Annotated in this window: 53 protein-coding genes, 1 tRNA gene and 1 pseudogene (2 of these 55 running past the window's edge); 29 read left to right on the top strand and 26 right to left on the bottom strand. The window is 69.0% G+C overall.

Translation table 11 applies throughout. The features are described 5' to 3' along the window. Nucleotides 1-1,497, bottom strand: the 5' portion of a protein-coding gene (locus tag OIE67_RS47825) for a fatty acid CoA ligase family protein (protein WP_326633117.1). 159 nt of this gene lie to the left of the window's left edge; only the first 1,497 of its 1,656 coding nucleotides appear in the window; its start codon is at nt 1,495-1,497; its stop codon lies beyond the left edge, outside the window. 87 nt (nt 1,498-1,584) lie between these two features. Here OIE67_RS47825 and OIE67_RS47820 point away from each other — a divergent pair, with 87 nt between their 5' ends. Beyond that, complete coding sequence (locus OIE67_RS47820; protein WP_326633115.1) at nt 1,585-1,809, top strand: hypothetical protein; 225 nt, start codon at nt 1,585-1,587, stop codon at nt 1,807-1,809. On the opposite strand, the gene OIE67_RS47815 is transcribed toward OIE67_RS47820, so the two are convergent. The 3 genes from OIE67_RS47815 to OIE67_RS47805 are packed head-to-tail and all read right to left on the bottom strand — an operon-like array spanning nt 1,806 to nt 3,749. Next, the gene (locus tag OIE67_RS47815; protein WP_326633114.1) at nt 1,806-2,258 is read right to left on the bottom strand and encodes a hypothetical protein; all 453 of its coding nucleotides are present in this window, start codon (nt 2,256-2,258) and stop codon (nt 1,806-1,808) included. The genes OIE67_RS47820 and OIE67_RS47815 overlap by 4 nt on opposite strands. Nucleotides 2,259-2,274: 16 nt before the next feature. Continuing rightward, nucleotides 2,275-3,501 carry a beta-ketoacyl-[acyl-carrier-protein] synthase family protein gene (locus OIE67_RS47810; RefSeq protein WP_326633112.1) on the bottom strand — a complete coding sequence of 409 codons (1,227 nt, stop codon included), beginning with the start codon at nt 3,499-3,501 and terminating at the stop codon, nt 2,275-2,277. Next, the gene (locus OIE67_RS47805) at nt 3,498-3,749 is read right to left on the bottom strand and encodes an acyl carrier protein (protein ID WP_326633110.1); all 252 of its coding nucleotides are present in this window, start codon (nt 3,747-3,749) and stop codon (nt 3,498-3,500) included. The genes OIE67_RS47810 and OIE67_RS47805 overlap by 4 nt, the downstream gene beginning before the upstream one ends. Nucleotides 3,750-3,954: 205 nt before the next feature. Between OIE67_RS47805 and OIE67_RS47800 the strand changes: the two genes are divergently transcribed. The 6 genes from OIE67_RS47800 (at nt 3,955) to OIE67_RS47775 (ending at nt 10,330) form a co-directional block, all read left to right on the top strand. Beyond that, complete coding sequence (locus OIE67_RS47800) at nt 3,955-4,956, top strand: 3-oxoacyl-ACP synthase III family protein (protein WP_106252685.1); 1,002 nt, start codon at nt 3,955-3,957, stop codon at nt 4,954-4,956. Between the two features lie 27 nt (nt 4,957-4,983). Then, nucleotides 4,984-5,520: a hypothetical protein gene (locus OIE67_RS47795; protein WP_326633107.1), complete on the top strand. Its 537-nt coding sequence runs from the start codon at nt 4,984-4,986 to the stop codon at nt 5,518-5,520. Between the two features lie 85 nt (nt 5,521-5,605). Next, on the top strand, nt 5,606-6,013 hold the full coding sequence (locus OIE67_RS47790; protein ID WP_326633105.1) for a VOC family protein: 408 nt from the start codon (nt 5,606-5,608) through the stop codon (nt 6,011-6,013). A 119-nt stretch (nt 6,014-6,132) separates the two neighbouring features. After that, nucleotides 6,133-8,526 carry an excinuclease ABC subunit UvrA gene (locus tag OIE67_RS47785; RefSeq protein ID WP_326633103.1) on the top strand — a complete coding sequence of 798 codons (2,394 nt, stop codon included), beginning with the start codon at nt 6,133-6,135 and terminating at the stop codon, nt 8,524-8,526. Between the two features lie 106 nt (nt 8,527-8,632). Then, nucleotides 8,633-9,895, top strand: a complete 1,263-nt coding sequence (locus OIE67_RS47780) for an MFS transporter (RefSeq protein WP_326633101.1) — start codon at nt 8,633-8,635, stop codon at nt 9,893-9,895. Between the two features lie 57 nt (nt 9,896-9,952). Next, on the top strand, nt 9,953-10,330 hold the full coding sequence (locus OIE67_RS47775; RefSeq protein WP_326633100.1) for a hypothetical protein: 378 nt from the start codon (nt 9,953-9,955) through the stop codon (nt 10,328-10,330). A gap of 19 nt (nt 10,331-10,349) precedes the next feature. On the opposite strand, the gene OIE67_RS47770 is transcribed toward OIE67_RS47775, so the two are convergent. After that, the gene (locus tag OIE67_RS47770) at nt 10,350-11,081 is read right to left on the bottom strand and encodes an SDR family oxidoreductase (protein WP_326633098.1); all 732 of its coding nucleotides are present in this window, start codon (nt 11,079-11,081) and stop codon (nt 10,350-10,352) included. A gap of 32 nt (nt 11,082-11,113) precedes the next feature. On the opposite strand from OIE67_RS47770, the pseudogene OIE67_RS47765 reads away from it, so the two are divergent. The 3 genes and pseudogenes from OIE67_RS47765 to OIE67_RS47755 form a co-directional block, all read left to right on the top strand. Further along, nucleotides 11,114-11,653, top strand: a pseudogene (locus OIE67_RS47765) (IS5 family transposase); the annotation flags it as partial. Between the two features lie 145 nt (nt 11,654-11,798). Further along, nucleotides 11,799-12,575 carry an SDR family NAD(P)-dependent oxidoreductase gene (locus OIE67_RS47760; protein ID WP_326633096.1) on the top strand — a complete coding sequence of 259 codons (777 nt, stop codon included), beginning with the start codon at nt 11,799-11,801 and terminating at the stop codon, nt 12,573-12,575. Between the two features lie 9 nt (nt 12,576-12,584). Continuing rightward, complete coding sequence (locus tag OIE67_RS47755; RefSeq protein WP_326633094.1) at nt 12,585-12,995, top strand: MerR family transcriptional regulator; 411 nt, start codon at nt 12,585-12,587, stop codon at nt 12,993-12,995. Between the two features lie 165 nt (nt 12,996-13,160). Here the strand turns inward: OIE67_RS47755 and OIE67_RS47750 are convergent, their stop codons facing one another. Next, nucleotides 13,161-13,652 carry an ATP-binding protein gene (locus tag OIE67_RS47750; RefSeq protein WP_326633092.1) on the bottom strand — a complete coding sequence of 164 codons (492 nt, stop codon included), beginning with the start codon at nt 13,650-13,652 and terminating at the stop codon, nt 13,161-13,163. Nucleotides 13,653-13,707: 55 nt separating this feature from the next. Here OIE67_RS47750 and OIE67_RS47745 point away from each other — a divergent pair, with 55 nt between their 5' ends. After that, nucleotides 13,708-14,259: a hypothetical protein gene (locus OIE67_RS47745; protein ID WP_326633090.1), complete on the top strand. Its 552-nt coding sequence runs from the start codon at nt 13,708-13,710 to the stop codon at nt 14,257-14,259. 79 nt (nt 14,260-14,338) lie between these two features. On the opposite strand, the gene OIE67_RS47740 is transcribed toward OIE67_RS47745, so the two are convergent. From OIE67_RS47740 to OIE67_RS47730, 3 genes are all read right to left on the bottom strand, one after another. Then, complete coding sequence (locus OIE67_RS47740) at nt 14,339-14,965, bottom strand: class I SAM-dependent methyltransferase (protein WP_326633088.1); 627 nt, start codon at nt 14,963-14,965, stop codon at nt 14,339-14,341. A gap of 50 nt (nt 14,966-15,015) precedes the next feature. Then, nucleotides 15,016-15,213 carry a hypothetical protein gene (locus OIE67_RS47735; RefSeq protein WP_326633086.1) on the bottom strand — a complete coding sequence of 66 codons (198 nt, stop codon included), beginning with the start codon at nt 15,211-15,213 and terminating at the stop codon, nt 15,016-15,018. 193 nt (nt 15,214-15,406) lie between these two features. Continuing rightward, nucleotides 15,407-16,192: a DeoR/GlpR family DNA-binding transcription regulator gene (locus tag OIE67_RS47730; protein ID WP_326633084.1), complete on the bottom strand. Its 786-nt coding sequence runs from the start codon at nt 16,190-16,192 to the stop codon at nt 15,407-15,409. Between the two features lie 383 nt (nt 16,193-16,575). Between OIE67_RS47730 and OIE67_RS47725 the strand changes: the two genes are divergently transcribed. From OIE67_RS47725 to OIE67_RS47685, 9 genes are all read left to right on the top strand, one after another. Next, entirely contained in the window at nt 16,576-18,099 is a 1,524-nt protein-coding gene (locus OIE67_RS47725; RefSeq protein WP_326633082.1) for a sugar ABC transporter ATP-binding protein, read from the top strand. Beyond that, a complete protein-coding gene (locus OIE67_RS47720) occupies nt 18,096-19,103 on the top strand; it encodes an ABC transporter permease (RefSeq protein WP_326633080.1) in 1,008 nt (335 codons plus the stop codon). Before OIE67_RS47725 ends, OIE67_RS47720 begins: the two co-directional genes overlap by 4 nt. Before the next feature lie 60 nt (nt 19,104-19,163). Further along, the gene (locus OIE67_RS47715) at nt 19,164-20,225 is read left to right on the top strand and encodes a substrate-binding domain-containing protein (RefSeq protein WP_326633078.1); all 1,062 of its coding nucleotides are present in this window, start codon (nt 19,164-19,166) and stop codon (nt 20,223-20,225) included. A gap of 66 nt (nt 20,226-20,291) precedes the next feature. Next, entirely contained in the window at nt 20,292-21,314 is a 1,023-nt protein-coding gene (locus tag OIE67_RS47710; RefSeq protein ID WP_326633076.1) for an NAD(P)-dependent alcohol dehydrogenase, read from the top strand. A 41-nt stretch (nt 21,315-21,355) separates the two neighbouring features. Further along, nucleotides 21,356-23,143: a dihydroxyacetone kinase family protein gene (locus OIE67_RS47705; RefSeq protein WP_326633075.1), complete on the top strand. Its 1,788-nt coding sequence runs from the start codon at nt 21,356-21,358 to the stop codon at nt 23,141-23,143. Further along, nucleotides 23,136-23,711: a ribose-5-phosphate isomerase gene (locus tag OIE67_RS47700; RefSeq protein WP_326633073.1), complete on the top strand. Its 576-nt coding sequence runs from the start codon at nt 23,136-23,138 to the stop codon at nt 23,709-23,711. Before OIE67_RS47705 ends, OIE67_RS47700 begins: the two co-directional genes overlap by 8 nt. 5 nt (nt 23,712-23,716) lie before the next feature. Then, nucleotides 23,717-24,487 (top strand): SDR family oxidoreductase, encoded by a 771-nt coding sequence (locus tag OIE67_RS47695; protein ID WP_326633071.1) that lies wholly within the window; start codon nt 23,717-23,719, stop codon nt 24,485-24,487. 379 nt (nt 24,488-24,866) lie between these two features. Then, nucleotides 24,867-25,568 (top strand): hypothetical protein, encoded by a 702-nt coding sequence (locus OIE67_RS47690; RefSeq protein WP_326633069.1) that lies wholly within the window; start codon nt 24,867-24,869, stop codon nt 25,566-25,568. After that, nucleotides 25,569-25,991 carry a hypothetical protein gene (locus OIE67_RS47685; RefSeq protein WP_326633067.1) on the top strand — a complete coding sequence of 141 codons (423 nt, stop codon included), beginning with the start codon at nt 25,569-25,571 and terminating at the stop codon, nt 25,989-25,991. A 264-nt stretch (nt 25,992-26,255) separates the two neighbouring features. On the opposite strand, the gene OIE67_RS47680 is transcribed toward OIE67_RS47685, so the two are convergent. The 9 genes from OIE67_RS47680 to dnaA all read right to left on the bottom strand — a co-directional run bounded on the left by OIE67_RS47680 (nt 26,256) and on the right by dnaA (nt 38,269). Next, a tRNA-Ile gene (locus tag OIE67_RS47680) sits at nt 26,256-26,329 on the bottom strand. A gap of 128 nt (nt 26,330-26,457) precedes the next feature. Further along, complete coding sequence (locus OIE67_RS47675) at nt 26,458-27,201, bottom strand: DUF3566 domain-containing protein (protein ID WP_407674788.1); 744 nt, start codon at nt 27,199-27,201, stop codon at nt 26,458-26,460. A 3-nt stretch (nt 27,202-27,204) separates the two neighbouring features. Next, on the bottom strand, nt 27,205-29,703 hold the full coding sequence (gyrA, locus tag OIE67_RS47670) for a DNA gyrase subunit A (protein ID WP_326633065.1): 2,499 nt from the start codon (nt 29,701-29,703) through the stop codon (nt 27,205-27,207). Between the two features lie 21 nt (nt 29,704-29,724). Continuing rightward, nucleotides 29,725-31,647, bottom strand: coding sequence for a DNA topoisomerase (ATP-hydrolyzing) subunit B (gyrB, locus tag OIE67_RS47665; protein ID WP_407674936.1), 1,923 nt, complete (start codon nt 31,645-31,647; stop codon nt 29,725-29,727). A 325-nt stretch (nt 31,648-31,972) separates the two neighbouring features. After that, nucleotides 31,973-32,476: a DUF721 domain-containing protein gene (locus OIE67_RS47660; protein ID WP_245956685.1), complete on the bottom strand. Its 504-nt coding sequence runs from the start codon at nt 32,474-32,476 to the stop codon at nt 31,973-31,975. Nucleotides 32,477-32,621: 145 nt separating this feature from the next. Further along, nucleotides 32,622-33,866, bottom strand: a complete 1,245-nt coding sequence (recF, locus tag OIE67_RS47655; protein ID WP_326633059.1) for a DNA replication/repair protein RecF — start codon at nt 33,864-33,866, stop codon at nt 32,622-32,624. Between the two features lie 146 nt (nt 33,867-34,012). Next, on the bottom strand, nt 34,013-34,957 hold the full coding sequence (gene gnd / locus OIE67_RS47650; protein ID WP_326633057.1) for a phosphogluconate dehydrogenase (NAD(+)-dependent, decarboxylating): 945 nt from the start codon (nt 34,955-34,957) through the stop codon (nt 34,013-34,015). A 49-nt stretch (nt 34,958-35,006) separates the two neighbouring features. After that, nucleotides 35,007-36,146: a DNA polymerase III subunit beta gene (dnaN, locus tag OIE67_RS47645; RefSeq protein WP_326633055.1), complete on the bottom strand. Its 1,140-nt coding sequence runs from the start codon at nt 36,144-36,146 to the stop codon at nt 35,007-35,009. Nucleotides 36,147-36,688: 542 nt separating this feature from the next. Continuing rightward, the gene (gene dnaA, locus OIE67_RS47640) at nt 36,689-38,269 is read right to left on the bottom strand and encodes a chromosomal replication initiator protein DnaA (protein ID WP_106252737.1); all 1,581 of its coding nucleotides are present in this window, start codon (nt 38,267-38,269) and stop codon (nt 36,689-36,691) included. A 446-nt stretch (nt 38,270-38,715) separates the two neighbouring features. Between dnaA and rpmH the strand changes: the two genes are divergently transcribed. The 8 genes from rpmH (at nt 38,716) to OIE67_RS47600 (ending at nt 45,286) form a co-directional block, all read left to right on the top strand. Beyond that, entirely contained in the window at nt 38,716-38,853 is a 138-nt protein-coding gene (gene rpmH, locus OIE67_RS47635; protein ID WP_043614899.1) for a 50S ribosomal protein L34, read from the top strand. Between the two features lie 59 nt (nt 38,854-38,912). After that, nucleotides 38,913-39,278 (top strand): ribonuclease P protein component, encoded by a 366-nt coding sequence (rnpA, locus tag OIE67_RS47630; protein ID WP_106252714.1) that lies wholly within the window; start codon nt 38,913-38,915, stop codon nt 39,276-39,278. Beyond that, the gene (yidD, locus tag OIE67_RS47625; protein ID WP_106252716.1) at nt 39,275-39,556 is read left to right on the top strand and encodes a membrane protein insertion efficiency factor YidD; all 282 of its coding nucleotides are present in this window, start codon (nt 39,275-39,277) and stop codon (nt 39,554-39,556) included. The genes rnpA and yidD overlap by 4 nt, the downstream gene beginning before the upstream one ends. A 4-nt stretch (nt 39,557-39,560) precedes the next feature. Further along, nucleotides 39,561-40,511 (top strand): membrane protein insertase YidC, encoded by a 951-nt coding sequence (yidC, locus tag OIE67_RS47620; protein WP_326633035.1) that lies wholly within the window; start codon nt 39,561-39,563, stop codon nt 40,509-40,511. A gap of 20 nt (nt 40,512-40,531) precedes the next feature. Next, nucleotides 40,532-41,020, top strand: a complete 489-nt coding sequence (locus tag OIE67_RS47615; RefSeq protein WP_326645710.1) for a Jag family protein — start codon at nt 40,532-40,534, stop codon at nt 41,018-41,020. Nucleotides 41,021-41,355: 335 nt separating this feature from the next. Then, complete coding sequence (gene rsmG / locus OIE67_RS47610; protein ID WP_326633033.1) at nt 41,356-42,060, top strand: 16S rRNA (guanine(527)-N(7))-methyltransferase RsmG; 705 nt, start codon at nt 41,356-41,358, stop codon at nt 42,058-42,060. Nucleotides 42,061-42,197: 137 nt separating this feature from the next. Beyond that, entirely contained in the window at nt 42,198-43,133 is a 936-nt protein-coding gene (locus OIE67_RS47605; RefSeq protein WP_326645708.1) for a ParA family protein, read from the top strand. Between the two features lie 1,190 nt (nt 43,134-44,323). Next, entirely contained in the window at nt 44,324-45,286 is a 963-nt protein-coding gene (locus tag OIE67_RS47600) for a ParB/RepB/Spo0J family partition protein (protein ID WP_326633031.1), read from the top strand. Between the two features lie 2,518 nt (nt 45,287-47,804). Here the strand turns inward: OIE67_RS47600 and OIE67_RS47595 are convergent. The 3 genes from OIE67_RS47595 to OIE67_RS47585 all read right to left on the bottom strand — a co-directional run bounded on the left by OIE67_RS47595 (nt 47,805) and on the right by OIE67_RS47585 (nt 52,230). Then, on the bottom strand, nt 47,805-48,851 hold the full coding sequence (locus tag OIE67_RS47595) for a threonine aldolase family protein (RefSeq protein ID WP_326633029.1): 1,047 nt from the start codon (nt 48,849-48,851) through the stop codon (nt 47,805-47,807). 962 nt (nt 48,852-49,813) lie between these two features. Further along, nucleotides 49,814-50,764 (bottom strand): D-alanine--D-alanine ligase family protein, encoded by a 951-nt coding sequence (locus OIE67_RS47590; RefSeq protein ID WP_326633027.1) that lies wholly within the window; start codon nt 50,762-50,764, stop codon nt 49,814-49,816. 233 nt (nt 50,765-50,997) lie between these two features. Continuing rightward, nucleotides 50,998-52,230 (bottom strand): aminotransferase-like domain-containing protein, encoded by a 1,233-nt coding sequence (locus OIE67_RS47585; RefSeq protein WP_245956003.1) that lies wholly within the window; start codon nt 52,228-52,230, stop codon nt 50,998-51,000. A 358-nt stretch (nt 52,231-52,588) separates the two neighbouring features. On the opposite strand from OIE67_RS47585, the gene OIE67_RS47580 reads away from it, so the two are divergent. Beyond that, a complete protein-coding gene (locus OIE67_RS47580; protein ID WP_245955976.1) occupies nt 52,589-53,116 on the top strand; it encodes a GNAT family N-acetyltransferase in 528 nt (175 codons plus the stop codon). A 178-nt stretch (nt 53,117-53,294) separates the two neighbouring features. Here the strand turns inward: OIE67_RS47580 and trxA are convergent, their stop codons facing one another. The 5 genes from trxA to OIE67_RS47555 all read right to left on the bottom strand — a co-directional run. Further along, nucleotides 53,295-53,609, bottom strand: a complete 315-nt coding sequence (gene trxA, locus OIE67_RS47575; protein ID WP_326633025.1) for a thioredoxin — start codon at nt 53,607-53,609, stop codon at nt 53,295-53,297. A gap of 11 nt (nt 53,610-53,620) precedes the next feature. Then, entirely contained in the window at nt 53,621-54,553 is a 933-nt protein-coding gene (gene trxB, locus OIE67_RS47570) for a thioredoxin-disulfide reductase (protein WP_326633023.1), read from the bottom strand. A 147-nt stretch (nt 54,554-54,700) separates the two neighbouring features. After that, nucleotides 54,701-55,639, bottom strand: a complete 939-nt coding sequence (locus OIE67_RS47565) for an anti-sigma factor (protein WP_326633021.1) — start codon at nt 55,637-55,639, stop codon at nt 54,701-54,703. Beyond that, nucleotides 55,629-56,264 (bottom strand): RNA polymerase sigma factor SigM, encoded by a 636-nt coding sequence (gene sigM, locus OIE67_RS47560; protein ID WP_106242843.1) that lies wholly within the window; start codon nt 56,262-56,264, stop codon nt 55,629-55,631. The genes OIE67_RS47565 and sigM overlap by 11 nt, the downstream gene beginning before the upstream one ends. 15 nt (nt 56,265-56,279) lie before the next feature. Beyond that, nucleotides 56,280-57,480 carry the 3' portion of a protein kinase family protein gene (locus OIE67_RS47555; RefSeq protein WP_326633018.1) on the bottom strand. Its footprint extends 230 nt past the window's final position, so 1,201 of the gene's 1,431 nt are visible here — the last part of the coding sequence; its start codon lies off the right edge, out of view; it ends in the stop codon at nt 56,280-56,282.

Raw genomic sequence — 57,480 nt, 5'->3', positions numbered from 1 at the left:
CTCGCGCCGCGACGTGCCGGGCTCGCACTCCACGCAGAGCACGGGAATCTGGGCCCCCGCCGGGCCCACGCCGACCAGCGCGGTACGGCGCACACCCGCCAGCCCGTTGAAGACGGGTTCGACCTGATCGGTGTAGAGATCACCGTCCGCGGTACGCACCCGCTCACTCTTACGACCGGCGAACCACAGCCGCCCCTGCTCGTCCAGCCGGCCCAGATCTCCCATGCGGTGCACGGGCCCGCCCTCGTCCGCGAGGCGCGCGAGGGCCGTGTCATGAGGACGGCCGAGGTAGGGGTCGCTCACCGCCGGTCCCGCCACGGTGATCTCCCCCACCGTTCCCGGCGGGACCAGCAGGTCGTCCGACCACTCCGGGATGGCGTCGTCGGTGACGGCGATGACGCGTACCCGGTTGCCCGGCAGCGGCGTCCCCAGGCAGGTGCCCGCGCCGTGCGCGGTCGCCGGGGCCGTCGCGGTCAGCTCGGCCGCGTCCGCCGCGCTCACCAGCAGGCACTCGGTCGACCCGTACACCGAGCGCACCTCGGCGTGGGCGGGCAGACACCGCTGGGCGCGCTGGAGCACGGAGTAGGGCAGCGGCGCGCCCGCGGTGAGCACGGTCTCGACGGTGCCGAGGCGCAGGTCGCGTTCGACGCAGTGACGGGCGAGCCGGTCCAGCAGCGCGGGCGCGGCGAACAGGCCGGTGACGCCGTGGGCGGCGATGGAGCCGGCCATGACGGCCGGGTCGCTCCGTTCCGGATGCCGCGGGTCGAGCCGGGGGACGACCGAGCCGCAGCCCATCGACGGCGCGGCCAGCGCGAACGGCAGGAAGGTCGAGTAGACGACGGCACCGGGCGTGAGCGCCCCGAGCCGGGCCAGCAACTCGGTCTGACCGGCCAGGTGCCGCTGCCGGAAAGGCACCCCTTTGGGCGGCCCTGTGGACCCGGAGGTGAAGGCGATCAACGCCGGCTCCTCGGCACCACCCGCCCCGGCTTCCACCGCAGGCGACCGCACCGCGACGGTCATGTCGAGCTCCGCCGCGGACGACCGCACCGAGTCGGGTTCGGCCGCAGGCCACCGGCCGTGCGAGCGCACCGCCACCGTCGTACGTACGCTGCCCCGCCCCCACCCCAGCAGGACCCGCGCCAGGTGAGCGCGCGGCACCCCGACGAACGCCTCGGGAGCCGCCTCGGCGAAGCACGCCCCCATGGCCCGCGCCCCGAGCCCGGGATCGACCAGGATCGGCACCGCCCGCAGCCGGAACAGCGCCATGACCACCGCCACCAGCTCCCGCCCCGGCGGCACCAGGACCGCGGTCCTCGTCCCCGCGCCCACCCCGGCGCCCGCCAGGGCCCGCGCGGTCCGGTCGATGAGCTCGTTCAGCTCCGCGTACGTGAGCGTCTCGGCGTGACGGCGTCCGTCGATGTGGCAGGCGACGGCGTCGGGACGGGTGTGCACCCATCGCTCGGTCATCGCCACGACGTCGAAGAGCCCTGAACCCACCGATGCCACCTCCTCCAAGCGTTTTGGCTGATCCACTATGCGGTAACTATCTGTAGTGAAATATAACTAAGAGTGATAGGAGTAGCCATGCGCCGACTTGTCGCCGCAATCGTCACAGGAGCCGCGGGAGCCGTGCTGTCGCTGGCCGCCGCGGGCCAGGCCCAGGCCGCCGCCGCACCCGTGCCGGGCACCGTGACCGCGATCGACTGCGTGCTGGGAGCCGGCATAGTCCTCCCCAGCGCCGCCAGCGCCAGCCGCCTGGTCTGCGTCGGCGGCCTGTACAACAACTCGCCGGTGGGCGGGCTCGCCTAGCAGGGCACGGCTTCGAGGATGGTCAGGTCCTTCGGCAGGCCCGCACTCATGAGAAGCTGCGCCATCAGCGGAACGCCCGCGAGCGACTGCGTACCGGCGGGCGAGAGGGTCACCGGCACCGCAGCCGGCACCTGGGCCGGAACGAGAGCGCTCGCGGGCAGCGCTCCGGACGGGGTCCCGGCCTGTGCCCCGGACGATGCCGCAGATTGAACCCCGGCGGGTGCACCGGCAACCGCCCCGCCACCGCTCCCGGCCATGCCGAAGAAGGCGGCGAAAGCCTGGGCCAGCGTGTTCACGGGAACGCTGATGCAGAACTTGCCCAGCACATCCCCACCGACCGGCGCGGGCTCCAGAGGAACCACGGAGTCCGGATCGTCGGCGGCAGCCGGAGCGCCCGGCAGAACGGCGCAGCAGAAGGCGGCACAGCAGGCGGCGGCGATAACGCGCATGAAGCTCTCCTCAGAATCAGACCGGCGCGAAGATCAGGGTGGCGTTGTGCCCGCCGAACCCGAACGAGTTGGACATCACCGGCCCAGCAGCCATCGGCCGCACCTGGGCGACGACGTCGACGGCGCACTCGGGATCGAGCGTCCGGAGGTTCGCCGTGGGCGGGACCGCCCGTTCGTTGAGCGCCAGGACGGCGGCCACGGCCTCGATCGCCCCGGCGGCCCCGATGGCGTGCCCGGTGATGCCCTTGGTGGAGGTCACCGGCACCGCGCCGGGCCCGAACACCGCGCTGATCGCCTGGGCCTCGGCCAGGTCGTTGAGCGGAGTGCCGCTGCCGTGCGCGTTGACGTGCGTGATCTCCTCCGGGCCGAGCCCGGCGTCGGCGAGCGCGGCGCGCATGCAGCGGGCGGCGCCGTCGCCCTGCGCGGGCGGCGCGGTGATGTGGTGGGCGTCGGAGGAGAGCCCGCAGCCGGTCAGCTCGGCGTAGACGTGGGCGTCGCGGGCCAGCGCGTGCTCCAGGTTCTCGAGGACGAGGAACGCGGCGCCCTCGGCCAGCACGAACCCGTCGCGGTCGCGGTCGAAGGGCCTGCTGGCCAGTTCCGGGGCCTCGTTGCGTTCGGAGAGGGCGCGGCAGCGGTGGAAGGCCAGCATCACGGTCGGCGTGACGCACGCCTCCGCGCCCCCGGCGACCACCACGTCGGCGGTGCCGTCGCGCAGCAGCCGGGCCGCCTCGGCGACGGCATGGGCGCCGGACGCGCACGCGGTGGCCACCGACAGGCTGGGGCCGAGGATCCGGTGGCGGATGCTGATCGCGGCGGCCAGGGCGTTCGGCATGACCATCGGCACGTGCAGCGGCCCGGGATTCCCGCGACCCGGGCCCACGGCGTCCAGCAGGGCGTTCTCGTACGTCAGGGTGCCGCCGAAGCCGCTGCCGGTCACGACCGCCTGCCGCTCGGCCGACACCCGTACGTTCCCGGCGTCGCCCAGCGCGTCGGCCGCCGCGCACACCCCGAGCTGGGTCACGCGGTCCATCCGGGCGGCCTGTTTGGGCGTCAGGTAGTCCGTGACGTCCAGGTCGTGGATCTGGCAGGCGAAGTCGGTGCCGATCCCGGTGGTGTCGAAGGAGGTGATGCGCCGAGCGGTGGACTGCCCGGACAGCAGCGCGTTCCACAGTTCCTTGAGCCGCGAGCCGGCGGGCGTGCGCACGCCCATGCCGGTGACGGCGATCCGCTCGCGCGACCTCATCCCGTGCGCTCCGCGACCAGCTCGCGGGCGCGCGCCACGACGTCGCCCACGGTCCGCACGTCGGCCAGCGCCTCGCGCGGCATCGTTCCCCACTCCTCCTCCAGGACGACGTGGAGCTCGGCCAGGTCGAGGCTGTCGGCCTCCAGGTCCTCCCGCAGCCGCGCGTCCTCGGTGACCCTGCTCGGGTCGACCTTGAGGATGCTCGCGCAGCGCTCGAGCACCAACGTCATGATCTCCTCGTCGCTCATGTCCGGTTCCTTCCGCCGTGCGTGCTGACCGTTGTGTCGCCCAGCCTCGCTGATGGCACGAAAGATGATCACTTGTGACGCGACGCCACCCGTTAAGGAATTGATCAAGTTTGCCGGTGCGGCGATTCGCACGCCGTCCGCGATCAGGCCCTCTCCCTATCGTGGCCGCACGGGGACCCGAAACGGGGACACGAGGGGGATGAGCATGAACTACGCGCACGTGGCCGGGGTGGCCGTGCATCTGCCCGAGCGGAGCATGACCACCGCCGAGCTGGAGGACGGGCTGGCCGAGCGCAACCCCGGCGTGCACATCCCGCGCGGCCTCATCGAGCAGGCCACCGGCGTACGGCGGCGGCACCTGGCCGCCCCAGGGCAGACGGCCGCCACGATGGCCGTGGCCGCAGCGCGCGAGCTGCTGGAGGAGACCGGTCTGGCCGCGCCGTCCCTCGACCTGATCATCTACGCCGGGGTGAGCTGCGACGCCGTCGAACCCGCCACCGCGCACATGGTCGCCGCCGAGCTGGGCGCCGGCTGCCCGGTGTTCGACGTGCGCAACGCCTGCAACAGCGTGCTGAACGCGATCGAGCTGGCCGACGCGCTCATCGCCGCCGGCCACTACCGCACGATCCTCATCGCCTGCGGCGAGATCGCGACCTCCTCCATCCGCTGGCGGGTGAGCTCGGGCGACGAATTCGTCGCCGCCATCCCCTCCTACACCGTCTCCGACTCGGGCACGGCCCTGCTGCTGCAGGCCGCCGGCGCACCCGGCGTCGTCGCCCACCGCTTCTGCGCGAACTCCAGCCACTGGCCGGCCGCCGTCATGCCGATCACGCCGGCCCCCGAGGGCGGCTTCGAGGTGGCCCCCTTCCGGGTCGACTTCGTGGACCTGGCCGTCGGCGTGCGCAAGCTCGACCACTCCGCGCTGACCGGGCCGCTGACCGAGCGCGGGCTCGAATGGGACGACCTGGCCGCGATCTGCGTGCACCAGGCCTCGCTGGCGTCCCTGCACATGCTCTGCGAGCTGGCCGGGATCCCGCTCGACAAGGTCGAGGTGACGATCGTCGAGCACGGCAACCTGGTCGCCTCCAGCCTGCCGGCGCAGTTGCACCAGGCGCTCCGGGCCGGCCGCGTGCAGCGCGGCGACCTGGTCGCCCTGGTGGGGCTGGCCAGCGGGGTGAGCGCCGGGACCGTACTGCTGCGCTGGTAGCCACCACCCGTACCGAGGAGCACACACATGTCCAAGATCCTGTTCGCCGCCGCCGTCTGCGTGGCCGCGACCACTCCGCCGATGGCCGCGCACGCCGCGCAGACCGTCCTGACCTGCCGGATCAGCACCGCGGCCGGGCAGCCGGTGACGTTCACGCCGGCCGTGGGCTTCCTCCCGCGTGCGGTCACCGCCCAGGGGACGCTCGTCCTCACCGGTTGCTCCTCCACCGCGCCGGCCGCGGCGAACCTGCGCTCCGGCCGCCTGACCGTCCACGGAACCGGCCGCGCCTTCTGCACCGGCGTGCAGAACATCCGCGGCAAGGGCCACATCACCTGGTACGGAGCGGACGGCGGTGCGGCGGGCGTGTCCACCCTGCGCCCGGCGCTCGCCCAGGTACGCAGCCACAACCCCGGCGACATGCTGCTCAGCGGCACGATCACCAAGGGGCCGCTGGCCGGCGCCCGTACCGCCGGCACCGCGACCCCGACCTCGGACGTCAGCACCTGCGCCACCCGGGGGATCACCAGCGTGCACGGCGCGGGCACGATGACGTTCTCACTCTGAGCGTACGGACCTCGCGAGAGGCCCGTCGGGAAGCGAGCAGGATTCGAGAAGCGCCACCCCTGGCACCGCCCCTAGCGTGATGGTCATGAGCAGCCCGGATCACCGTTTCCGGGCCGGCGACCCCACGACTCCAGGAGCGAGCATGACCTCCACCCACGGCATCAAGACCGTGCTGCACCCCGTGTCCGACATCCAGGCGGCCAAGGCGGTCTACGCCGCGCTGCTCGGCTTCCAGCCGCAGACCGACGACCCCTACTACGTCGGCTTCGAGGCCGACGGCCAGCACATCGGGCTGGTGCCGGGCGGCAAGACGGAGGACCTGTCCTCGCCCACGGTCTACTGGCAGGTCGACGACATCGAGGCCAAACTCGCCGAGGTGACCGCGGCCGGCGCCACCGTGAAGTCGGCCCCGCGCAACGTGGGCGGCAGCCGTGTGGTGGCCACGTTCACCGACCCGGACGGTAACGTCCTCGGGCTGCTGCAGGACAAGTGAGCAGCCGGTCCCCGTCCCCGCTCCTCGGCGGGGACGGGAGACAAACGGACATACCGCACATAGCTGGTTAAATTCGAGCTAGCACCGGCGGAGACAGCCCCCGACACGATGGAGAGACGATGACCACGCCCCCGAGGACGGACCCGCAGCAGGCGTCCGAGCAGCACGTCGCCGACAGCCACGGCCTGATCCGTGTGCACGGCGCCCGCGTGAACAACCTCAAGGACGTCAGCGTCGAGCTCCCCAAGCGCCGCCTCACGGTGTTCACCGGTGTCTCCGGGTCGGGCAAGAGCTCCCTGGTGTTCGGCACGATCGCGGCCGAGTCGCAGCGGCTGATCAACGAGACCTACAGCGCCTTCGTCCAGGGCTTCATGCCGACGATGGCGCGGCCCGAGGTCGACGTGCTCGACGGGCTGACCACCGCCATCCTGGTCGACCAGCAGCGGATGGGCTCCGACCCGCGCTCCACCGTCGGCACCGCCACCGACGCCAACGCGATGCTGCGCATCCTGTTCAGCCGGATCGGGCAGCCGCACATCGGCTCGCCGCAGGCCTTCTCCTTCAACGTGCCCACCGTACGCGCGAAGGGCGCGATCACCGTCGAACGCGGCAACCGCAAGACGGAGAGGGCCAGCTTCACCCGGATCGGCGGCATGTGCCCGACCTGCGAGGGCCGCGGCGCGGTCTCCGACCTCGACCTCACCCAGCTCTACGACGACTCCAAGTCGCTCACGGAGGGCGCGTTCACCATCCCCGGCTGGAAGTCCGACAGCTTCTGGACCGTGCGCGTCTACGCCGAGTCCGGCTTCGTCGACCCGGACAAGCCGATCCGCGAGTACACCGAGCAGGAGCTCCAGGACTTCCTCTACAAGGACCCGGTGAAGGTCAAGGTCGACGGCGTCAACCTCACCTACGAGGGGCTGATCCCGAAGATCAGGAAGACGTTCCTGGCCAAGGACCGCGAGTCGATGCAGCCGCACATCCGGGCCTTCGTGGACCGGGCGGTCACGTTCACCACCTGCCCCGGCTGCGACGGCACCCGGCTCAGCGAGGAGGCCCGCTCCTCCCGCATCGGCGGCGTCAACATCGCCGAGGCCTGCGCCATGCAGATCACCGACCTCGCCGCGTGGATCCGCGGCCTCGATGAGCCGTCGGTCGCGCCGCTGCTCGGCAAGCTGCTGCACACCCTCGACTCGTTCGTGGAGATCGGGCTCGGCTACCTCTCCCTCGACCGCGCCTCCGGCACGCTGTCGGGCGGCGAGGCGCAGCGCGTCAAGATGATCCGCCACCTCGGCTCCTCACTCACCGACACCACCTACGTCTTCGACGAGCCCACCATCGGGCTGCACCCCCACGACATCCAGCGGATGAACGACCTGCTGCTGCGCCTGCGCGACAAGGGCAACACGGTGCTCGTCGTGGAGCACAAGCCGGAGACGATCGCCATCGCCGACCACGTCGTCGACCTCGGCCCCGGCGCCGGCACGGCGGGCGGCACCGTCTGCTTCGAAGGCACCGTCGAAGGGCTGCGCGCCAGCGACACCATCACCGGCCACCACCTCGACGACCGCGCCACGCTCAAGGAGAAGACGCGCACGTCCACCGGCGCGCTGGAGATCCGCGGCGCGACGACGCACAACCTGAAGAACGTCGACGTCGACATCCCGCTCGGCGTGCTCGTCGTCGTCACCGGCGTGGCCGGCAGCGGCAAGAGCTCGCTCATCCACGGGTCCGTCCCGGCCGGCGCGGGCGTGATCTCGATCGACCAGAGCGCGATCCGCGGCTCGCGGCGCAGCAACCCGGCCACCTACACCGGGCTGCTCGACCCGATCCGCAAGGCGTTCGCCAAGGCCAACGGCGTGAAGCCGGCCCTGTTCAGCGCCAACTCCGAGGGCGCCTGCCCCGGCTGCAACGGCGCCGGCGTCATCTACACCGACCTCGGCATGATGGCCGGCATGAGCACCACCTGCGAGGACTGCGAGGGCAAGCGGTTCGAGGCCTCGGTGCTCGACCACCACCTCGGCGGGCGCGACATCAGCCAGGTGCTGGCCATGTCGGTCGACGAGGCCACGGAGTTCTTCGGCGCGGGGGAGGCGCGCACCCCGGCCGCGCACGCCATCCTCGACCGGCTCAGCGACGTCGGGCTCGGCTACCTGACCCTCGGGCAGCCGCTCACCACGCTGTCCGGCGGCGAGCGGCAGCGGCTCAAGCTGGCCACCCACATGGCCGAGCGCGGCGGCGTCTACATCCTCGACGAGCCCACCGCCGGCCTCCACCTCGCCGACGTCGAACAACTGCTCCGCCTGCTCGACCGGCTCGTGGACGCCGGCAAGTCGGTCATCGTGATCGAGCATCACCAGGCGGTCATGGCGCACGCCGACTGGATCATCGACCTCGGTCCCGGCGCTGGGCACGACGGCGGCCGGATCGTCTTCGAAGGCACCCCCGCCGGCCTCGTCGCCACCCGCTCCACCCTCACCGGCGAACACCTCGCCGCGTACGTCGGCGCCTGATCCGCCGGGCGCTTGAGCCGCTGGTTCCTTGAGCGGTTGACCCGCCCGATGCACCGTCTCGTCGTCCACCACCCGAGCACGCCCGATAACCCCCATCCTCACCCTGGTGCCTGAGCCGCCGATGCGCCTGATCCGCGTTCCGTCCGCCTACCGTCCCGTACTCGCCAACCGGGTGTTCCGGCGGCTCATCCTCGGTTTCGGCGTCTCCTACCTCGGCGACGGCATGAGCTTCGTCGCCGTCGCCTGGCTCGCCATCGAGCTCGCGCCTCAGGGGAGCGCGGGTCTGTGGGTGGGCGCCGCGGTGGCCGCGTACACGCTGCCGGGGGTGGCCGGGGCGCTGGCGTTCGGCCGCCTCCTGCGCCGCGTGCCCGCCAGGCGGCTGCTGCTCGCCGACAACGCGGTGCGCGGGGTCCTCCTCGGCGCCGTGCCGCTGTTCTGGCTGGCCGACCTGCTCAGTCTGCCCCTGTACGTCACGCTGCTCGCCCTTTCGTCCCTGCTGCACGCATGGGGCAACGCGGGCAAATACACCATGCTGGCCGAGCTGCTGCCGGGGGAGCAGCGGCTGGCCGCCAACACCCTGATCAGCTCGCTCGGCTTCGCCGCCACGATCGCCGGTCCCGCCATCGCCGGCGTGCTGGTGACGTACGTCGACTCGGCCCTCGTCCTCGGCCTGGACGCGCTGACGTACGTGTTCCTCGCCGTGCTCGTCGTACGCACCCGGCTGCCCGAGCCGGACCCCGACGCCCACGTGTCACCCGTCGATCAGACGGCCGCCCGGGGCGGGCTCGCGTTGCTGCGCTCCCACCCCGAACTGTTCGGCCTGCTCGCCCTCACCTGGTGCTTCAACTTCCTGTACGGCCCGGTCGAGGTGGCCCTGCCGCTCCACGTGACCGACGACCTGCACGCGCCCGGCACCCTGCTGGGCCTCTACTGGATGTTGTTCGGCATCGGCGCGCTGCTCGGCGGCCTCGCGACCGGCGCGCTGCGGCAGTTGCCGCTCTGGCCCGTGACGATCGGCGTGGTGATCGGCTGGGGCCTCTGCCTGCTGCCGTTCTGGTTCGACGTACCGGTCATCGTCACCATCGCCGGCTTCGCGATCGGCGGCGCGATCTACGGCCCGTTCGTGGCGCTCTCGGTGACGCTCATGCAGACGAAGGCGCCCCCGCAGCATCTGACCGCGATGCTCGCCGCCCGCAGCGCGGTGCTGCTCACCGCGTCACCGCTCGGCACCGCACTCGGCGGACCCCTCACCTCGGCCCTGGGCCCCCGCCCGACCCTCGGCAGCTCGGGCCTCGCCACCGTGGCCGTCGGCCTAGTCGCCTGCGCACTCCTCCTCGTGTCCAGCCGCCGAAGGAACCCGACCCCCTGATTACCAGGCGCCCGGATCGCTTGCCCTGACGACCATCTCACCCTTGAATGGGGATTCATGCCCCTCCGCAGCCTCAGACCCGCCACTTCGCGCCCCACCGAACTCCTGATCGGCATCGGCTTCTTCGTGGCGGTCGCGGCCTGCGCGATCACCGCGGTGCTGATCCCCGCCGCCCAGTTCGAGCTGCGATTCTTCGTGATGGGCCTGGCCGGATGCGGGTACGCGCTGGCCGCCGCCGACCTGTGGGCCGCCACGGTGACAGGCGTCTCGGCCTGGGCGCTGGCCACCGGCTTCCTCATCCCGCCCACCGGCGAGCTGGCCGTCACCGGCGGCCCCGACGTGATCCGCCTCATCGCCATCGTGGGCCTCTGCCTGGCCGGCGGCCTCTACGGCATCTCCCGCCGCCGCACCCACCGCGACCGCCCCGCAAGCTGAGCTAACCACAGCCCCGCCGTCAGCCGCCACCCATCCCCGGAAGATCCGCGTGCCGGTACGGCGCCGGCTCCATCCCGCTCTGCACCACCAGCACCGTCCCGGACGACTCCTCCCGGAACAGCCCGTCCACCGCAGCCGCCACCTCATCGGCGGTCAGCATCGGCAACCCGGCCGCCACCAGGAAGTCCTTGGCGGGCGCGATCAACGGCGTATCAGTGAAACCAGGACAGACAGCGCCGATCCTGACCCGCGCCGCGGCCAGCGGCTCCACCAGCGCCCTGACCAGACCGATCACGGCATGCTTGCTCATCGAGTAGATCGGATCCGGGCCGAACCCGACCAGCCCCGCCATCGACGACGTGACCACGATCGAGCCACCGCCGGAGCGCTTGAGCAGCGGAAGGGCGGCCGCCACGCCATAGACGACGGAGTCGGCGTTGATCCCCATCACCGTCCGGTAGCGCTCCGGGTCGAACGCGGAGAAGTCGACACCACCGTTGGTGCCGGCGTTCAGGTGCACGAGATCCAGGCGCCCATAGCGTTCATCGGCCAGCGCCACGGCCCGTACGGACGTCTCCTCGGAGCTGACGTCGCCGACCAGCCACGCGCCACCGACCTCCTTGCCGACCCGCTCGACGCCCTCGGCGTCCCGATCGACCAGCACGCAGTCGGCCCCGCCCGCGGCCAGCCGCCGCGCCACGGCGGCCCCGATGCCACTCGCCGCACCGGTGATCAAAGCGACGGTGCTCATGAACGCTCCTAGAGCCTGTACGGAGTTGAAATCAGAGGGATTCGTCTCGACTGCGCCACCGGCTCCGACTGAAGGCAGCCAATCTGGGCCGTTCGCGGGGCGGGCTGACCCGCAAGGTCCATCTGGCCACCGACTGGCGATGCCGGCCGTTGTCCTTCGTCCTGACCCCGGGTCAGGCAGGAGACAGTCCACAGTTTCATGCCGTCCTGTCCCGTATCAAGATCCGCCTGCCGGTGGGCTGGCCTCGCACCCGGCCGGGTGCGGTGGCCGCCGATAAGGCCTACTCCTCCCGCGCCAACCGCTCCTATCTGCGCGGGCGCGGCATCAAGGCGGTCATTCCGGAGAAGTTCGATCAGGCGGCCAACCGCAAGAAGCGCGGATCTCGCGGGGGTCGCCCGGTCAGTCGTGATCCAGACCTCTACAAGCAGCGGACCACGGTGGAACGGTGCATCAATCGGATCAAGGAGTGGCGAGGGCTGGCCTTCCGCTTTGACAAGACTCCCGACAGCTACCTCGCCGGCCTTCATTTACGAGGGGTCATTTTGTGGATTCGAAGCCTTCAACCGCTCTGAGGATCTGAAGTCCGTACAGGCCTGGTTTTCGGATCTCAGGTGGGCGGGAGACGTTCAGATCCTCAGGATGGAGCTTCGCGTTTGACCTTGACGCCCAGGTCAGCCTTTAGCTTCACGTTCACTTACCTACGACGAGAGGACACTCATGAGCGGCATCTCGGGCAGCTTGGCAGGCAAAGGTGTGGTCATCACCGGAGCCGGCACAGGGATCGGCCGAGCCACGGCTCACCAGTTCGCCGCCGAGGGCGCGCAGGTGCTCATCGTCGGTCGCACCGCTGCGCGCCTGGAGGAGACCGCTGCCGCATACTCCTCGATCAGCGCTTTCGCCGCCGACGGCGCAGCAGCCGATGGGCCCGAGCGGATCGTCGAGGCGGCGATGCAGCGGCTGGGCCGAATTGATGTTCTGGTCAACAATGCGGCGATCACTCGGCCCGCCGCGCTCGGGACGATCGATCGCCGTACCGCCGAAGACCAGATCGCCACTAATCTCCTCGCCCCCATCTTCCTGGCCCAGGCCACCCTGCCGCATCTGGCCTCGGTGAGGGGGACGATCGTGAACGTGTCCTCTAATCCGCCCTGGGGCGGCTGGCCGGACAACTCGGTCTACGGCTCAACCAAGGTCGCTCTCGACTTCCTGACGGCCACCTGGGCCGTGGAGCTCGCACCCAAGGGCGTGCGTGTCGTGTCTGTGGCGCCCGGCATTACCGCCACACCCGTGCTGGCCCACGCCGGGTTCACCCAAGAGCAGATCGCCGCCGCAGGCGAGGGACTCATTGAGCGCATCCCGCTCGGCCGCATCGCCCAGCCCGCTGAGATTGCCTGGTGGATCGTGAACGTGGCGCGCCCCGAGGCCGCGTACCTCACCGGCACGGTGATTCGCGTCGACGGCGGCCTCTCCGTGGCAGCGGGGCAAAAGGCATAAGCTGGGACAGTGCTGATCGGGGAGCTGGCGCGAGCGAGCGGCGTCACCGTCCGGGCCTTACGGTATTACGAACAGCAGGGTCTGCTGCAGCCGGAACGGACCTCCAACGGGTATCGGCAGTACGACGGCAGCGCGGTGACCAAGGTCCGCAACATCCAGCTCTTGCTGTCGAACGGCTTCACCGCCCAGGACGTACGAGGCTTCCTGCCCTGCCTGGACGACGGCGAAGTCTCACTGGGACCGACTTGTCCACCCAGTGTGGAAGCGGTGACCAGAAAAATCGAGGTCTTGGACGAGCGGATCGCCGAGCTGAGCGCCGTACGAGACCGGCTCGTGCAGGCCCTGACCGGCAGCGCGACACCGCAGCAGCTCGGCACCATCGCTCGTCACCCCGCCTACACCCGCCCTGCGCGAAATTAGACCTTGGCGTGGATCCAGCCTTCCGCTCCGACAACCGCCAGAACGTCACCTCATCGATCTCCGACTGGCGGCGCCATCCTGTGAATCCGCAGCATGCAGTACCGGCCAAAGATCCGAACCCCGTACAGGCCCTCTAGGGGAGGCGCGGAATGGCGGTACCCGCCCTCACCTCCAGATTCCCCGCACCCGCGCAACGGCATCTCGAACGGACAATCCCGTCGTATCCACCCGAACATCACCCGCCGAGAACTCGCCCTGCCGCTCATGCAACTCACGAAACTCCCCAGGCGTCAGGTGCACCGGCCGAGTGCCCGCCCGCCGCTCCGCCTCACCGAACTCCACCGCGAGCTCCACGATCAGCACCTCGGGCAGGAGCTCCCGATACAACGCAGCGGTGTCGTCCGTCAGCACGTCCGCGATCACCACGTCGATGCCGTCCGCCAGCAAGTTCCCGGCCACCGCGCACCCGTTCCGCACCCCCAGCCGCCGCTGACACAGCCCTTCGGCGCCTTCCCACGGCGCGGCATGCCCACTCACGACCAGGTGACGAATGTCGTCGACGTCAATGAAGGCGGCCAACGGCCGTTCCGTGGCGACCAGACGACCCACGGTGCTCTTGCCCACCGCCGGCGCCCCCGTCAGAACCAGCGCCCGCATTCCCTACCACCGCTCATGATCTCCACGATGACCGAAACCGGATACCCTGCCAGACGTGCGGCGATTATCAACCTCCCGAACAGTCTGGCTCGCCATCACAGCGGTCCTCGCGGCGGCTGCGGCACTCCTGGTGGCACTCCTGGCGGTACGACGTACCCGGCATCTCACCCGGAACACCGCCACCCACCCCCCACCGCCGCCCACCATCCCCATCATCCGCGCCGTCCTTCGCCCCGAACCCGAGCCCGTACCCGAGCGGCCCGCCCCCGTACCGATCCTCGGCATCCCCACAGCCGCGGACCTCGAGCGCTTCGCCCCCAAGCCGTCCTTCCTGGACCGCTCTCCGTCCGACCCCCCGCCCCCACGGGCTCCCCTGACCCAGGCAACCCGCCGCCGCCTCACCCTCTGGGGCGCGCTGGCGGCCGCACTGCTTCTGCTGGCCTCGTGCACCCTGATGATCGAAAACACGGTCTACGACAGAGACCCGACGACGGAGTACGTGGACGAGGTCGACACCTCGGTCCCGGGCGAGTCGCAGGACTATCAGGGCTTCCAGGACGAGATGTGCGACCCCACGTACACGGGCAGTCAGCCGAACTGCCAGTAAGCCGCCAGGCCGGTCAACGGCGAAGTGGACCGGGCGGTCCTCGACGTCGGCCCTGAACCCCGTCCCCTCCACTGCCGCCCTACCCGGATCGACGCAACGTCAGCGACTGGAACCGCGTCTCGTCCGCTCCGACGACATGAAAGTCCACAATCTCGAATTCCCGCCCGGCGAACTCCTGCAATTCCTCATCTCCACGGAAGGAGAAGAACCGGGGAGGCCGGTGATCGTCCCCTTCGAAGATCCCCTCTCCGTGCAGCGACCCGCCGCCGTACACACCGAGAAAGAACAATCCACCAGGCCGCAGCAGCCCCCGAACGGCCTCCAGCACCGCCGGCAGATCACCGTTGGGCACGTGCAGCAGGCAGTTGAGCGCGTACGCCGCGTCGAACGACTCCGGCGCGAAGTCGAGCCGCAGAAAGTCCATGACATGGGCGTCGAGGCCCTTCTCCCGGCACAACGACACCATCGCGGGCGACAGATCGACGGCGACCACGTCCAGCCCGCTGTCCCGGAAGAACACACTGTCCTGGCCCGTCCCGGCACCGATCTCCAGCAGCCGCCCGCCGCCGTCGCCCAGGACCCGGCGCAGGAACGCTTCCCGCTCCGCCAGCTTCCACCGCTGCTTGCCCGCGCCGTCCCGCCGCTCGGCACCCCCGTCGTAGGCCGTCCGCAGGGCCCCGATCACGTCGTCATAACGCACGCTCACCAACCCATGATGAACCACAACCCCCGCGCCGTGAGCGTGCGCCGCAACCGTCAGGCGCCTCCCTTGTCACGCCGCTCGTAAATAGCGAGAGCGACAGCGCCGACCATGAACCCGATGCCGATCAGGGCACAGGAGATCGCGAATCCAGGCTCTCGCGCCACGTCCCCGAAAATCACGCCGAGAATGGCGACACCGAGCGCGATGGCGCCGGCTAACAACGCATATGCAAACAGATCGCGATCAGTCACAGGCCATCTCCGACATCGAAGCCGCACGAGATCATGAAGGGCCAGAATAGCCACCCGCCTCCCGTTCCGCCCCTGCCCGATAAGCCGATCGGCGGCCTTCCGCGGCGCGTCCAGCGTCACGATCGTCCACTACCGATACCGCGGAGCGACCATCCCCACTCCGTGGACCCCGCGGTGTGGAGCGCCGCCGAGGTCAGAGGAGTTCGACGTGGTCGCGATAGGGGTCGAGGCGGTCGTCGGAAACGTCCAGTTCGGTGACCATCAGGTCGATGCCGTCCCACGGCAGGCAGCGGGCGGCCGCCCCCGTGCCGAGCTTCTGCGAGTCCACGGCCATGACGACGTGGTCCGACAGTTCGGCCATGAGCCGCTTGATCTCGCACTCCTCGGCGCTGAACTCGCTGGTGCCGAAGTGCGGGTCCACCGCGGCGGCCGAGAGGAAGGCGCGGGCGAAGGAGAACTGCTTCAGCGCCAGGGAGGCGACCGGGCCGATGAGGCTGCCGGCGTTGGGGTCCTTCTGGCCACCGGTCAGGTACGCGTGCACGCGCGGGTCGCGGGACAGGGTCAGAAAGGTCTCGATGCCGTCGGTGACCACGGACAGGTTTTCCGAGCGGGGCATCGCCCCGGCCAGGACGCACAGCGTGGAGGAGGCGTCCATGCAGATCCCGACCCCGCCTGAAGGCACCAGACCGGCCAACTTCCGCGCGATCTCCTCCTTCGCCCGCCCGGCGCGGGTCCGGCGTGCCTCGAAGGGCTGCGCCGAGCTGACCGCGCCGCCGCGCACCCGCCGCACCAGGCCCTCGTCCTCCAGCGCCTGCAGATCCCTGCGAATCGTCATGGTGCTGACCTCGAAGCGGGCGGCCAAGTCCTCAATGCGCAGGCTGCCGCTGGACGAAAGCAGGTCGGCGAGGGCCTGACGTCTGCTTTCGAGGTTAACGGTGCTCCTGACGACCATGCCGTCCCCGTCTCCTTCGATGTTCAATGATGTCAACTGTCACACGCGTGATCCCAGCTGAAGGCAACATCCGGCTGCTGGCGTGTGAACCATAGATGATGCGGCGGAGGACTTCAAGGCCCGTCTGGCAAGGGGTCTATAGCCTCGACCAGGGTGATGTGGCCTTTGTCGCCACTGCCTGTCAGGTGTAACGAATGGGCAACATCCCCTTGACATGGTGATGTCGCTTCGTGTGATGTTCACACGAAGAAACAAGCTCAGGTCTGCTCAAGAACCGGAAGGTGGCGGGACGGTCACCGTCCGAGCAGCGAGCCTGGCCGCACACAGAGCCGTCGAGGCCCAGGGTCTGGAGATCAGTCGTGGAAGATGTGGCTTTGGAATGCCGGGATCTGGCCAAGGCATTTGGCGGCGTGCCCGTGCTGAAGGGCGTCTCCCTGACTCTCAGGGCCGGTTCCGTGACCGCGCTGGCGGGTGAGAACGGCGCCGGCAAGTCGACGATGATGAAGATCGCCTCCGGTCAGGTGAAGCCCGACCGGGGCGAGGTCCTGATGGGCGGCGAGCCGTTGCCCCAGGGGGACCCGCAGGCGGCCCACCGGCATGGTGTCGCGATCATCCCCCAGGAGCTCGCGCCCATCATGGACATGAAGGTGTACGAGAACCTGTTCATCGGGCGGGAGCTCCGCACCCGGGCCGGGCTGCTCGACCGCCGCGCGATGGCCCGCAAGGCCCGTGAGATCCTGGACGTCTTCGGCGTCGAGATCGATCCGCAGGCCACGATGCGGCGGCTGCCGGTCGGCCTGCGCCAGCTCGTGGAGATCGCGAAGAGCACGACCGGCGGTGCGAAGGTCCTCCTCCTGGACGAGCCCAGTTCCGCCATCTCCGAGCGCGAGGTCGAACGCCTGTACGCCGTGGTGGGCAAGCTGCGCGAGCAGGGCGTCGCCATGCTCTACACCACCCACAAGATGGAGGAGATTCGCGCCCTGGCCGACCATGTGGTCGTTCTGCGCGACGGAAGGCTGGTCATGGACCGGCCGATCGGCGAGATCAGCGACGACGACATCGTGCACGCGATGATCGGGCGGGAGCTGCAGGACTTCTTCCCCACGCTGCACCCGCCCGGCGACGAGATCGCCCTGCAGGTCAGCGGGCTGCACGTCAGCGGATACCCGCGGCCGGTGGACCTCACCCTGCGCCGCGGCGAGATCCTGGGGCTGGCCGGGCTCGTCGGCGCCGGGCGTACCGAGCTGCTTGAGGCGATCTTCGGCGTGCGCAGGAGCACCGAGGGCGCCATCACCGTCGCCGGCAAGCAGGTCGCACGCAACGCCCCCGCTGACGCCATCGCCCGCGGCATGGCCCTGGTTCCGGAGGACCGTAAGGGCGCCGGGGCCGTGCTGTCCATGAACGTGCTGGACAACGGCTCGCTGCCGCGCCTTTCCGGTTTCACCCTGGGCGGATGGTTGCGGCAGCGCGAGCGCACCAAAAAGGTCGGCGCCGCGATGGACTCGGTGAAGCTGCGCAGCCGCGGCCTGTCCCAGCAGGTCGGCACCTTGTCGGGCGGAAACCAGCAGAAGGTGGTCTTGGCGCGCTGGCTGACCGGCCGTGTGAACGTCCTGCTGCTCGACGAGCCGACGCGGGGCGTGGACGTCGGCGCCCGCAGCGAGATCTACCGCATCATCACCGAGCTGGCCGCCGCCGGGATGGCCGTCGTCATGGCCTCCTCCGACATGCCGGAGATCCTCAGCCTGTCGCACCGCGCGCTCGTCATGCGAGGCGGGGCGGTCGCGGGCGAGCTGAGCCGCGAGGAGTTGTCCTCGCCGCACGTCCAGGACTCGATCTTCCGGCTGGCCGCGGGCCTGAGCCGCGGCACGGCCGACCCGCCGTCCCCGAAAGAACCCCAACCCATGAAGACAGCGAGCAAGGAGGACGGCCGATGACCACGCGGGAGTCAGCGCCGCGACGACGAACGGCCGCAGGGCTCCTGGCCTGGCGCCCCTCCGGACCGTGGGTCCGCGACCAGTTGATCCGGCACGCCATGGTGGTGGTGATGCTGTTGATCATCGCGTACTTCAGCTACCGGAGCGCGCGCTTCGGCACGCCGGACAACCTGCAGACGATCGCCATCGCCGCAGCTCCCTTCGCCCTCATCGCGCTGGGACAGACGCTGGTCATCCTCACCGGCGGCATCGACCTGTCCGTGGGCAGCGTGATCGCGCTCAGCGCGATGGCCGCTGCGGCGACGGTCAAGGGCCATCCCGAACGACTGTGGTTGTCGGTCCTGGTCGCGGTGGTCGTCGGGCTCGCCGCCGGCGCGGTCAACGGGTTGCTGGTCTCCAAGGTGAACGTGCCACCCTTCATCGCCACGCTCGGCATGCTCACCACGGCGTCCGGGCTGGCGTACGTCATCGGCGGGGGCGCGCCGATCAACGGCCTGCCGGAAAACTTCGGCGAGATCGCCAACAACCAGATCCTCGGCCTGCAGATCCCCGTGATCGTCATGATCGTCGGCATCGTCGCGCTGGCCCTGATCATGAAGCGGACCTCGTACGGCATGCGCGTCTACGCGGTGGGCGGCAACCCCGTCGCCGCGCAGATCGCCGGCATCAAGACCACCCGGATCCTGTTCAGCGTCTACGCCCTGAGCGGCCTGCTCGCCGGCCTGTCCGGCGTCATGCTGGCCTCCCGGGTCATCTCCGGCCCGCCCAATCTCGGCCAAGGTTACGAACTCGACGCCATCGCCGCCGTCGTCATCGGCGGCGCCAGCCTGCTCGGCGGCCGCGGCAGCATCCTCGGCACCGCGCTCGGCCTGTTCCTGATCCAGACCCTCAACAACGGCTTGGACATCCTCGTGGTGCCCGCGTACTGGCAGAGCGTCATCAAGGGCGCCCTGATCGTCGCCGCTGTCACGGTCGACGTGTGGTCGGCCAAACGCAGGGTCTGACCACTGTCGGGCCTCTCACGTCCACCAGCGAACAACCCCCCTTGTACGAAGGAGTCTTCCATGCGCATCAAAAAGGCATTCGGCATCGCGGCGGTGAGCGTGGCCATGCTGGCCGCCTCCGCCTGTGGGGCCGGGGATCCCACGGCCAATGCCGGCAAGGCGGATTCGTCGGGCTCGGGCGGCATCCGCGTCGGCATCAGCGTCTACGACATGTCGTCCTTCATCACCGCCGGCAAGGCCGGCATCGACGCGTACGCCAAGAAGAACAACATCGAAGTCCTGTGGAACTCGGCCAACCTGGACGTCAGCACGCAGGCCAACCAGGTCGACCAGTTCATCAACGCCGGGGTCGACGCGATCATGGTCGTCCCGGTGCAGGCGGACTCGCTCGCCCCGCAGGTCTCCTCGGCCAAGGCGAAGAACATCCCGTTCCTGGCCGTCAACGCCGGGCTCGCCAGCAAGGACCTCGCCGGCACCGTGCTGCCCGACGACATCAAGGCCGGCGAGCAGGAAATGCAGATGATGGCCGACAAGCTCGGCGGCAAGGGCAACATCGTCGTGCTGCAGGGCCCGCTGGGCCAGTCGGGTGAACTGGACCGGACCAAGGGCATCGAGAACGTGCTGGCCAAGCACCCCGACATCAAGATCCTGGCCAAGGACACGGCCAACTGGAAGCGCGACGAAGCCGTCAACAAGATGAAGAACTGGCTGTCCAGCTTTGGCGACAAGATCGACGGCATCGTCGCGGAGAACGACGACATGGGCCTGGGCGCTCTTCAGGCGACCCGCGAGGCAGGCGTCAAGATTCCGATCGTCGGCGTCGACGGCATCGAGGACGGCCTGAACGCCGTCAAGAGCGGCGACTTCATCGGTACCAACCTGCAGCACGGCACCGTCGAGCTGGCCACCGGACTCGCCGTGGCAGCCAAGATCGCCAGGGGCGAGCAGGTCAACAAGAACCCCGTCTACCTGATGCCCCAGGTCACTCCCGAGAACGTGGACACCTACATGGAGCACGTCGTCACCAAGCGGGACGAGTTCCTGGCCCAGCTGCCCGAGCTGATCGAGGCCAACCTCAAGACCGGCGACATCGCCAACGAAGAACTGAAGACGGCCGGATAAGCGGGGTGCGGGTTCTCGCCCGCACCCACCTACCAGCCCGAGCAGCGCGTAGCCGAGGAGACCATCATGACCACGATGCAGGCAGCGGTCCTGCGCGGAATCCAGCAACTGGCCATCGAGGAGCGTCCCGTACCGGAACCGGGCCCCGGCGAGGTGCTGGTAAAGATCACGGCGGTGGGGGTGTGCGGCTCCGACGTGCACTACTACCAGCACGGCCGGATCGGCGACTTCGTGGTGGAACAACCCATGGTGCTCGGCCACGAGTCGGGAGGTGTCGTCGTCGGCGTGGGCGCCGGCGTGGACGCCTCCCCGATCGGCCAGCGCGTGTCCGTCGAGCCGGGCGTGCCCGACCTGACCTGCGCCGAATGCCTCGCCGGGCGGTACAACCTGTGCCCGGACATGCGGTTCTTCGCCACGCCGCCGTTCGACGGCTCCCTCGCCGAGTACGTCACCGTGCACGCGGCGTTCGCGCATCCGGTGCCGGACACCATCTCGGACGATGCGGCGGCACTGCTCGAACCGTTGTCCGTCGGCGTCTGGGCCAACCGCAAGGGGCAGGTCGGCGCCGGCAGCCGGGTCCTGATCACCGGCGCCGGCCCGATCGGGCTGGTCGCCACGCAGTGCGCCCGTGCGTACGGCGCCACCGAGATCGTGGTGGCCGACCTCAACCCGCACCGGCTCAAACTCGCCCAGGACCTGGGCGCGACCGCGACGATCAACGTGGGCGACACCTCCCTGCGTGAGGCGGGCTACGAGCCCACCGTGCTGCTGGAATGCTCCGGCCACCCCGGAGCCACCGGCGACGGCCTGCGTACGCTGGCAAGAGGGGGCCGCGCGGTGCTGGTGGGGATGGGCGATGACGGGCTGCCGTTGCCGCTCACCCACCTCCAGAGCCGCGAGATCGAGGTCACCGGCACGTTCCGCTACGCGAACACCTGGCCCACCGCCATCGCACTCGCCGCATCCGGGCGGGTCGACGTGGACACCCTCGTCACCGGTCACTTCGCGCTGGCCGACTCCGAGGCGGCCCTGCTCGCCGGCGAGCGCGACCCGTTCGCCGTCAAATCGGTGATCAATCCGCAGCGCTGACCACAGGGACGATCTGGCGAGACCGAAGGGGACAACAACCAATGACTCGTCTGTACGACGATCCCAGCACGTTCGCCGACGACATGCTCGCCGGATTCCTGGACGTGCACCAGAACAGCGTCGCGGGTGTGCCCGGCGGCGTCGTACGAGCCACTGAGACCCCGCCGGGCAAGGTCGCGGTCGTGGTCGGCGGCGGCTCCGGGCACTACCCCGCCTTCTGCGGCGTGGTCGGGCCCGGATTCGCCGACGGCGCCGTCGTCGGCAACATCTTCACCTCCCCGTCGGCGCAGGACGCGTACTCGGTGGGCAAGGCGGCGGCGGGCGACGCCGGCCTGCTCTTCTCCACCGGCAACTACGCCGGGGACGTCATGAACTTCACCCTGGCCCAGCAGCGGCTGTGCCAGGAGGGCATCGACACCCGCGTCGTGTTCGTCACCGACGACATCGCCAGCGCGCCGCCGTCGGAGGCCCACACCCGCCGCGGGATCGCCGGCGACTTCGTCGTGTTCAAGGTCGCGGGCGCCGCCGCCGAGGCGGGCTACGACCTGGATGCGGTCGAGCGGGTCGCCCGGCACGCCAACGACCGCACCCGCACCCTGGGCGTCGCCTTCGGCGGGTGCACCATGCCCGGCGGGGCCGAGCCGCTGTTCACCGTACCTCCGGGGCGGATGGGCGTCGGTCTGGGCATCCACGGTGAGCCGGGCGTGGGCGAGGACGCGCTGCCGCGGGCCGCGGATCTGGCGCGGCGGCTGGTGTCCGGAGTCCTGGCGGAGAAGCCCGCCGGGTCCGGCGACAGGGTCACCGCGATCCTGAACGGCCTCGGCACCACCAAGTACGAGGAACTGTTCGTCGTCTGGCGCACGGTGGCCGCCCTCCTCAAGGATGAGGGGCTCCAGGTCGTCGCCCCGGAGGTGGGTGAGCTGGTGACCAGCCTGGACATGGCCGGGTGCTCGCTGACCGTCGTCTTCCTCGACGAGGAGCTGGAGCGATTGTGGTGCGCGCCGACGGACACGCCGGCGTACCGGAGGGGCCGGATCGAGCCGCGTACGGCGACGCCGGACCGGCGGACCACGTCCGCGCAGGCTCTGCACACCGCCTCCGAGCGGGCGGAGGCCGTTACGGCGGTCAAACCGGGCACGCCGGGATCGCGCGCCTGCGCCCGGGTCGCCGCCGCCGGACTGGAGGCCGTCGCGGCGGCCATGGCGGAGGCCGAGGAGGAACTGGGCCGGATCGACGCGGTCGCCGGCGACGGCGACCACGGACGCGGCATGGTCAAGGGCTCGTCCGCGGCGCTCACCGCCGCCGGGGACGCGCTCGCCGCCGGAGCGGGCGCGCGGTCAGTGCTGGTCGCGGCGGGCGAGGCGTGGGCCGCCAGGGCGGGCGGCACGTCCGGCGTCCTGTGGGGCGCCGCTCTGTGCGCCATCGGCGAGCGGCTGGGCGACGACCGCGAGGAGATCGCCGACGCCGACGTGGCGGAGGCCGTACGGGCCGGACTCGACGCGCTCCAGCGCCTCGGCGGCGCGCGGCCGGGGGACAAGACCATGATCGACGCGTACGGGCCGTTCGCCGACACGCTCGCCGAACGGGTCGGTGGCGGGACGGAACTGGCCGCCGCCTGGCGCGAGGCCACCGAGGTGTGCGAGGCGGCCGCACGCGCGACCGCGGACCTGCGGCCACTGATCGGCCGGGCCCGTCCGCTCGCCGAACGCAGTGTCGGCACCCCGGACGCGGGGGCGACCTCTCTCGCCCTGTGCGCCCGCGCCGTCTCGGGCGTGCTGTCGCTCGCCACTGAGTCGCACGACACGAAGGAATTGGGGGGTCATGCCTGACAAGTGGCGGATCATCGTCGGTTGCGACGACGCCGGTCTGGAGTACAAGAACGTCCTGAAGGCCGATCTGGAGAACGACGACCGGGTGGAGAAGGTCGTCGACATCGGGGTCGGGGCCGAGGACACGACGCCATATCCGCACATCGCGGTCATGGCGGCGCGCATGGTGGCCGCCGGCGAGGCCGACCGCGCGTTGCTGGTGTGCGGCACCGGGCTGGGCGTCGCGATCAGCGCCAACAAGGTGCCCGGGATCCGCGCGGTGACGGCGCACGACAGCTTTTCCGTCGAGCGGTCCGTGCTGAGCAACAACGCCCAGATCCTGTGCTTCGGGCAGCGCGTCGTCGGACTGGAACTGGCCCGCCGCCTGGCCGGCGAATGGCTCGACTACCGCTTCGACCAGAACTCCAGCTCCGCGGCCAAGGTACGGACCCTGCTGAACTACGAGGCGGGGCACGACCAGGCCGACCAGGCCGAGACCCTGCGGCAGGGGGAAGAGCTGGTGCGTACGGCCCTGCTGAGCGCCGAACCGCGCTCGACGGGGAGCGCTCAAACCGACGGCGAGGAGTAAGTGACATGACAGCAGCGGAGCAGACACCCGACCTGAGCTTCGAGCTCACCGGCAAGGTGGCGCTGGTGACCGGCGGCGCGTCGGGGATCGGCGCGGCGATCGCGGAGACGTACGCGGTGAAGGGCGCCCGGGTCGCCGTGGTCGACATCGACGGCGAGGCGGCCCGGCAGAAGGCGATCGGCCTGGGGGAGGCGCACGCCGGGTTCGCCTGTGACGTGTCCGACCCCGCCGCCGTGCGCGCGGCGGTCGGCGCGGTCCTGGAGGCGTTCGGCCGCATCGACATCCTGGTGAACAGCGCGGGCGTCGCCATCCTGGCCCCGGCCGAGAACCTGGAGGTCAGCGCGTTCGACCGGACGATCGAGATCAACCTGAAGGGCACCTTCCTGGTGGCCCAGGAAGTCGGCCGCCACATGCTGGCCGCCGGTGGCGGGAAGATCATCAACCTGGCCTCGCAAGCGGCGACGGTCGCGCTGGACCAGCACGTGGCGTATTGCGCCTCCAAGTTCGGCGTGGTCGGCCTGTCCAAGGTGCTCGCCTCCGAATGGGCCGGCCGGGGAGTGACCGTCAACACGATCTCCCCCACCGTCGTCCTCACCGACCTGGGCCGCAAGGCGTGGGCCGGTCCCAAGGGGGACGCGCTGAAGGCACAGATCCCCACCGGCCGGTTCGCCTACCCGGGGGAGATCGCGGCGACGGCACTGTTCCTCGCCTCGAACGCCGCCGACATGATCAACGGTGCGGACATCATCGTGGACGGCGGCTACACCATCCGCTGACAGCGTCTGCGCGAGGAAGGCGACATCGCCGCGTCGGAGGCACTCGCGCCGGGCAGGGCACATGCCCCGCCTGCTGACGGACGGCGAGGCCGTCTTCACCGTGATCGACGGCGTCGAGTCGGCCGTCGGTCCGCTGAACGTGGTCATCGCCAACGCCGGCTACGGCGTGGAGGGCGTCTTCGAAGAAACCCCCTGTCGGCGGTCCGGGCCCAGTTCGAGACCAATGTGTTCGGCACCGCCGCCGCGGATCCCTGTACTTCTACTTCAGCAACAACGCCACCTAAACTCCTTCGCGTAGCGGTCCGGTCACCCATCGACAGCCAATCAGCAGCGAGGGACGATACACCAGGGACTGCCCGGGCGAAGGGAGAGCAGGGCCATGACCCGGTGGGAAGCGCACCCCGAGGTGGCCGAGGTACTGAGGAGGATTCCGGCCGCCGAGGAGAGCAGCCTGCCGATCGCGGCCGTGGGCGCGGACGAGGAGCTCATCGCGCTGCTCGACGAGGAGCGGTTCGTCCTGTTGGCACCCTGCCGGGTGATGCGGTCGGCGCGAGGGTCGGCGGTCCTCGTGGTGAGCGACAGCCATGTGCGCACCGCCGAGCTCGACGACCGCCTGCGGCCGTTCGACGTCCAGGTACTCACCCATGACGAGATCCGGGACGTGCACGTCCGCCCGGGCATCAGGAGCGACGTCGTCATCGTCACCAACTCCGGCGAGGTGGTCGCGGGCGCGCTGATGCCGGAGCAGGCCAAGGACGTGGCGCAGGAACTGCGGCGGCTGACCGGCGGCCCGCCACAGGTCAGAGACGGGTGGCGGGAACTGGCGAGCACGCTGAAAGGCACCACTTTCGACGGCACCACCCCGCTCGGTTTCGCCGTCTCCTCGCAGGATCTGCTCCTGGAGCTGGACAAGCAACGACCACCGTATCGGGCGGATCCGGTGGAGGTGGATCGGCTGATCGGGCTACTGCGCGTCGCCCTGGACCGCGGTTCCCGGGTCTCGGCGTCGGAGAGCGAGGTGTACACGGCCCGAACCGACGCCGACCGGATCAGGAGGCGGCTGCTGGACAAGCTGACGTAGATGAGCCAGGCCTACGACGTCTGGGAGGAGCTGTCCAAACTCCGGAGCCGTTGCGAGAACCTACCCAAGCTCGACAGGGAGATCGGGGCCTTCATGAAGGATCTCGACACCTGGAAACGGCAGTTAATGGACTTGGCCAGAACTCCGGAGGTCAGGCAGAACGTGTATGACCGGCTGCGAATCGTCCAGAACGCGGCCAACTCGTTCGAGGAGTGGGTGGACCCGGAGCGGCCCAGGGACGGGTTCTACGCGAACGAGCGCGACAAGATAGGGCTGGCGCTGCAGCGGAGCTTCGATGACATCGAAGAGGTCGTGAGCCTGGTCGCGCCCAGGGGCACCCTCGACCTGCGCACGCGGAGCGGTGTCTCGCTGACCGTCCCCATCCCGCCGGACGAGCGGCCGGGTGAGAGCAGGTCCGCCTAGTGAGCTGGTCCGGAAATCCGTGAGCAGTAATGGTAGATGCGATCGATGATCGGCGACGATCTCGGAGGAAGCGTGTTGGCAAACGATGGCGGATCCCAGTAGGGCTACAAACATGACTGCTGGGCCATGCCTGCCAGGTTCAACCCAGCAGCCGTAGCTCATCCTCGCGATCAGGCCTGACTCGGGAGCCGTAGTCACGCAGTTAGTCACTCAGAAGATCAAAAAAGGCCGCTTCCGATCTCCGGAAACGGCCTCTGAACTGGGTGGGGCTACCAGGACTTGAACCTGGGACCTCTTCCTTATCAGGGAAGCGCTCTAACCGTCTGAGCTATAGCCCCGCTCGCACACCGAACGTTATCGCATTCGCCCCAGGGAGGCGAACCGGTTGTTCGGACGAGAAGAGCTTACCGCGTCCGGCTGGCTGCTCGCGCCGCGCGATCAGTGCGCGCGGCGCGAGCGTCCACGCCTATTCGGCCTCGCTGAACGTCACTTCAACGCCGCCCACCAGGTCGGAGGCGATGTTGTAGATGACCGCGCCCAAGGTGGACAGGGCCGTGATCAGGACGACGTTCACGGCTCCGATCAGGGCCGTGTAGCCGAGGATGCGCACCGGCTCGAACCACGAGGCGATGTCGATCGGGATCGAGCTCTGGCCCTGCTCGCCCTTTCCGAGCTGGTTGACCAGGTCGACGATGGAGTCGAAGACGCCCAGCGCCGACAGCACGCCGTACAGGACGGCCACGGCCACGAACAGCACCACGAAGCAGACGAGGGAGACCACGAAGCTGAACTTCATGGCCGACCACGGCTCGACGCGGCGCAGGACCAGGTGTGCCTTGCGGGGGAGCCGGCCCCCCGAGGAGTTGGACGACTTCTTCTTGGGCAGTTCGATGGCCGGCGGGGCTTCGGTGGCCAGCGACGGACGCAGCCGGACGGTCTCGTTGCCCTCCGGCGGTTGCAACCCGCCAGACCCGCCGGGCCCACCGGGCCCACCAGGTCCACCAGACCCGCCACCGGGCGGAGGGCCAGGCTGAGGAGGAGGCGCGGACTTGCCGGCCTCCTGCTGTCCTGGCAGGGGCCTGCCCTGCGCGGGCGAGGTGTCCTTGCCTTCCTCGACCGGCGTGAATATTTCGGTCTCTGCGGGTTTCTTCGGTTGCTGACCGTTACCCGCAGCCGCCTTTGTCCTGGCGGTGCCACCCTGGGCGCTCATGATTTACTCTCCTCCCCCGTCTTCCTCACTCTCCATCGGAGTCTCCATGGACTCCGCGTTCCGGGCGAGGGCTACCACGCTGTCGCCTTCGGCGAGATTCATCAATCGCACTCCCATGGTCTGGCGGCCGGACTGCTTGATCTCACCGGCACTCGTCCGGATCACCCCGCCGGCGGACGTGATCGCGAAGACCTCGTCCTCTGGGTTGACCATGACGGCTCCGACCAGCTTGCCACGGGAAGATACGATTTTCGCAGTCAGCACACCCCTACCGCCACGTCCTTGAACCGGATACTGATCCACTGGCGTCCGTTTTGCGTACCCAGCCTTCGTGGCGATAAGCACATCTTGACCGTCGGCGATGCGATTCATGGCCAGAAGTTCGTCACCGTCGAGGAACCTCATGCCGATGACGCCGCTGGTCGCCCGCCCCATGGGCCGCAGGGCCTCGTCAGAGGCGGTGAACCGGATCGACTGCGCTCCCTTGGAGACGAGCAGCAGATCGTCGGACTCGGAGACCAGGCGGGCTCCGATGACCTCGTCGTCGTCCCGCAGGTTGATCGCGATCAGACCGCCGGACCTGGGGGAGTCGTACTCGGACAGGCGCGTCTTCTTGACCAGCCCGCTGCGGGTGGCGAGGACGAGGTACGGGGCGACGTTGTAGTCGCGTAGGTCGAGAACCTCCATGACTGTTTCGTCGGGCTGCATGGCGAGAAGGTTCGCCAGATGCATGCCCCGGGCGTCACGACCGGCGTCGGGCAGCTCGTAGGCCTTGACGCGGTAGACCCGGCCCTTGTTCGTGAAGAACAGCAGCCAGTGGTGGGTCGTGGTGACGAAGAAGTGGTCGACGATGTCGTCCTGGCGCAGCTGCGCGCCGCGGACGCCCTTGCCGCCGCGCTTCTGCGCCCGGTAGAGGTCGGTACGGGTGCGCTTGGCGTAGCCGCCCCTGGTGATGGTGACGACGATCTCTTCCTCGGCGATGAGGTCCTCGATCGACATGTCGCCGTCGTACGCGATGATCTCGGTCTTGCGCTCGTCGCCGTAGCGGCCGACGATCTCGGCGAGCTCGTCGTTGACGATCTCCCGCTGGCGGCTCTCGCTGGCCAGGATCGAGTTGTACTCGGCGATCTGGGTCATCAGCGCGTCGTGCTCGTCCTGGATGGCCTGCCGCTCCAGGGCGGCCAGCTTGCGCAGCTGCATGTCGAGGATGGCCTGCGCCTGGATCTCGTCGATCTCCAGCAGCCCCATGAGGCCCTGCTGGGCGTGCGAGGCGGACTCGGAGGCCCGGATCAGGGCGATGACCTCGTCGAGCCGCTCCAGGGCCTTCAGCAGGCCGCTCAGGACGTGGGCCCGCTCCTCGGCCTTGCGCAGCAGGTAGCGGGTCCTGCGGACGATGACCTCGATCTGGTGCGCCACGTAGTGACGGATGAACTGGTCGAGCCGCAGGGTCCGCGGCACGCCGTCCACCAGCGCCAGCATGTTGGCGCCGAAGGTGTCCTGGAGCTGGGTGTGCTTGTACAGGTTGTTGAGGACGACCTTGGCGACCGCGTCGCGCTTGAGCACGATGACCAGGCGCTGCCCGACCCGCGACGAGCTCTCGTCGCGGACGTCGGCGATGCCGGTCAGCTTGCCCTCACGCACCAGCTCGGCGATCTTCAGTGCGAGGTTGTCAGGATTGACCTGGTACGGGAGCTCGGTGACGACCAGAGCCTGCCGGCCCTTGTCCTCCTCGACCTCGACCACGGCCCGCATGGTGATCGAGCCGCGCCCGGTGCGGTAGGCGTCCTCGATCCCGCGCCGGCCCACGATGAGCGCCTTGGTCGGGAAGTCGGGCCCCTTGACCAGCCTCATGGCCGCTTCGAGCAGCTCTTCCTCGCTGGCCTCGGGGTTTTCCAGGGCCCACTTGACCGCGCTGGCGACCTCGCGCAGGTTGTGCGGCGGGATGTTGGTGGCCATGCCGACGGCGATGCCGCCCGAGCCGTTGACCAGCAGCTGCGGGATGCGCGCCGGCAGGACGTCGGGCTCCTGCGACTTGCCGTCGTAGTTGGGGCGGAAGTCGACGGTCTCCTTGTCGATGTCCCGCAGCATCTCCATGGCGATGGGCGCGAGCTTGCACTCGGTGTAACGCATCGCCGCCGCCGGGTCGTTGCCGGGCGAGCCGAAGTTGCCCTGCCCGTCGACCAGCGGATATCGCAGCGACCACGACTGCGCCAGGCGGACCAGCGCGTCGTAGATCGAGGTGTCGCCGTGTGGGTGGTAGGTGCCCATCACGTCGCCGACGACGCGGGCGCACTTGAAGTAGCCGCGGTCGGGACGGTAGCCACCGTCGTACATCGCGTAGAGCACCCGCCGGTGCACCGGTTTGAGCCCGTCGCGCACGTCAGGCAGCGCCCTGGACACGATGACGGACATCGCGTAGTCCATGTAACTGCGCTGCATCTCGGACTGGATGTCCACAGGCTCGATGCGGTCAGCCGGGGGAGTGGTGTTCACGTCCGTCACAGGTAAAGGTCCTTCTTGTGGCTAAACGTCGAGGAAGCGCACGTCGCGCGCGTTGCGGATGATGAAGTCGCGCCGCGCCTCCACGTCTTCCCCCATCAGCACGCTGAACAGGTCGTCGGCCTGGGCCGCGTCGTCGAGCGTGACCAGGCGCAGCAGCCGGGTCTCCGGGTTCATCGTGGTCTCCCAGAGCTGGCCGGCGTTCATCTCGCCCAGACCCTTGAAGCGCTGTACGTTGTCGCGGGGCCGCGGGTCGGGCTTGCCGTTGGCGATGCCTTCGGCGATGACCGCGTCGCGTTCGCTGTCGGAGTAGGCGTAGGAGGCGTCCTCGCCCTTCCGGTCCCACTTGATCTTGTACAGCGGCGGGCACGACAGGTAGACGTGACCTGCCTCGATCAGCGGCCTCATGAACCTGAACAGCAGCGTCAGCAGCAGCGTGTTGATGTGCTGGCCGTCGACGTCGGCGTCGGCCATGAGGATGACCTTGTGATAGCGCAGCTTGGTGATGTCGAACTCGTCGTGGACGCCGGTGCCCAGGGCGGTGATCAGCGCCTGGACCTCGTTGTTCTTCAGGACCTTGTCGATCCGCGCCTTCTCGACGTTGAGGATCTTGCCGCGGATGGGCAGGATCGCCTGGAAGCGCGAGTCGCGGCCGCCCTTGGCCGAGCCGCCGGCCGAGTCGCCCTCGACGATGAACAGCTCGCACTTCTCCGGGTCGTTCCACTGGCAGTCGGCCAGCTTGCCCGGCAGCCCGCTGCCCGATTCGAGCAGCGACTTGCGCCTGGTCAGGTCGCGGGCCTGGCGGGCCGCGATGCGGGCGCGTGAGGCCTGCAAGGACTTGTTGATGATGTCCTTGGCCTCGCCGGGGTTGCGCTCGAACCAGTCACGCAGGTGGTCGTTGCAGGCCTTCTGCACGAACGACTTCGCCTCGGTGTTGCCGAGCTTGGTCTTGGTCTGGCCCTCGAACTGCGGGTCGGACAGCTTGACCGAGATGATCGCGGTCAGCCCCTCGCGGACGTCCTCGCCGGAGAGGTTGTCGTCCTTGCCCTCCTTGAGGAACTTCTGCTCGCGCGCGTAACGGTTGACGATGGACGTCAGCGCCGCGCGGAAGCCCTCCTCGTGGGTGCCGCCCTCAGCGGTGTTGATGACGTTGGCGAAGCTGTAGACCGACTCTGAGTAGGAGTTGTTCCACTGCATGGCGATCTCGACCGCGAGCCCGTCGCTCTCCTCCTCGAAGGAGATGATCGACGCGTGCGCCGGCTCCTTCTTGGCGTTGAGGTGCTGCACGAAGTCGGCCAGGCCGCCCTCGTAGTGGTAGGAGACGGAGTGCGGCTCGCCGTTGATGTGGTCGGGCCGCTCGTCGACCAGCGTGATCGTCAGGCCCTTGTTGAGGAAGGCCATCTCCTGGAAGCGCCGCGAGAGCGTCTCGTAGTTCCAGGTGGTGGTCTCGAAGACGTCGGGGTCGGGCCAGAACGTGATCGTGGTGCCGGTCTCGTCGGTCTCCTCGCCCTTGGCCAGGGGGGCCGTGGGCTTGGACAGCTCGTAGCGCTGGCGCCAGTAGTGGCCGTTCTGCTTGACCTCCACCTCCATGGCGGTGGACAGCGCGTTGACGACGGCCGAGCCGACGCCGTGCAGGCCGCCGGAGACCGCGTACGACTGGCTGTCGAACTTGCCGCCCGCGTGCAACGTGGTCAGCACCAGTTCGACCGCGGAGATCTTCTCCACCGGGTGGATGCCGGTGGGGATGCCTCGGCCGTCGTCGACCACGCGGACGCCGTTGTCGGCGAGCAGCGTGATGTCGATCCTGGTCGCATAACCTGCCAGGGCCTCGTCCACCGCGTTGTCCACGATCTCTTGGACGAGGTGGTGGAGGCCGCGCTCACCGGTGGAGCCGATATACATACCCGGGCGCTTGCGAACCGCCTCAAGCCCCTCGAGTACGGTGATTGAGCTAGCGTCGTAGGACAACTGCGAAATCCTCCTGCCGCGGACACGCGGCTGGGTAGGCGTTCAACCTTCGAAGCTGCCCCTGCCGTGCCCGTCACCGTCGTGAGTGCCCCGATGCGCGGTCACCCGGGGGAGTCGGCTTGCTGCCGGGGTGACACGCAAGCGGACGTGTCCGGAATCCTTTTTCATTCTACCGCTTCCGGAGGGCCAAGGTGGCAATGAACGCGCCTGTGATGCCCTCTAGCTCGATTTGCCCCCTGCCGAGCATCCCCCCTCCGGAAAGGGGGCTTATCGCGTCTCCGGCGGTCTGATCGCCCTTGACAGGCTAGCCGTAGGTGTCGCCGGGACCCCGGCTTCCGGTCACCCGCAACCCGCCTGACGGCCGCGGCGCGTTCTGCGGGCCCCTGACCTTGACCTTCTTCACGGTGCCTTCGCCGAGCTCCTCGTTGAGCCTGCGGACGAGGGTGCGCGCGAGCAGCCGCACCTGCGTCGCCCACGCCGTCGAGTCGGCCGCGATCAGCACCTCGCCGTCGTCGAAGGACTCGGGTCTGGTGTGCATGGCCAGGTCAGGGCCGACGATGGTGGCCCACCGGCCGAACACCGCGCCGACCGCCGCCGACCGCTCCCAGCCGCGGTCGGCCAGCAGGTCGGCGATGGCGCGGCCGAAGAGCTGCGGGTCGCCGCCGTCTCTGCGCGGCCCCGCCGCCTTACGTCTGGGCTCGCGCCGTGGGAGCTGGCCGCGTTTGGCGGCGTCGGCCTTGGCCTGGGCCAGCTTCTCCCGCGCCAGCGCCACACCCCTGGCCGCGGTGTTCTCCCCACCGCCCCCCACAGCCTGTGGACGACCGGCCGCCGGCCCACCGGCTGCGCCCCCGCCGGCCTCCGGCTGACCGGTCCGGGACCCGGAGGCAGCCGAGCCACGAGACCCGCCCCTGGCACCGCCCGCCTGCGGGCTCTCACCCCCACGGGGCTTGCCGTCATCGGACACGGGTCACGCTCCCTTCCGCGACGTCGTACCTGCCTCCCACCAGCTCCCCCGGCACGTCGTCCGCCACGGCCGCGGTGATCAGCACCTGCTCGGCCGGCGCGACGATCTCGGCCAGCCGGCGCCGCCGCTGGCTGTCGAGCTCGGCGAACACGTCGTCGAGGATCAGCACGGGGTCGCCGCCGTCGGCCCGCAGCAGGTCGTACGCGGCCAGCCGGAGCGCCAGCGCGAACGACCACGACTCGCCGTGGCTGGCGTAGCCCCGGGCGGGCAGGTCGCCGAGGCCGAGGATCAGGTCGTCGCGGTGCGGCCCGACGAGGGTGACGCCCCGGTCGAGCTCCGACTGGCGCACCTCCAATAGCCGCTCCCGCAGACGTTCTTCAAGGGTTTTCCCCAAGTCTGTGGATAACGTCTGTGTATCGAAAGATCCCCGCTCACCGGGGACTTCGCCCTCCTGGTCACCCTCACCCTGGTCCCCACCTGTGGACAACGTGCTGCGGTAGGCGAGGGTCGCCGGAGCGCTCGACGGGGCCAACGCGGCATAGGCCCCGGCCACCAGCGGGCGCAGCGCCTCGATGAGCTCCAGCCGGGCCCGCAACAGCTCCGCGCCGTGCCGGGCGAGGTGGGCGTCCCAGACCTCCAGAGTGCTCAGCACGTCGCCCGCGCCGGCCGCCGCGAACCCGCTGTCGCCCTCCTGCCGCCGGGCGCTCCTGCTGCCTCTGCGGGCCTGCGCGGCCGTACGCAGCAGGGCGCCGCGCTGCTTCAGCACGCGGTCGTAGTCGGCGCGGACCCCGGCGAACCTGGGGGCCCTGGCCACGAGCAGGTCGTCGAGGAAGCGGCGGCGCTCGGACGGGTCGCCCTTGGACAGCGACAGGTCCTCGGGAGCGAACAGGACGGTGCGCAGCAGGCCGACGGCGTCGCGGGCCCTGGACACGGGGGAGCGGTTGAGCCGGGCGCGATTGGCCCGGCCCGGGTTGATCTCCAGCTCGATGAGCGCCCGCCGGTCGTCCCGCTGGACGGCGCAGCGCACGATCGCCCTGGTGGCGCCCTGCCGCACGAGCGGCGCGTCGCCGGCCACCCGGTGGCTGGAGTGCGTCGCGACGTAGCCGAGGGCCTCGACCAGGTTGGTCTTGCCCTGGCCGTTGGGCCCCACGAAGGCCGTGATGCCCGGCTCCAGGCCGAGCTCCACGGACGCGTAGGACCGGAAGTCGGTCAGCGAGAGGTGGGCGACATGCACCCCACGAAGGTTAGTGGGCCTCGCGGGCCGCCGGGGTCACCGGCATGCGTTCTTGTGGAAAACCCTGGCCGTTGTGGAAAACCTCGCCTCCGAGCCGACGACGCCGGGCGAACCGGCGGCCGGGGCGCCCGAGCGGTCCGGGCCGGTCAGCGGTCGAGCTCGCGCGGCGGTGTCACGTCGGCGCCGGGGGAGTCGGCGCCCTTCTCCGTGCCGCCCTCGGCCGAGGTGGTGGCGTGGCCGCCGAACTGGTTGCGCAGCGCCGCCACGACCTTCATCGCGGGGGAGTCGTCCTGCCGCGAGGCGAACCTGGCGTAGAGCGCGGCGGTGATCACGGGCAGCGGGACCGCGTGGTCGACCGCGGCCTGCACCGTCCACCGGCCCTCGCCGGAGTCCTGGGCGTAGCCGCGGAGCTGCTCCAGGTGCTCGTCGTCGTCGAGCGCTCGGACCATCAGGTCGAGCAGCCAGGAGCGGATCACGGTGCCGGTGCGCCAGCTGCTGAAGGAGCCCTTGACGTCCTTCACGACGTCGGAGGCTTCCAGCAGCTCCCAGCCCTCGGCGAAGGCCTGCATCATGCCGTATTCGATGCCGTTGTGGACCATCTTCGCGAAGTGGCCCGCGCCGACGTCGCCGGCGTGGACGAAGCCGTCCTCGCCCTCCGGCTTGAGCGTGTCGAAGATCGGCATGAGGCGGTCGACGTCGGGCTTGTCGCCGCCGCACATGAGCGCGTAGCCGTTCTGCAGGCCCCAGACGCCACCGCTCACGCCGCAGTCGACGAAGCCGATGCCCTTCTTGGACAGCTCGGCGGCGTGCTTCTGGTCATCCACATAGTGGGAGTTTCCGCCGTCGACCACGAGGTCGCCCTCGCTGAGCAGCTCGCCGAGATCGTCGATGGTGCTCTGGGTGGCCTTGCCGGCCGGGACCATGACCCAGATCGCGCGCGGTGTCTGGAGGCGTTCGGCCAGCTCCTTGAGGCTGCCGACGTCGCTGACCGCCGGATCGCGATCGTAGCCGATCACCTCGTGACCACCGCGGCGCAGCCTTTCGGCCATGTTGCCGCCCATCTTGCCCAGTCCCACCATGCCGATCTGCATGACTGTCCTCTACCCCCTTGTCAGGCTTCCATCATTCCCGACGACCGGTTCAGCCTGACAGGCGGATGGGCATGATCAGATAACGGTAGTCCGTGGTGGCTTGGTCCTCCACAGGCTTGCCACCGGTGAGGATAGCGGGCTTCGTCGACGTGGTCATCTGCAGCCGGGCGATGTCGGAGTCGATGGCTCCCAGACCTTCCAGCAGGAACTGGTGGTTGAAGGCGATGTTCATCTCATCTCCCTCGTAATCCACCGGAAGCGCCTCGACGGCCTGCGCCTCGTCGCCGCTGCCGGCCTCCAGCACGACCTCGCCGCTCTTGAACGCCAGGCGTACCGGAGTGTTGCGCTCGGCGACCAGGGCCACGCGCTTGACCGCCTCGACGAACGAGCCTGTGGACAGGTCGGCGCGGGCGGAGAACTCGGTCGGCAGCAGCGAGCGGTACTTCGGGAACTCGGGGTCGAGCAGGCGCGTCGTCGTACGGCGTCCGGCGCTGGAGAAGCCGATCATGCCCTCGCCGGTGCCTCCCGCGGAGCTCAGCGCGATCTCGACCTCGGCGCCGGTCGCGCCGAGCGCCTTGGCCGTGTCGGCGAGCGTCTTGCCGGGGATCATCGCGATGGCGGAGAAGTCGGGCTGGCCCGGCTGCCACTTGAGCTCGCGCACGGCCAGCCGGTAGCGGTCGGTCGCGGCGAGGGTCACCGTGTCGCCCTCGATCTCCATCCGTACGCCGGTGAGCATCGGCAGAGTGTCGTCGCGACCGGCGGCGACGGCGACCTGGCCGACGGCGGAGGCGAACACGTCGCTGCCGACGCGGCCCGCGGCCGGCGGCATGGCAGGCAGGGACGGGTAGTCCTCCACCGGCATGGTCAGCAGGGTGAAGCGGGCGCTGCCGCACGTGACGACGGCCTTGGCTCCGTCCACCACGAAGTCCACAGGCTGTGCGGGGAGCGCGCGCGTGATCTCGGCGAGCAGCTTGCCCGAGACCAGCACGACACCCGGCTCGCCCGTGTGGACCTCGAGCGTCACCTCGGCGGAGACCTCGTAGTCGAAACCGGAGAGCTTGAGCTGCGTCCCCTCCGTGACCTCCAGGCGCATGCCGGCGAGAACGGGAACCGACGGACGCGCCGGGAGGCTGCGTGCCGTCCATGCCACCGCCTCAGCGAGGACGTCTCGCTCGATTCGGAACATCACGGTGATCAGCCTCCTGGGTTCGTCGTTGATTCAAGGATCTCAAGGATCCACCCTCCCGGACTCGCGCTCCGGGAGAACCCCTCTATGGGTCTTTGAGTTTCCTAGTTAGAGATATAGAGGTCATCACACTAGGGGCTGTGGGAACTGTGGACAACCGGCGTCTTGGCTGGTCAGCGGCCATATTTTCATCCACTGGGGATGTGGGTGACGCCTGGGGAGAACTTCCGCGCCTGGGGACGACGATTTTTCGTGCACAGGCCGTCCCCAGATCATGGTGCCTTCATCCACCGTCAGACCGGGGTTATCCACGAGGTTTCCACAGGTTGTCCACGGGGTAAAAGCGGCCCTTCTGGAGCCCCAGATCCGTTGTTCACAGTCTGTCCACACGCTGTCCACTGGTAGTCCCCAGGTTCTCCCCAGGATGTCCCCACCCTTGTCCCCAACCAATGTGGACGGATTTTTCCCACCATTGCCGGGCGAACGGCGAGTGAATTTTTGCGTTTGCGCTGGTCCACAGCGTTTTCCACAGGCTGTGTATGAACTCAAGATCCACGCTGTGTCTGCTTGATCCGCATTGTCAGCTCGTTGACCTGGTTGTACATCGACCTGCGCTCGGCGATCAGCGACCGGATCTTGCGTTCGGCGTGCATCACGGTGGTGTGGTCGCGGCCGCCGAACTGCTGACCGATCTTCGGCAGCGACAGCTCGGTCAGCTCGCGGGCGAGGTACATCGCGATCTGCCTGGCGTTGACGAGCGCCCGGCTGCGGGAGGTGCCGCACAGGTCGTCGATGCTGATGCCGAAGTACTGGGCGGTCTGGTTCATGATCGCCGCGATGGTGATCTCGGTGTCGGACTCCGAGGTGATGAGGTCCTTCAGCACGACCTCGGCCAGCTGCAGGTCGACGCCCTGCCGGTTGAGGCTGGCGAACGCGGTGACCCTGATCAGCGCGCCCTCCAGCTCACGGATGTTGGTGGAGATGCGGCTGGCGATGTATTCGAGCACCTCGGGCGGCGCGGCCAGGCCCTCCTGGATGGCCTTCTTCCTGAGGATGGCGATGCGCGTCTCCAGCTCGGGCGGCTGGACGTCGGTGATCAGGCCCCACTCGAACCGGTTGCGCAGCCGGTCCTCCAGCGTGATGAGCTGCTTGGGCGCCCGGTCGCTGGAGATGACGATCTGCTTGTTGGCGTTGTGCAGCGTGTTGAAGGTGTGGAAGAACTCCTCCTGCGTCTGCTCCTTGCCCTCCAGGAACTGGATGTCGTCCACGAGCAGGATGTCGATCGCCCGGTAGCGGCCGCGGAAGCCGTCGGCCTTGTGGTCGCGGATGCTGTTGATGAAGTCGTTGGTGAACTCCTCGGAGCTCACGTATCTGACCCGGGCGCCGTCGTACAGGCTCTGGGCGTAATGCCCGATGGCGTGCAGCAGGTGCGTCTTGCCCAGCCCGGAGTCCCCGTAGATGAACAGCGGGTTGTACGCCTTCGCCGGCGACTCGGCCACCGCCACCGCCGCCGCGTGGGCGAAGCGATTGCTGGCACCGATGACGAATGTCTCAAATGTGTACTTCTGATTAAGCCTGGCCGGTTCGCTGGGCTTGTTGCTCTTCGCTTCCCACCGATTCGGCGCCGGTTCCGGCGTCTTCTCCACAGGCGGTGTGTACGGCTGCGCCTGTTCAAAAGAGAAGCCCTGCTGTGGATATTCGGTGGATATCTGCGGCGGCTCGGGCTGTGGAGAATAGAACTGAGGGGGCTCGGAAGCCGGGTTGTGCTGCGGTTGCGCAGGCTGTGCATAACGCAGCTGACTCTCCACACCCTGGGGATAACTCTGAGTCACAGGCTGTTGATGAGAGTCGACGGAGGGCTGTTCCGGGGCCGTGGTGTCGATCATCACGGCCAGCCGCATGGTCCGGCCGAGTTCCTGAGAGAGCGCGTGCGCGACGAGCGGGCGCAGTTTGCCCTCGATCAGGTCCTTGAGGAAGTCGTTGGGGACGCCGAGCACGATCGTGTCGTTGGCCAGGGCGATCGGACGCACCATCGACAGCCAGGTGCGCTGCTGGATCGGCACGTTCTCGTTGAGGAAGTTGCTCAGGGCGCTCGCCCATACCGTGCCGAGGTCGACACCGTTCATGGTGCGGTTCCCCTCCTCCATCTCGCGGCCCCCCGCGATCGTTTATCCACATGGCACGACCGCCCGCTGATGATCGACGGCCCTTCGTCCACACGTGTCGGCCGGGCATCCCGCCCACGCTCTCCACAGGAGATCCACAGACTGTCCACAGCGCTTGAGCGGGCCTGGAAGGGCCGACAGTATCCATGTGCACAGCTGTGTTCAAGACGTTGTCCACAGCCTAGTGGTACCTGGGTACACATACTGTGGACGTGGGGCCGGCGGTGGACAAGTGGCCTGTGGATTAGTGGATAACCGGTCCGGTTTGACCTGGACGGTGCTTGCCCCGTAACGTACGACGGTCGGCTTGTCACGCGACGGCTATTTCGCGTGCCCTCGCTTCCTTGACAGGCCATCCATGAGTGTTAAGCGCCTTCGTGGCGCACCATCAAGCCTGGAGCCCACCCGTGAGCAAGCGTACTTTCCAGCCGAACAACCGTCGCCGCGCGAAGACCCACGGCTTCCGGCTGCGGATGCGCACCCGGGCCGGTCGCGCCATCCTCGCCGCTCGCCGCCGTAAGGGCCGCGAGAAGCTGTCGGCCTGATCGTCCCTCGCGTTAGCAGCCCGCCGGTGCCTCATACCGGCGGGCGTTAGACGTATACGGTGCTGTCCCGTCAATCCCGCATGCGCCGCGGGGAGGAGTTCGAGGCGGCGGTCAAGCGCGGCAAACGCGCCGGCCGCCCAACTCTCGTGGTGCATTTCACCATTTCCGGGGAAGAGTCACCCCGGGTCGGTTTCGTCGTGAGCAAGGCCGTCGGTGGCGCGGTGACCAGGAACAAGGTCAAGCGGCGGCTTCGACACCTCATGCGGGACCGTCTCGACGCGCTGCCACGAGGTAGCCTGCTTGTGGTACGCGCCAACCCACCGGCCGCGTCCGCGGGATTCGAGCAACTGGCCGCCGAACTCGATCTCGCGCTGGCTCGTTTGCTCAGGCGGCGCGAGTCCTCGACGGGCGGACAGAAGAGATGACGGAGCAACCGCAAGGGGCGGCGCCGGGCCTGGCGGCCCGGGCGCTGATCGTCCCCATCCGGTTCTACCGGGCGTTCATCAGCCCGCTGCTCGGTCCACGCTGCCGGTTCTACCCGTCCTGCAGCCAGTACGGACTCGAAGCGATCGCCGTACATGGAGCATTGCGCGGCACATGGCTGACTGTCCGGCGCATCGGGCGGTGCCACCCATTCCATCCCGGAGGTATTGACCCGGTGCCCCCACGCCCGGTCCGGTCCCACGAAACGCAAGGGAGATAGCTCGGTGGAGCTGTCCTGGCTGAGCTGGCTGTACCAAGCCGTAGCCCAAGTCATCATCTGGATCCATACTGCATACAGCACGGTCCTCAACCCGGACAGCGGGCTGACCTGGGCGTTGACGATCATCACGCTGACCGTGTTCATGCGGATCCTGATCTTCCCGCTCTTCCTCAAGCAGATGCGATCGTCGCGGAAGATGCAGGAACTCGCCCCCAAGGTTCAAGAGCTGCGCAAGCGTTACAAGAACGACAAGCAGCGGATGAACCAGGAGGTCATGGCGCTCTACCAGGGCGCTGGCGCCAACCCGCTCGGCGGCTGCCTGCCGGTCGTGGCCCAGTTCCCGATCTTCATCTCCATGTTCACCGTGCTGCACAACATGGCCGACGGTCACGCCAAGTACGGCATGACGCAGGAGCTGGTCGACAGCGCCAGGGCGGCGCACATCTTCGGCGCACCGCTGCCCGCCAACTTCTGGATGTCGGAGGCGCAGCTCCAGACGTTCGGCGCCGGCAACATCCAGACCAAGGTGGTCCTGGGGATCTTCGTCGCGATCAGCTCGCTGACCACGTTCCTCACCGTCCGGCAGAGCGTCACCCGCTCCATGGCTCAGATGCCGGACAACCCCATGGCGCAGCAGCAGAAGATCCTCATGTACATCTCGCCGCTGTTCGCCTTCTTCAGCCTCAACTTCCCCCTCGGTCTGATCATGTACTGGGTCACCACCAACCTGTGGACGCTCGGTCAGCAGCACTGGTTCTACAGCCGCAACCCGATGCCGCAGTACGACGCCAAGGGCAATGTCATGCCGGTCGAGCCGAAGGCCGGTCTGATCGGCAAGCTCCGCAAGACCACTCCGGAAGAACAGGCCCCGCCGCCCCCTCCGGAGCCTAAGATCATCAGACAGCAGCCGAGCAGGCAGAGCCGCAGCAAGCGCACCGGCAGCAAGAAGTCGTGAACACGAAGGAGAGGCCGGCCATGACCGAGGCCGAGCAGGAGAAGGCTCCTGATCTCAATGCGCTGGAGCAGGAAGGCGAGATCGCTGCCGACTACGTCGAAGGGCTTCTCGACATCGCCGACATCGACGGCGACATCGACATGGACGTCGAAGGCGATCGCGCCATGGTCTCCGTCGTCGGGCTGAAGGGGACGGAGCTGGTCGGGCCGGCCGGAGAGGTTCTCGAGGCGCTGCAGGAGCTGACCCGCCTGGCCGTGCACCGGCAGACGGGGGAGCGCTCGCGGCTGATGCTCGACGTGGCGGGCTACCGCGAACGCCGCCGGGCCGAGCTCACCAAGCTCGGCACCGAGATCGCCAATCAGGTCAAGGAGCGGAGCGAGCCCAAGTCGCTGCAGCCGATGACCCCGTTCGAACGCAAGATCGTCCACGACGCGGTGGCCGCCGCCGGACTCCGCAGCGAGTCCGAGGGTGAGGAGCCGCAGCGGTACGTGGTGGTCCTGCCCGCCTGAGGCGCGTCACGCCATCCGATCCGGCCGTCTGCCCGCCGTCGCGCGCGGTAGACGGCCGTTTCGCGTTCATGACCTCTGTCTTCGGTACGGAGCCGCGGTCGGCAAGGCCGGGCGGGGACCCCGGCGGCGGGGTCGGTCGCACCAGGGCCGGCCGACGGCGCGCTCACAGGCCACCTTCATCCGGGCCCGCTAGTCTTCCCTTGTGATCTCACCCTTAGCCTTGGGTGAAGACCGGACTCTCAGACACCGTCGCCTTACCGTGTTGATTCCGCTTCCTTCGCGTCGGGGTCACGAGACCAGGCGGCGAACCCGTTCCAGCACGCACGACACCGAGCATGGGCGACCAGCCCCAGAAAGGCCACCGACCAGTGAGCGATGAGCTTCCGGAGCCTCCGGAGATAGCGCGGGACGTCTTCGTCGGGGAGGCTTGGGACCGTGCCGGCGCGTTCGCCGAGCTGCTCGCGGGACCCGGCGTGGTCCGCGGACTGCTGGGTCCGCGGGAGGTGCCCCGGATCTGGGATCGCCACCTGCTCAACTGCGCCGTCGTGGCCGAGGCCGTGCCGGAGGAGGTGCGGCTGGTGGACATCGGCTCCGGCGCCGGCCTGCCCGGGCTGGTGCTGGCGATCGTCCGGCAGGACATCACGGTTACGCTGCTGGAGCCGCTGCTGCGTCGTACCGTGTTCCTGGAGGAATGCGTCGAGGCGCTCAAGCTCGACAACGTCGAGGTGCTGCGCGGCCGAGCGGAGGAACTGGCCGGTCAGCGCGAGTTCGACGTGGCCAGCGCTCGCGCGGTCGCGCCGCTCGACCGGCTCCTGACCTGGGCGATGCCGCTGTTGCGCGAGGGCGGCGAGCTGATCGCGATGAAGGGGGAGCGGGCCGCCGGCGAACTCGCCGAAGCGCAGTCGCAATTGCAGGCCAGCGGAGCCCGAACGGCCGAGCTTGTGACCGTCGGGCACGGTAAGGTCGAGCCGCCTGCAACATTGGTTCGGGTGGTAGCGGGTCGCGCGCCAGAGCGAGCCAGGCGGCGACGAAGGAGGTGACGGTTGTGCCAGTCGCGTCAAGCGGTCTTGGCTGGCCGGGCAGCCGTCCGTCTGAGAGCCCAACCGGAGTTGGCTGGCCCGAAATGGGCGTGTCGCGACAGCAAATTCCCGGCACCGGCACACCACTGGTTGAAAGGATGGCCATCGTGACCCAGACCCCCCTGAACCCCGGTGATTCGCCGTTGGTACGAGAGGCGCTCAGCTCAGTGGTTTCACGTGAAACATCTGCAACCCAGACGGCCACCCAGCCCGGCGAGACCTCCGGCGATGGCGACGGCACCTGGCCGCGCCCGTCTGAGACCCGAGTGATCGCGGTAGCCAACCAGAAAGGCGGCGTGGGCAAGACGACCACGTCGGTCAACATCGCCGCCGCCCTGTCGATGCACGGCCAGCGTGTCCTCGTAGTGGACCTCGACCCCCAGGGCAACGCTTCCACGGCTTTGGCGACCGAGCATCGTGGCGACGTTCCCGATGTGTACCAGGTGCTGGTGGACGATCTTCCCATGGCGGACATCGTCAAGCAGGTGCCGGAGATGCCGAACCTCTATTGCGCACCCGCCACCATTGACCTTGCCGGTGCTGAGATCGAGCTGGTCTCGTTGGTGGCCAGAGAGGCGCGGCTGCGGCGGGCGCTGGCGGCGTACGAGGCGATGGAGCTCGACTACATCATCATCGACTGCCCGCCCTCACTCGGCCTGCTGACCGTCAACGCGCTGGTGGCCGCGGACGAGGTGATGATCCCGATCCAGTGCGAGTACTACGCCCTTGAGGGCCTCGGGCAGCTGCTCAGGAACGTGGACCTGATCAAGGCCCACCTCAACCCGACGCTGAGCCTGTCGACGATCGTGCTGACGATGTACGACGGCCGCACCCGGCTGGCTTCGCAGGTGGCCGACGAGGTACGGGCGCACTTCGGGGACACGGTGCTCAACACGGTGATCCCGCGGAGCGTGCGGTTGTCGGAGGCGCCCAGTTATGGGCAGTCGGTGATGACGTACGATCCGGGGTCGAGCGGGGCGATGGCGTACATGGACGCGGCCCGCGAGATCGCCCACCGCGCCACCGTCGCCTGACCTTCACTCGTCGCCACGTTGGAGTTGAGCCGGACGGGCGGGCTCGCGGATGCCGTGACTTCGCGAGTTCGATGAGCACTTCAGGCCAGCCGATGATGCGCGCCGGCCTTCGCTGATTCGGGTGGTATCCCGACGGAGCACATCGCCGACCCTCGCGCTGGCTGCAGCTCATCCAGACACCCGCTGCACGACACCGCGCCCGGCATCATGAGGCGCGGCGTCGACATCGAGTCGGCATCGCCAGGCGGGCGTAGGGGAAGCCGGGAGCTGGATTGTGCGCGGCATGTCCGTGTCGTGCCGCGCCGATCTGTCGTGCCGCCCCGATCTGTCGTGCGGCGCCTATTTGTCGTGCGGCCGTGCTGCCTCGTCAACCGCCATGCCACCCGACTTCGGTTGAGGCGGCCAGGAAGGGCGGCAGGGAACGGATCTCCTTCAGCCGGCTCTGCCGACGGCGGTGCACCTCTGGACTGACGATGCGCTTCCATGCCGGCGGTGTTTGCCGTGTCGGGTCGTGCTCTGCCGTGCAGACGGTGCTCTGCTTGTGCCGAGTCCGCGCTCTGCCGGGCCTACGCTCACCCCGGCCTACGCTCACCCGGGCCCGTGCTCACCCGGGCCCACGCCCACCTGGGCCCGTGCTCTGCCAGGGTCGTGCTCTGCAGGGTGGCGGTGTGTCCGTGGACGCCCGTCTGAGCACCCGGCACCAGAACGCAGCGGCGTCGCGCGGGAGCACCCCTGTGCAAGCAACTCCTACGAGGACCCCGTGCGGGCCCTGTATGGCGGCCTGCCTCACTGCCCATGTGGTTCCCGATCTACGTCACCTCCATCCCCGTCGCATGCGTACCGAGGCGCTTGAGTACTCCCGCGCGGGCACCTCCGTGTGAGCACCGCCGTGCGGGCACTCTCGGGCGAGCACCCTCATGCGACCAGCCTCCGTCGGACGCGGGACTGCGGCCGCAGACTACGGACGCCGTCATCGGGCGTGGGCCACGAGCGGACCTATGGGCGTGAACTACGGGGGTGAACTACGGGGTGCATCCACATCTTGGGGCTCAGTCACGGGTTGGGCAGGTTTGTGACCGTGTCGGTGTAAATCCAACTGGGCGGTGTGTGGCGAGGGGGCACTACGTCGGGCCCACGACGGTAACCTTCCCTGGAGTGACCGGAATCGACCGGCTGGATGAGGAGACGCAGTGAGTCAGCAGCGGCGGGGATTGGGCAAGGGGCTCGGGGCGCTCATCCCGACCGGTCCCATCGTTGACGGCACGGGGACGGCGCCGTCCCCTGCGAATGGTTCAACGGGGGAGACGGGGCCGAAGCCGATCGCCGGGGCGTACTTCAAAGAGGTCGCCCTGTCTGCGATCGTCCCCAATCCACGTCAGCCTCGTAAGGTTTTCGACGATGAGCGCTTGGAGGAGTTGGCGGCATCCATCCGTGAGGTCGGTCTGCTGCAGCCGATCGTTGTTCGCTCGGTGGGTGGCGGCCAGTACGAGCTCATCATGGGGGAGCGGCGCTGGCGGGCCTGCCAGCAGGTCGGTTTGGACCCGGTGCCGACGATTGTGCGCAACACCCAGGACACCGATCTCCTGCGGGACGCGCTGATCGAGAACTTGCAACGTGAGCAGCTGAACGCTCTTGAAGAGGCGGCGGCCTATCAGCAGCTGCTTGACGACTTTCAGGCGACGCACGAACAGCTCGCCCAGAAGGTCGGTCGTTCCCGCTCCCACATCACGAACACTCTCCGCCTGCTGAACCTCCCACCCGAAGTCCAGCGTACGGTGGCGGCCGGTGTCATCAGCGCCGGCCACGCCCGCGCCCTCCTCGGTCTCAACAGCGCCGAAGAACAACTACAGCTCGCCAAGCGAATCGTCGCCGAACTCCTGTCGGTACGGGCGGTCGAGGAGATCGTCGCCATGGGCAGCGCCACGGCGGCCCAGAAGCCAGTACGGGAGCGCCAGCCGGCCAAGCCCACCGCCCCCGGCCTCACCCACCTCGCCGACCGCCTCTCGGATCATTTCGAGACCAAGGTGAAGGTGGACCTGGGACGCCGGAAGGGGCGGATCGTCGTGGAGTTCGCCACGATCGACGACCTCGAGCGCATCATCGGAACGATGGCCCCGGAGGCGGCACGGGCGATGCGAGAGTCCGAGGACTAACCGACCAAGGGTTGGGCGTGTGTTTCACGTGAAACACACGCCCTTCGTCTTGCCCAGCAACACCCACATCGCCAACCTCCTATCGCTCCCACAAACCTCCAAACCCCCGCCGTCCTCCGTCCCCGCCGTCCTCCGTCCCCGCCATCCGTCGCCATCCGTCCCCGCCACACGTCGCCATCCGTCGCCATCCGTCCCCGCCACACGTCGCCACACGTCGCCATCCGTCCCCGCCACACGTCGCCACACGTCGCCATCCGTCCCCGCCACACGTCGCCACACGTCGCCATCCGTCCCCGCCACACGTCGCCACCCATCGCCATCCGTCCCCGCCACACGTCGCCACACGTCGCCATCCGTCCCCGCCACACGTCGCCACACGTCGCCATCCGTCCCCGCCACACGTCGCCACCCATCGCCATCCGTCCCCGCCACACGTCGCCACCCATCGCCGCCCACCGCCTCCCGCCATCGACCGCCTCCGGTTGTCGCCAGCTCTCGCAACCGTCTCCGCTCCGTCGCGACGCGCCTTCGGACCCCATCACCCGTCCATGTCTCCGCCATCCGGGCCCGTCGCCACCCGTCGCCAGCTTCCTCACCCGTCTCCGCGTCCGTAGCCACGCCTCTTCTGGTCCCACCACTCGTGGACCGTCTCTTCCGTCCGGTCCGTCGCCACGTATCGCCGGACCCCCGCAATCAGTCACCGCGTCCGTCGCTACACGCCTCCAGACCCCGCAACCTTCCGTCGTCTCCGCGTCCGTCGTCTCCGCCTGTCGCCACGCATCGCCAGCTCCTCGCGACCCGTCTCCGGGTCCGTCGCCACGCGCCTCCCGCCCCTCGTCACCGCGCCCGTCGCTACGCGCGCCTCCGGACCCCGCAACCTTCCGTCGTCTCGTCGTACGTCGTTTCCGGCGTCCGGCGTCTTCCCGCTTACCGGTTGAGAGCAACGCCGTCTTCGCCGCGCTTCTGGTCTCCTTCCGCCGTCCGCTGTCTTGGCACCCTGTACAGGACGTCCATCGCCGAGCGCGTGTGGTTGAAGCAGGCGAGCTTCCCGGCTTCTCTGCCGCCACCCATCTCCGGCTCCCGAACCTTCCTGCTTCTCGGCCGCCGCATCTCGGCCTTCGCCTCGGGGCGATCGCGGCTGTGGGGGCCCGGGTTGCTTCCTGTCCTTCGATCGCAGCGCCTTTCGGGTGGGCTTGCTGAGTTGATCCGAGCTGCCTGGGGTGACTGAGGGGTGGTGCGGTCAGCTCGACCAAACGACGTTCCGCCTTGCATCCTCGCGTCCGGGATGAGGAACGGGGGGCTCAGGTGAGTCTTCTCGCCCTGAGCGGGAGGGGCTTGCTCGTCGTTGGTTTCACGTGAAACACGTGCGGCGGGGCAGTCATCGAGTCGACCGCGCGGGCGTGTTTCACGTGAAACGCAAGAGCGTGGGGGATGGGGGGAGCGGGGCGAGCGTGAGGATCAGCGTCAGTGGGTGCCGTCCGACGCGTACGCCGCCCAGCGCTCAGCTCGTTCGACGGACGCGCCGCCTCGCGGGCGCGCCGTTCGACCCACGTGGCGCCCGACGCCGGTGCCGCCCCGCGTGCGCGCCGTCCACGTACGCCCGGCGTGCTTGTCGTCCGACGCCTGCGGCCCGGCGCGAGTGCGGTCCGGCTTGCGTGCCGTTCCACGGGTGCGTGCTGTCCGGCGCGCGCGCTGTCCGCCGTGTGTACCCCGTCCCGATGTACACGCGCCGCCGGATGTGCGTCCGCCCGGTGTGCGTGCCGCCCCGGCGTGCGCGATGTTCGATGTGCGTGCCGCCCGGTGCGCGGGCCGGCCAGGGGACGCGTGCCGCCGGGTACAGGCGCCGCCAGTTGTGCGGGCCGTTCGGCGTTCGTGCGATGTGCTTGCCGTCTGAGATTCGCCCGGCGTGCGTGCGGTCCGACGCATGTGCCGTTGGACGTGCGTGCCGCCGGGTGGGCGGGCCGGCTAACGTGCGCTTGTCGTCGGGTGCACGCGCCGCATGCGGGCTGCTCGCTGTGCGCGGCGTTCGACGTGTGCCCGGCGTACTTGCCGTCCGACGTTTGTGTCGCCGGGTGAGCGGGCCGGCCGACGTGCTGGTTGCCTGGTGCGGGTAGTCCGCCGTGCACGCGCCGCAGGGTGTGTGGGACGCCCGGCGTACGTGGGGTTCGGCGTACGTGCCGCCTGGTTTGCGGGTTGTTCGGCCTGCGCGCCGTCGCGCGTCGTGCAGGCCGTCGAAGGGTGACATTGAACCGAGGCGTTTCGATGTCCGTCCGCTGCCGACCGACTGCGTTCGCCGGTCGGGTGCGGCGGATGAAGGCGTGGGGTGAACGCGTGGATCGCCCTCGGGTGGATCGCCCGCGTGGGGAGTCGTCGGTGATGTTGCCGTGGAGGTCGTGCCGTTGCGGTGCCGGTCGGTGTTCTTGGTGGCGGTAGTTGGATGTGCCTGTGTGGTGATCGACTTTTGTGGTGATCCAGTTCGCGAGGCTTCGGCTTTCCCGTCTCCCGGGGCTCGGTGTTGCTAGGCGGAGGTGGCCTTGTGGAGGTCGTCGAGGAAGTCGTCCACTTGTTCCGGGGTGGTGTCGAAGGCGGTCATCCAGCGGACTGTGCCGATGGTCTCGTCCCAGTAGTGGAACAGGTAGCGCTGGCGGAGGGTCTCGGCCACGGCGATCGGGAGCGTGGCGAAGACGGCGTTGCCCTCGACGGGGTAGGCGAGTGAGACGCCGGGGACATCGGTCAGTCCATCCGCGAGGCGGGCGGCCATGCGGTTGGCGTGGGCTGCGTTCTGGCGCCAGAGTTCGTCCGTGAGGAGCGCCGAGAGTTGGGCTGAGATGAAGCGCATCTTCGAGGCGAGTTGGAGCGACTGGCGGCGAAGGAACGGGACGCCGTCCGCCAGAGACGGGTCGAGGACCACGACGGCCTCCGCGGCCAGGGCGCCGTTCTTCGTGCCGCCGAAGCTGAACACGTCCACTCCGGCGTCCGTGGTGATGGCCTTCAGATCGCAGTCGAGGTACGCGGCCGCGTTGGCGAGTCTGGCGCCGTCCACGTGAAGCCGGAGCCCCTTTGCGTGAGCCGTCTCGGCGAGGGCGGCGATCTCGGCGGGGGAGTAGCAGGTGCCGAGTTCCGTGACCTGAGAGATGGAGACGACGGCCGGCTGAGATTCGTGGGGGTTGCCGACCCCGCCGAGGCGTGACTCGATGTCGGCCGGGCGCAGTTTGCCGTCCGCTGTCGGGATCGTCATGAGCTTCACCCCGAGCAGCCGCTCCGACGCCCCCGCTTCGTGGGTGGCGATGTGGGCGCTGTCGGCGCAGAGGATGGCGTCGTACCGGCCGAGCATGAGGGCGAGGCCGACCATGTTGGCGCCCGCCCCGTTGATGACGGCGAACCCCTGCGCCTGCGGGCCGAACGTCTCCTTCGCCTTGGTCTCGAACGTCGACGTCCAGCTGTCGTCGCCGTACGCGGGGGCGTCTCCTTGGTTCGCCGCGGTGATGGCTTCGAGGATGGTGGGGTGTACGCCGGCGTGGTTGTCGCTGGCGAAACTCTTGGGGTACATCGAATCGATCAGCACAGGGCAAGGCTACTTATGGGACGGAGGTTGCCAGTGCCCACCCCTACGAGCCAAGCCTCGTGCTGTCCGGTCGGAGCCAACTCTCGTCTGGACGTCTGATCTCGGCTCGGCCCGCCTCACCTCGGTTCGGACCGGATAGGTACCCGTGCTTCTTGCTCAGGTGCCTCTCGCTCGGACGTCTCGTGTGGCGACTCGGTTCGGCTTGGGCGGGTCGGTGAGGCTGCCGGTTCGAGTTCGGTGCCGCCACTGGTCGGCTGTCCTCGCTCAGGCGTCATTCCCGCTCGATCGTGCTGGCGGACTTCGGTGCACGACCAGAGGCGGAGGCGTTCGAGGGTGGTGCTGGACGCGTCGCACCCTCGGGTGAATGGTGAACGGGGGAGACGACGTCGGTGTTGGAGGCGGTGCAGACGTCTGAGTGGGTGACTGTCAGAGTCCGTTGTTCAGACCGGACGTCATCGCTCGGACATCTGGGATCGGTCGTCTCGGCCTGGGGTCGGCTCCGGTCGGCTGTCTCCGTCGGGTTGGTCTCGCTCGGCCGTCTGGGGCGGCGTCCGTCTGGAGATGGCCGTTTGAGGCGTCCTGGTTGCGTCCGTCGTGGGTCTGGCTCAGCTCCGCTCGGACGTCTTCGCTGGGGTGCTCCGCTCGGCGGTCGCCTGCCCGGATGAACGCACTCCGTACAGCTAGGGCGGCAGAGTGGGAAGCGGATGGCAGGGTCACAGTCGGCCGGGACGATCGCAGCGGATCGTCCTGCTGCGTGCCCAGGGTGCGCGGACGGTCAGCACCGAGTTTGCGCCGCTGCCATTCAGGTACGCCCAGGGCATCGTTCTCCGCCGCGCCGGCCAAGCGTGCGCGTGCGTGCGGCAGGCCGTCGAGGGGGCCGAGCCGGTCCGTCGCCGACCACGCCCACGTACGACGCGTCCTCGGACGCAGCCTGTGCGGTGGGCTGCTCGCGGGTGGTCGGGTCAGGTGCGGGAGGCGGCGTTCTGGAGGAGGGTGCGGCAGAGGTCACCGAGGTCCTGGCCGGCGGCCTCCGCCGACATCGGCAGCAGCGACGTCTCCGTCATGCCGGGCGCCACGTTGACCTCCAGGAAATGCGGCACCCCGTCGGCGTCCACGATCAGGTCGGTACGGGAGATGTCCCGCAGGCCCAGGGCGGTGTGTGCGGTGACCGCCGTCTCGGCGCAGGCGGTGGCCGCCTGGGCGGACAGGCGGGCCGGGGCGAAGAACTCGGTGTGGCCGGCGGTGTAGCGGGCCGCGTAGTCGTAGACGCCTTCGTCCGGGACGATCTCGACGGCGGGCAGGGCCACCGGACCGTTGCCGAAGTCGACGACGGAGACCGCCACCTCCACGCCCTCCACGTACCGCTCGATCAGCGCCGTGTCGCCGTACGCGAAGCAGCCGACCATCGCCGCGGGCAGCTCTTCGGCGGTGCGGACGATGGAGGCGCCCAGCGCGGATCCGCCACGGGCGGGCTTGACGAAGAGGGGCAGCCCGAGCCGCTCCACGATGCGCCCGAGCACCACCGTGGCGCCGAGATCGTGGAACGTCTCCTTCGGCAGCGTGACGGACTCGGGCGTACGTACGCCGAAGGAGCGGACGACGGCCTTGGCGGTGGGCTTGTCGAAGGCCACCCGGCACGCGTCGGGATCGGCACCGACGTAGGGGACGTTGAGCAGCTCCAGCACGGAACGGATGGCGCCGTCCTCGCCGGCGCCGCCGTGCAGGGTCACGAACACCGCGTCCGGCGGGTCGGCCAGGATCGAGGGGACGAGTGAGGCGTCGGTGTCGCGGGCCTCGACGTCGACGCCCGCCGCGCGCAGCACCTCGCTGACCCGGCGACCCGAGCGCAGAGACACCTCCCGCTCATAGGAGAGGCCTCCGGCCAGCACGAGCACGTGGCCCAGATCGCTCATCACATCTCCTCTGCTGATGCCGCTGATGGCACGCCGTCCAACCGTACCGGCGTGGGCGGTGAAGGGTGTACGGGGAGGTGTCTTCTGGTGCCTTCTCCATCAGAAGTCCGCTGGAGTGCCGGCCTGTGCCCCGGAAGGACGTCCGCTCCTCCAGGAGCGGCCACACCGGGAGGCCAGGAGACGGGAAAGGGGGCCGGCGTCGCCCGCCGGCCCCCTAGAAGTCCTCCCGGCGGTCAGGCCAGGTCGGGCCCGGGCGTGTCGACGCCTTGGTGGTCGCGGGTGGACGACGTGCCGAACGTGTCTCTCAGCTGCATCTCCTGGTCGATCACCCCGGCCAGCCGCCGCACCCCTTCACGGATCCGGTCGGGCTCGGGGTAGCAGTAGGACAGCCGCATGTGCCGCGCCCCGCTGCCGTCGGAGAAGAACCCGGTCCCGGGTACGAACGCCACCCGCTCGGCCACGGCCCTGGGCAGGATCGCCTTCGAGTCGAGCCCTTCGGGCAGCGTGGCCCAGACGAAGAAGCCGCCCCCAGGCCTGGTCCAGGTGACCTCGGGCGGCATCAGCGCTTCGAGCGCGTCGAGCAGCGCGTCGCGGCGCTCGCGGTAGAGCTCCCTGAACGTCTTGATCTGCTCCTGCCACGGCTGCGTGGCCAGGTATTCGCCCACCGCGAGCTGCGTGAACGAGGAGTGGGACAGCACGGCCGACTCCATGGCGAGCACGAGCTTCTCGCGGATGGCGTGCGGGGCCAGCGCCCAGCCGACGCGGAAGCCGGGGGCGAGGGTCTTGGAGAACGAACCGAGATAGACCACGCCGTCGGGATTGTCGGCCCGCAGCGCCGGCAGGGGATCACCGTCGAAGCCGAGCAGCCCGTACGGGTTGTCCTCGATGATGAGGATCCCGGCCCGCTGGCAGATGTCGAGCACCTGCTGCCGGCGGGCGATGTTGAGCGTGACGCCGCCGGGGTTGTGGAAGGTCGGGATCGTGTAGAGGAACTTGATCGGCGCCCCGGCCGTCTCCAGCGCGTAGATGGTCTGCGCCAGCGACTCGGGCACGATGCCCTGATCGTCCATGGCGATATGGACCACTTTCGCCTGGTAGGCGGCGAACGTCCCTAGAGCTCCCACGTACGAGGGCCCCTCGGCCAGGATCACGTCACCCGGGTCGATGAAGATCCGGGTGATCAGGTCGAGGGCCTGTTGCGAACCGACGGTGACGACCACGTCGTTCGCCCCGGCGTTGATCCCCTCCAGCCGCATGACCTCGCAGATCTGCTCACGCAGATGCGGGTCGCCCTGGCCGGAGCCGTACTGCAGCGCGACGGGGCCGCGCCGGGTGACGAGCTCGGAGACGAGCTCGCCGACCATGTCGAGGGGGAGCGCCGTGACGTACGGCATGCCGCCGGCGAGCGAGACCACCTCGGGCCTGGACGCGACGGCGAAGAGAGCTCGGATCTCGGAGGCGACCATCCCGGTAGCTCGCGCGGCATACCGATCGACGTAGGCGTCGATGCGCGACCCTTGGGTCGCGGGTGTCTGACCGTGATCCCGCTCTTCCGTCACGGCCCACCTCCTAGGTTCATATCGGACGGAAATACCAGATTACGCCAGACGGACATGTCGCCCGTCGCCGGGCTCGCCGGTGGTGGTGTCCGCTGGCGGCATCTTCACTGAGCTACGATGCCACCTGTAGACGCGGTTTTCGCGCGCTTTTCCGGGTCAAGGATAGGGGCCGTAGTTGTCGCGCCGGCTGGTCAACATAACCCTGGACAATGTGGAAGATCTACCGCGGCGCTGCCGAAGGTGCGTCTTCTGGGAGCTCGATCCCATGAGCGGGGAGCGGGCGGTCGATTCAGGCGATCCTGCGCTGGAGAAGGAGGCCTGGATCTCCGGCACCCTGCTCGAATGGGGCAGTTGCGGGAAGATCGCCTATGTCGACGGGGTGCCGGCGGGGTTCGTGCTCTACAGCCCGCCGCTCTACACGCCGCGTTCCGTGGCCTTTCCCACCTCGCCGGTCAGCGCCGACGCCGTGCTGCTGATGACCGCGCACATCATTCCCGAGTTCTCCGGCGGCGGGCTGGGCCGGATGCTGATTCAAGGGGTGGCCAAGGACCTGACGCGGCGCGGGGTGAAAGCCATTGAAGCTTTCGGGGACCTCAAGTGGGAAGAACCTAGTTGTGTAGTTCCTGCCGAATATCTGCTTTCCGTGGGGTTTAAGACGGTTCGTCCGCATTTGCGATTTCCGCGGCTCCGACTGGAACTGAAGAGCGCCGTTTCGTGGCGTGAGGACGTCGAGGTGGCGCTGGAACGGCTGCTCGGCTCCATGAGCCCGGAACGGGCGCTACGTCCCGTCTGAGAGCGACTCAGAGCCGCACAGACGAACGCAGCCGCGCCGACGAGAGCCGGCCGACGCAGGCCTGTACCAAGCCGGGCCAAGGGAGCTGGACACGCGAAAGCCCCTCGTGAGCCAGAACGAGGGGCTTTCGGCGGGCCGAGCACGCCCCTAGACCGGGCGAGCCCCCGCAGGGGGCGTGCTAGATGATGCCCTCGAGCTCGCGAAGCAGCATGGCCTTCGGCTTGGCGCCGATGATCTGCTTCACGACCTCGCCATTCTTGTAGACGTTCATCGTGGGGATCTGGAGCACACCGTACTCGCGCGGAACCTCAGGATTCTCGTCGATGTTCAGCTTGACGATCTCCAGCTTGTCGCCGTGCTCCTTCTCGATCTCCTGCAGGATGGGCGCGACCTGACGGCACGGGCCGCACCACTCGGCCCAGAAGTCGACCAGCACGGGCTTGTCGCTCTTGAGGACCTCGGACTGGAATGTGGCGTCGGTGACAGCCTTCACGGTAGCGCTCCTTACTTCTCGTGGTTCGCGAGCCAGCGCTCGGAGTCGAGCGAGGCCGCACAGCCGGTGCCGGCCGCGGTGATGGCCTGGCGGTAGGTGTGGTCCACCACGTCACCTGCGGCGAAGACGCCGTCGACGTTGGTCGCGGTGGTCGGCGAGGCGACCTTGATGTAGCCGTCCTCGTCGAGGTCGATCTGGCCCTTGACCAGCTCGGTGCGCGGATCGTGGCCGATGGCCAGGAACAGCGCGTCGGTGGCCAGCTCGCACTCTTCGCCGGTCTTGACGTTGCGCAGCTTCACGGCCTCGACCTTGGTGTCGCCGAGCACGTCGACGACCTCGGAGTCCCAGACGAAGCGGATATTGTCGTTGGCCAGGGCCCGGTCCTGCATGATCTTGCTGGCCCGCAGTGAGTCACGGCGGTGCACCACCGTCACCATGCGCCCGAACCTGGTCAGGAACGTGGCCTCCTCCATCGCGGTGTCGCCGCCGCCCACGACCACGATGTCCTTGTTGCGGAAGAAGAACCCGTCACAGGTCGCGCACCAGGACACGCCGTGCCCGGACAGCCGCTTCTCGTTCTCCAGGCCGAGCTCGCGATAACCGGAGCCCATGGCCAGGATGACCGACTTGGCGTAGTAGGTCTCGGTGTGGGTCTTGACGACCTTGGGGTTGGCCTCCAGGTCGACCTCGACGACGTCGTCCGCGACCAGCTCGGCGCCGAACCGCTCGGCCTGCTTGCGCAGGTTGTCCATCAGGTCGGGGCCCATGATGCCGTCGGGGAACCCGGGGAAGTTCTCCACATCGGTGGTGTTCATCAGCGCACCACCGGCGGTGACGGAACCCTCGAAGATCAACGGCTTGAGTTCGGCGCGCGCGGAGTAGACGGCCGCGGTATAGCCTGCTGGGCCGGATCCGATAATGATCACGTTACGAACGTCGCTCAACGCTCCCACGCCTTCCTCGTCTGCTGTTGCCACCGGCGTCAACAGATCCTAGGCCGCCGAGATTCCCGCCCCTACCGGGCAACGCCATGACACGGCCGAGACAAAACGAAAGAGCCCGCCGAAGCGGGCTCTGACGTGCAGCTTTGCCTACCAGCGGCCCAGGGAGGGCTTGCGCAGGTTCTTGCAGCTGAACGGATCGACGACGTCGATGCGGACCTTCTTGGCGGCCCGCTGCTTCCACGAGGCCACGATGAGCGCCTCCTGGCCGTTGTACTGGCCCTGGTCCACCGCGAACACGTCGAGCTTGGCCCGCCGCGACACGGTGGTGACGCACTTGGCGACCTCGTCGGCGCTGGATGAGCTGCCGATGATGGGAGCCGGACCCAGGAAGCTCTGCAGGGACATCCGCAGCTCGGGGTCGCTGTAGTTGTGGTTGCTGTCGGTCAGCGCGTAGGACTTGGCTCTCACCGCGTCTCTCGTCGGCTGCTGGGGCGTCGACGGCCGCGACTGGGTCTGCGGGGGCAGGGCGACCGGTGCCGCGCCGCCTCCGCCGCCTCCTCCTGCGGCCAGCAGGTTGGTGGAGGCCACGGCCGTGCCGACCACGACGGCCGCCGCCGCTGCCGCGACCGCGGGCATCGCCCATCGGCGCCGCCGGATCGTCCGGCTCCTGGCCGGGACGATGTCGCCGTTGTCGGAGACCACGCCGAGCCGGACCGGCTGGGGGACCTCATCGACGCCCGTCACGCCTGGAGGCGCGGGCTGTGGCGTCTCGGCCTGCCGCTCCCACGGGGAGTCCCGCATGAGCTCGTCCCAGTCCGGTGCTTCCGCCAGGCCGACACCTCCGCCGCGCCTGGAGTCCGCCTCGGCGGCCAGGGCTTTGTCGATGCGCAGTGCGACACCCATCGGCATGGCCGGAGTGGGGGTCGCCGCCAGCACCTCGCGAACCGCCGCCAGGTCGGCCAGTAGCTCCCCACAGGGGTCGCAGACCGCGAGATGCCCGCGGACCTGGCGCGCCGTGCCGACGTCCAAGAGGTCCTCGGCCAGTTCGGCGAGGATCTCAAGATCGTAGTGCGTATCACCCGTCACGAAGTTCTGCTCCCTTCGCGGATGAGACGCGATTGAGTTCCGATCGGTTCCGCAGATGCGAAAGAATTGGGGCAAGTTTCGCGCGTCCTCGGGCACACCTGCTCTTCACCGTGCCGCTCGGCACCTGGAGCACCTGAGCTGCGTCTTCGACCGAATAGCCCATCATGTCCACCAGCACCAACGCTGCGCGCTGGTCGTTGGGCAGCAGTTTGAGCGCGGCCGAAACCTCCATGGAGACCTCGCGCTCGACGGTCTGGTCGGGCAGCGGGGTCTCGCGCTCCGCGGCCTCGATGAGCTCGTCGTCGGCGACCGGTCTGACGGACTTGCGGCGCATCCGGTCGAGGCACGCGTTGACCACGATCCGGTGCAGCCAGGTGGTGACGGCCGCCTCGCCACGGAACGTGGCGGCCTTGCGATATGCGGAGACGAAGGCGTCCTGCACGGCGTCGGCGGCCTCGTCGGGGTCACCGAGCGTACGCAGGGCGACCGCCCACATGCGGTCGCGGTGCCTTTTGACGATTTCGCTGAAGGCGTGTGGATCCCCATGGATGTGCGCGGTCAGCAGCTCGGCGTCTGTGACCGCCGGCCGCTCCGCTGCTGAGGGTGTCTCGGGTGGGGAGTTCACAAGAGAGTTTCCTGATTATGCCGATCCGGGAGAGTGCACCACTACCTCATAGATGGTGCCATGAAAAGTGCCTGCATCCGTCGGAACACGCGTAAACCAGATCAAAACGTACTGACCGCTTGCTGCCTGGTCAGGGGTAAGGGTGGTTTTACCTGCGGCGTTCTTCTCGGTCGCCACGGTCTTCAACGAGTCGAGATCGGCTGAGTCGCCCACCTTGAGCTCGACGTTCGCGCCCGGCGCATCCGACAGCGTAGCGACCACGTCGCTGATCTGCACGGACTTGCCCATGTCGAGCAGCAGGCCCACGCCGTCCTTGAGGCGGCCCAGGTCGGCGCTGGTGTAGGTCTCGGTCTTCCACAAGGTGCTGGGCTTGCCGTCGATGGCCAGCTTCGCCAGGTCGGGCTTCTCGTCGCCGTCGCCCAGCGGGTCGAAGCCGCGCGCCTTGTCCGGCTTGACGGTCTCGGCGGCGGCCGAGGCGGACGCGGAGGCCGTGGGCTCGGCGCTGGCCGTCCCCGGCGTGGTCGGGCTGCCCAGGCTGCGGCCGATCGTCCAGGCGCCGACGCCGACAGCGGCGATGACCAGCAGCACCACCAGCGTCATCAGCACCCGGTTGAGCGTGCTGCCGCCGCCGTTGGAGGGCCGGCGCGGCGGCGCGGGAGGCAGCGGCGGGGGAGTGGAGGCCTTGTGCCGGTGGGCGATGTCGAGGCCCTCGGTGTGGGAGGCCGAGGCCACGGCGGGCGTCGAGGGGTAGGAGATGGGGATCGGCATCGGCCTGGCCACGTCGGCCAGCGCCTCGGCCACCTCAGATGGGGTGGTCAGCGGGCTCTGGCCCCGGCGTGACTCGGGCAGGCAGGCGCGCACGGTGACGGCGTCGAGGTAGCCGGGCACGCCGGCGGTGACCTGGCGGGGCGTGCAGAAGTGGCCGTCGATCATGGGGGCCGCGGGCAGGCCGCCCTCTTCCTCGTCGCCCGGCCAGTGGCCGGTCAGCCCGGCGTACAGCAGCCGGCCCAGCCCCTCGGCGTCGTCGAGCGCCGGCTGGTCGGTGGTCAGGCCGTACATGGCCGCGTCGACGGCCACGCCGAGCACCTTGACCGTGTTGCCGGTCGTCCACACCAGATGGGAGGGCTGCAGGCACAGATGGAAGAGCTGCGCCTCGTGGGCGTGCGCGAGCGCCTCGGCGGCCTCGGCGACCAGCCCGGCCGCACGGTCGGGCTCC

This window comes from Nonomuraea fuscirosea, from assembly GCF_035917475.1.
Taxonomy (GTDB): Bacteria; Actinomycetota; Actinomycetes; order Streptosporangiales; family Streptosporangiaceae; genus Nonomuraea; species Nonomuraea fuscirosea.
Note: the sequence above shows the minus strand (reverse complement) of the source record. Positions and strands in the feature narration are given on the sequence as shown.

Coding starts and splice junctions, on each gene's coding strand:
- OIE67_RS47705 (WP_326633075.1), top strand. CDS start 21,356: ATGACTCGTCTGTACGACGATCCCAGCACGTTCGCCGACGACATGCTC.
- OIE67_RS47785 (WP_326633103.1), top strand. CDS start 6,133: ATGACCACGCCCCCGAGGACGGACCCGCAGCAGGCGTCCGAGCAGCAC.
- OIE67_RS47810 (WP_326633112.1), bottom strand. CDS start 3,501: ATGAGGTCGCGCGAGCGGATCGCCGTCACCGGCATGGGCGTGCGCACG.
- OIE67_RS47775 (WP_326633100.1), top strand. CDS start 9,953: ATGCCCCTCCGCAGCCTCAGACCCGCCACTTCGCGCCCCACCGAACTC.
- OIE67_RS47805 (WP_326633110.1), bottom strand. CDS start 3,749: ATGAGCGACGAGGAGATCATGACGTTGGTGCTCGAGCGCTGCGCGAGC.
- OIE67_RS47800 (WP_106252685.1), top strand. CDS start 3,955: ATGAACTACGCGCACGTGGCCGGGGTGGCCGTGCATCTGCCCGAGCGG.
- OIE67_RS47605 (WP_326645708.1), top strand. CDS start 42,198: ATGGCCATCGTGACCCAGACCCCCCTGAACCCCGGTGATTCGCCGTTG.
- OIE67_RS47815 (WP_326633114.1), bottom strand. CDS start 2,258: ATGCGCGTTATCGCCGCCGCCTGCTGTGCCGCCTTCTGCTGCGCCGTT.
- OIE67_RS47795 (WP_326633107.1), top strand. CDS start 4,984: ATGTCCAAGATCCTGTTCGCCGCCGCCGTCTGCGTGGCCGCGACCACT.
- gnd (WP_326633057.1), bottom strand. CDS start 34,957: ATGCAGATCGGCATGGTGGGACTGGGCAAGATGGGCGGCAACATGGCC.
- OIE67_RS47700 (WP_326633073.1), top strand. CDS start 23,136: ATGCCTGACAAGTGGCGGATCATCGTCGGTTGCGACGACGCCGGTCTG.
- OIE67_RS47710 (WP_326633076.1), top strand. CDS start 20,292: ATGACCACGATGCAGGCAGCGGTCCTGCGCGGAATCCAGCAACTGGCC.
- OIE67_RS47615 (WP_326645710.1), top strand. CDS start 40,532: ATGACCGAGGCCGAGCAGGAGAAGGCTCCTGATCTCAATGCGCTGGAG.
- OIE67_RS47690 (WP_326633069.1), top strand. CDS start 24,867: ATGACCCGGTGGGAAGCGCACCCCGAGGTGGCCGAGGTACTGAGGAGG.
- yidD (WP_106252716.1), top strand. CDS start 39,275: ATGACGGAGCAACCGCAAGGGGCGGCGCCGGGCCTGGCGGCCCGGGCG.
- OIE67_RS47790 (WP_326633105.1), top strand. CDS start 5,606: ATGAGCAGCCCGGATCACCGTTTCCGGGCCGGCGACCCCACGACTCCA.
- OIE67_RS47580 (WP_245955976.1), top strand. CDS start 52,589: ATGAGCGGGGAGCGGGCGGTCGATTCAGGCGATCCTGCGCTGGAGAAG.
- OIE67_RS47585 (WP_245956003.1), bottom strand. CDS start 52,230: ATGGTCGCCTCCGAGATCCGAGCTCTCTTCGCCGTCGCGTCCAGGCCC.
- OIE67_RS47590 (WP_326633027.1), bottom strand. CDS start 50,764: ATGAGCGATCTGGGCCACGTGCTCGTGCTGGCCGGAGGCCTCTCCTAT.
- dnaA (WP_106252737.1), bottom strand. CDS start 38,269: ATGAACGGTGTCGACCTCGGCACGGTATGGGCGAGCGCCCTGAGCAAC.
- OIE67_RS47715 (WP_326633078.1), top strand. CDS start 19,164: ATGCGCATCAAAAAGGCATTCGGCATCGCGGCGGTGAGCGTGGCCATG.
- OIE67_RS47675 (WP_407674788.1), bottom strand. CDS start 27,201: ATGAGCGCCCAGGGTGGCACCGCCAGGACAAAGGCGGCTGCGGGTAAC.
- OIE67_RS47760 (WP_326633096.1), top strand. CDS start 11,799: ATGAGCGGCATCTCGGGCAGCTTGGCAGGCAAAGGTGTGGTCATCACC.
- OIE67_RS47685 (WP_326633067.1), top strand. CDS start 25,569: ATGAGCCAGGCCTACGACGTCTGGGAGGAGCTGTCCAAACTCCGGAGC.
- OIE67_RS47770 (WP_326633098.1), bottom strand. CDS start 11,081: ATGAGCACCGTCGCTTTGATCACCGGTGCGGCGAGTGGCATCGGGGCC.
- OIE67_RS47750 (WP_326633092.1), bottom strand. CDS start 13,652: ATGCGGGCGCTGGTTCTGACGGGGGCGCCGGCGGTGGGCAAGAGCACC.
- OIE67_RS47820 (WP_326633115.1), top strand. CDS start 1,585: ATGCGCCGACTTGTCGCCGCAATCGTCACAGGAGCCGCGGGAGCCGTG.
- OIE67_RS47720 (WP_326633080.1), top strand. CDS start 18,096: ATGACCACGCGGGAGTCAGCGCCGCGACGACGAACGGCCGCAGGGCTC.
- rsmG (WP_326633033.1), top strand. CDS start 41,356: ATGGGCGACCAGCCCCAGAAAGGCCACCGACCAGTGAGCGATGAGCTT.
- OIE67_RS47695 (WP_326633071.1), top strand. CDS start 23,717: ATGACAGCAGCGGAGCAGACACCCGACCTGAGCTTCGAGCTCACCGGC.